Below are 55,668 nucleotides of genomic sequence, written 5' to 3'. Positions count from 1 at the left end.
AGACAAAACTCTCTGTCTTTGAGGAGGCTCCTAAGCCCTCTGAACGAAATCTCATTCTGGCTAGACTGGCGGAGAGAGTCGTCGATAGTGGACACCATATCCGATTCCAAAATCGTTGCTATATCCCTGTTGAACAAGGAAAAGAAGTCTACTTCAGCAGAAAGACGAAAGCATTCGTTATAAAAGAAGTTGACGGTGACATCTACCTCAATATCGCTGACAAGATCTATCACACAAAGGAGCTACTAGTTCATGAACTCTATTCGAAAAACTTTGAATCAGAACCAGAACAAAAAAAGAAAGACGCAAGTATGTCCCTCCACAAACCCATCCGTGGAAACTCACATCTTTCAAACAATATCTTCAGAAAAATAAAAAGGATTATGAAGAGTTTACTAGTGAGGAGCTTCATTCTCCTCAGCTACAAGTATAATCTATTTCTCGCTAAATGGGAAGCTGTTCCTTAAAGGAAATCACTCTATCCCTTACATTTAGGAGAGAGAAAGTAAGGAGTCTAAGACAAGCATTTCATTTGATAAGAGGCTTGGAGTTGTGAGGCTAGAGAGCCAAGGCTAAGACTAGCCTTGGTTTAGCTGAAAAAACAGCTTCAAGGGTTCCTCGTGTCAAATGAAAGCAAAATAATTGCCCTCAATCTCACCATTTTTTGGGGCATCATCACTTTCGATTGACACACCTTTTCCTATTTTTTTCATTTTTTTGCATTGCTTCTTACCGGCTACGGATGTCAAACTCTTTAAACACAATACGTAAGTCTCTTAACACTCTTTGACGCCCTCGGAATCGTTCATTTCTTAAAATGCGTTCTAGCTCTTCTTGTTTCTCTTTACTTTGTTTGTTTCTATAATCTCTTAGTGTTTCATAAAAGAGATAATAGTCATCTATCCACAGACCTCCCTCACTTATACGATGACTAATCTCACCTACTTCTTCATATGGTTCTTTATTATATCTTCGTTTGTAGCTTTCTTGTTTACGGATATAGTCTAGAATTCGATTCCGAAACTTAGTCTTAAAATATTTCCTTAAACGAGAGATATCTTCTACTAATCCTTCTTCTTTACTAATCAATTCATATAGACATATCATTCCCTCTTGGTCCCAATCCGACAATTCCCATAAATGAAGGTAATATTCATTTCTACACTTATACACAGTCCCTTGGACTTCTTCATACAATTCTTTAATCATAATTTTCCCCTTTCTAGATACAGTCTAACAGATTAGAAACACTTTTGGTACATTTCATCCATTCTGCACCCTTTAGCTCCTCAACTGCACAAAAAAGAGAGGTCTTGCCTCTCTTTGGGTTATTTTTCATCATTCATTTTTGACTTTACTTCATCATAAGATAATGCATGAGATTCCTCTTCTACTGCTTCAGGCATCTTTCCTGTTTCATAGAGAGATTTAATTTGTGTACTATCCAATGTTTCGTATTTCAATAGTGCTTCTGCAATCAACTTGTGAGTTTCACGATTTGACTGAATAATTTCAGCAGCTTTATTTCGTGCTTCATTCAATAATAAACGAACCTCTTCGTCAATTTCATAAGCTGTTTGTTCTGAAATTGATTTTTGAGGACTCTGTGCACCAAACATAGCATGATTTCCTTCATATTGTACTGGGCCAAGTTTTTCACTCATACCGTACTCTGTAACCATTGCACGCGCCATTTGTGTCGCCTGTTCAAAGTCGTTTGAAGCTCCTGTAGTTTGGACATTAAAGATAATTTCTTCAGCTACACGTCCACCCATTAAGCCAGCCAATTGCTCTTTCATATCTTCTTTAGATAGAAGCATTTGATCTTCTTTAGGAAGTGCAATCATGTATCCGCCTGCACGGCCTCTTGGTACAATTGTAACCTTATGAACAACGCGGGCATTCGATAAGACTAGGCCAACAATGGTATGTCCTGCCTCATGGTAGGCAACCAATTCACGTTCTTTTTGTGAAACTGTCTTATCTTTCTTAGAAGGTCCAGCAATCACTCTATCTTCTGCTTCATCAATATCTGAAGCATCAATTATCGATTTATTGCGACGAGCAGCAACCAAGGCTGCTTCATTCAAGACATTCTCTAAATCAGCACCAACAAAGCCTGGAGTTTGTTGAGCCACTAATTTCAAATCAACATCTTCTGCTAAAGGCTTGTTCTTAGCATGAACTTTCAAGATTGCTTCACGACCTTTAACATCAGGGCGACCAACCAATACTTTTCTATCAAAACGTCCTGGACGTAAAAGGGCAGGGTCTAGTACATCTGAACGGTTTGTCGCAGCAATGACGATAATCCCTTCATTTCCCTCAAAACCATCCATCTCAATCAAGAGTTGGTTCAAGGTTTGCTCACGTTCATCATTTCCTCCACCGAGGCCGACACCACGTTGGCGACCAACAGCATCAATTTCATCGATAAAGATGATAGCTGGCGCTGCTTTTTTGGCATCTTCAAAAAGAGAACGAACACGACTAGCTCCAACTCCGACAAACATTTCTACAAAATCAGAACCTGAGATACTCAAGAATGGAACACCTGCTTCTCCGGCGACTGCTTTAGCAAGCAAAGTTTTACCTGTTCCCGGAGGTCCCTCCAGAAGGACACCTGCTGGAATACGAGCCCCAAGTTTTGTAAATCGTTTTGGATCTTTTAAGAATTCAACAACTTCAACTAGTTCTTGTTTTTCTTCCTCAGCTCCAGCAACATCTGAAAATCTTACTTTAATATCTTCTTTATTTGCAGCTTTAGCCTTACTACGTCCAAAACTCATTGGATTACGGCCATTTCCTCCTCCCATATTTCCCATCATAGAGAATAGGAAGAAGAATAGAATTCCAAATGGCACAATGGATACGAGTAGATTAATCCACATACCACTTGAACTTTCATGCTTAACAGTTACTTCTGCTTTATGGTCAGTAGCAAGTTTTTGCAATTCTGATACGGTAGTATCTGCAGGAAGAATAGTGCTGGTAAATTTCTCTACCTTAGTAACAGATGGCGTGAAAAACTGAATGCCTGTTTCTTCTCTACTTGTTTTAGGATTTTTATAAACACCCGAAACTTCGATAACACTGCCATTTGGTTGGTAGGTTAATTCTTTTACATTGTCATCGGTAATTTCTTTTACCAATTCTGTATAATTAATTTGCTCACTTTTCCCTGCAACACTACCTGTACTAAAATACTGGTAAGCTGTAACTAGGAAAAAAATAAGTAATAACCATAGAAATGGATTTTTAATTAAACCATTATTTTGTTTTTTCATTAAAAATTATTCTTTCTAATTTGAATACACTTCTTCTTTCAATACTCCAACATAAGGAAGATTACGATAATTTTCTTTGTAGTCTAAACCATAACCTACTACAAACTCATTTGGGATAGTAAAGCAGGTATAGTCTGCCTCAATTTCTACAACACGTCCTTCTGGTTTATCCAACAAGGTTGCAATCTTAACAGAAGCTGCTTCTCTTGCAATAAACATATCTCGCAAATTCTTCAAAGTTTGACCTGTATCAATGATATCTTCTACAAATAGAACATGTCTTCCTTTGATATCTTGAGTCACATCTTGTTTAATATTGATAACACCACTACTTGCTGTTCCACCATGGTAGCTAGAAACCATCATGAAGTCCATTTCAATATGTGTATCAATATGTTTAACCAATTCAGCCATAAAAGGAATAGATCCTTTTAAAATCCCGACTAAGATTGGATTTTTTCCTGCATAGTCTTTAGTGAGTTGAGCACCTAATTTTTTAGCAGCTTCTGTAATTTCATCGTGTGAAACGAGAATTTTTTTAATATCGTTTTCTAACATTTTTTTACCTATCTATTTTTTCTATATAAAGTACAGTGTTCATTATATCATTTTTCGTGTTTTTACTCAAATTACTGGTCGCAATTCCCAAAATTGAGACAATTTCACCAAATTGCTCAATAATCAGAGCAGATTTTCGCTTTTCCATAGGGATTTTCAAATCAATAAATAAACGTCTGAGTTTTTTTCTATGCCCATTTTGAATCAAAACATCTCCTGTTTTTCGATGACGAATGTGTATGGATGTTTCACGTGAAACAGGTATTTGTTGAATTGATTCACCTTCTAATGGAAGTCCAAAAGAAAATAAATATCCTTGATAAGCTACCTGATTTTGATAGTGTAACACAAGTTCATCTTCCTTTTCATCAGCCTGCGGACTGATTTTACAAATCTGAAACTGTTGGTACTCTTTTATCAATTCATAGCCATTTTTAATCGGATGACGATACTGGCTTTTAGATTTTAAAATCTGCTGAACTTCAGCAAACTGAGCTTTTGTAAGATTCAAATCTGGAAAACGATTCAGATAAGTTTGAAGTAAAACTCTTTGTGTAGACTCAGAGTAAGAAAATAACTGCTGTAAATCTTCCACATTAATATTGTTAGATAATTCAGCTATTGCCAAATCATAATCTAAAATTTCATTGCCAATGCCTAAGATTGCATCCCTAAATCGAGGATTTTCTTTTTCCAATTCTGGTAAGTAAGAGTTTCGAATACGATTTCGAAAATAATGATTCTCCTGATTTGATGTATCTTCAAAGTGAAAAATTGATGGAAAGTCTTTTTTCTGAAAATGCAAGAAGGGACGAATGATTTCTATCTCTCCGACTACTTGCTTCTCCTTAATTCCTGATAGATAGCGCAAGCGAGTACCTCGAATCAAGCGCATCAAAATCGTTTCCACCTGGTCATCCGCATGGTGGGCAGTGACTAAGGCTGTCGCACCTGTCTTTTTCATGACCTCTTGAAAAAAATCATAGCGAAAATTTCGTGCACGCGCTTCTGAAAATTCTCCTGAAAAATTGCTGACATAAATAGGAAGTCCAGATTCAGCAGCCAACTTCCTTAATTCCTGTTCTTCCCAATCTGATTCAATTCTCTGCTTATGATTCACATGAGCCAGAATCAATTCAATCTCTAACTCTTTTTGATAAGTAAACAATACCTTAAATAGAAACATAGAATCTAATCCACCAGAAAGAGCTAGCACCACCTTAGTATGCTTTTTAAAATATCCTCTCTTGAGAAAATGATTTAAAAAATCTTGTTCTCTCATTTTAGAACCTCATAAACATCCTTGGCTATCTGAGAAATCGTATCATAATCAGAATTCTTAGTGAAAATAGAAAGAATAAATGGAAAATCTGCGTAGATAACACCCGTATCATGCTTAAATTCGTCCGCATCCCCAATTTTATGAGCTACCTTCACAGAAACACCTTTGGCAATTCGCTGATTATCAAAATCTGTTTTAGTCAAAGACTCTAGCACAAATCCATTTTGATTATAAATAGCTTCCATGACCTTCCCGGCCATCTTGGAAGAAATCAATTTTTCTTTTGGATTCCAATCATCTCCCATAATGGCAGACATCTTGGATTTGAATGTGGCATCAGATTGGTTTGAAATGTAATAACCCAATAGATTATGAGCTACATTATCAGATTCTTTAGATACTTTTGTGATTAAGTCCTTGAGAGAATACTCTTTATTATCCTCTTTTTTAGGAAGACTACCACTTCCCTCTGGTTTATAAGAACCTGGAAAATCATTGACTGCAGATACGTATTTTACAGTCGTATCTAACTGATAAAGACCATCATTTATTTTTTCTTGCGCATAATAGAGATAAGGGAGTTTCAAAACGCTAGCTGCATACATCTTTTCATCTTGATTGATACCTGCTTCTTTTCCAGTAGTCAGTTGCTTAACATAAATAGAGAATGAATCCTTCTGATATTTTTCCGATAACATTTCTTGGACTTTACTCATCCGATTATCTTCTTCAGAAGTTGATTCTTTAGCTACCCATCCAACCTGATCAATATGTAGAAATTCTCTTCCTTCTACAAACATGGTTTTGTCGATTGATACTTGCGAATAAGCTGATAAGGATGATTTCACTTCTTTTAAATCATAAGGGCTATTATACAGTTTAAAGTCAGATTCTAACCATACTTTTTTTATTGTTGAAGTTACCTCTGACTGATCATATAAAAATCGTTTGTCCGCAGCTATAAATTGATGATTTGATAGCTTAAATACCGGAATTCCTTGTTTATTTGAGCGCCACTCGGTTATTTGAAAACTTGTTTTAGGAGTCAATTTTCCAGATTCCACTACTAAATCTTCATTCGCATAGACAGGAACTTCTCCATAAACCATAGGAGAACTTAGCTTTTCTCTAAAATAAATACCAAAGTCAGATTGTGAAAGGTAATAAATTTCTTTCGAAGTATAGACGACTTCTTTTTCTGTGCTAACGACTTTTGAGATGGTCAAAAAACTCGGTAGCAACAAAATAATTAAGAATTTACGCATTCTTCCTTTCCTTTTCTTCTTGTAAACGCAATAATTGATTTTTATCAGCCAATTCTTCCAGCTTTTCATCTGATAAACTCAAAAATTGCTCAATTACATCTAATAAATTTTCCATTTTATCACCTTTGAAGCAAGTCAGGAATCGTATAAACTATTTCCCTCGACTTAGAATAATAGTACTTCGCTCGTGTATATTTGGCAGCATAATCCTCATCTTTCAACTTGGTAGCAAATGCTGTCTCCTTATCCTTTTCATCACTCAAGGTTTGATACTGAGTTTGCAAGTCTGCTAATTGCTGACGTCTTTGGAGTAATTGCTGATAGCTCTGCGCTAAATTAAAAGTTGGCAAGATAAATAATAGCATAATCAAAATCAATACCCACCCCATAAAACGATTCCGTTTTTGTCGTTCTTTCATCAGGTAGCGACGACGTTGGTGTTCATTTTGAATAAAAGAATTATTCAATTGTACAATATTTTTAGACATTTTCTTCTACCCGTGTTTCACTGATAATTTCATACATGCCTGCTGCATCTTCTTTTTTTGTACTATCTTTCATCTCCAGTACTTTTACAAGTAGCAACTTATTGCCAAAGCGAATTTCAACTTGGTCATTAACTTTCAAATCCGTTGAACTTTTGGCCAAGATTCCATTAACCTTAATTCTGCCTTTATCTGCTACTTCCTTTGCGACTGTACGACGCTTGATAATTCGTGATACTTTTAAATATTTGTCTAATCTCATCCTTATTACCTCAACTTATTATTGTACCATTTTTATCTACTTTATAGAAGAAAAATATCAAATGGAATTTTCTTTCTTAGACTCTTTTATCTCTAATAAACTTTCTCCAAAAATCAGCAGACCTTCTAAAATTTCATAATCTTTCTTATTTCGGACATCAAATACAAGCTCCATTGATCCCTTATTCTCAGCGATGCCTGCTTTTAAGTTCGTTGCGGATAAAGATTTAAAATAATCTTGAGCTAAAAACAGTCGTTGAGTGACTTTTTCAAATTGAATTGTAATTTTATTATCTTTTCTTTCCACACGTTGAACAAAGACCTTGTCCAAATATGACTTGACTAAACCAATCTCTAAAAGATAAGCAACTACATCTGGGTATTCTCCAAAACGGTCTATCAACTCCTCTTGTAACTCTTCATAATTGACACGGCTGTCAATTTGACGAATTTTCTTGTAAATTTCAATCTTATGTCGTTGGTCAGAAATATAAGTATCAGGAAGATAGGCATCAATTTGCAAAATCAACTCAGCATTCCCTTTGGTTCTTGTGTTAGCGTTAGCATTACCGTTTCGTTTAGCAATAGCTTCCTCTAGTAACTGTGAATACAATTCAAAACCAACAGAATCAATGAAACCAGACTGGGATTTTCCTAGGAGATTCCCTGCTCCACGAATCGAAAGATCTCGCATAGCAATCTTAAATCCAGAGCCCAATTCTGTAAATCCTTTGATTGCCTCTAATCTCTTTTCAGAGACTTCACTGATTGATTTTTCTGGACGATACATGAGATAGGCATAAGCAATACGATTACTACGACCGACTCTTCCTCTTAACTGATACAAGGTTGACAAACCCATATGGTCCGCATTTTCAATAAACAAAGTATTGGCATTTGGAATGTCCACCCCTGTCTCAATAATGGTAGTCGTCACCAAGATATCGTATTGTCCCTCAATAAAGTCTAGTAGAGTATTTTCCAACTGGATTTCACTCATTCTACCATGAACATAACCAATCGAAGCCTCTGGAATCAACTCCTGTAATTCTGAAACCTTCTGGTCAATCGTGTCAACTTTGTTGTAAAGGTAGTAAACTTGACCTCCACGCTCCATTTCACGCAAAACAGCATCACGAATGACACTATCATTCTTTTCCAAAACATATGTCTGAACAGGATAACGATTAGTCGGCGGAGTTTCAATAACAGACAAATCTCTGATTCCCAACATAGACATATGGAGGGTACGAGGGATTGGAGTAGCGGTCAAAGTTAGGACATCCACTTGTTTCTTCAACTCTTTCAAGGTTTCCTTGTGCTTGACACCAAATCGTTGTTCTTCATCAATAATCATCAAGCCCAAATCAGCAAACACAACATCTTTTGACAAAACACGATGGGTTCCAATCAAAATATCAACTTGACCGTTTTTTAATTTTTCAAGTGTTTCAGTCTGCTCTTTTTTACTTCTAAAGCGACTCAATACATCAATATTAACTGCAAAATTTTGGAATCGTTCCTTAAAATTTGTATAGTGCTGTTGCGCTAAAACCGTCGTCGGAACTAAGACGACAGCCTGTTTGTGATCATTGACTGCCTTAAAGGCTGCACGCATAGCAACTTCAGTCTTTCCAAAACCAACATCCCCAACTAAAAGTCTATCCATTGGCTGAGAAGCCTGCATATCTCTCTTGATTTCCTCAATACTACGAAGTTGATCATCCGTTTCAACATAAGGGAAAGCATCATCAAAGGCATCTTGATCTTCATTATCAGCTGAAAAAGCAAAACCCTTCAACTGGTTACGTTCAGAGTAGAGTTTAATTAAATCGTCAGCTATATCCTCTACCTGGTTCTTAACCTTTTGCTTGGCCTTTTTAAAATGACCGTCATTTAATTTATTGAGCTTTGGAGCTTTCCCATCACTTGAAACATATTTAGACAGTAGATGAATCTGTTCTACTGGGATAGAGATTTGATCCCCGTTTTGGTATTGAACACTAACATAATCACGGTGAATCCCCTTGATTTCAATTGTTTCAATTCCTAGATATTGACCAATCCCATGAATATGGTGAACAACGTAATCTCCTTTTTCAAGTTCATTGTAATCTTTTAATCTCTCTGCGTTTGAAACATGCTGTCTTCGAAAACGACGTTTCAATTTCTTTTGAAAAATCTCATGTTCAGTTATCAATAAAATCTTTTCATCTACAAAATGAAAACCATGTCTTAGGTTACTCTCAATTAAGTTTACAGATTGTTGATAGATTCTTGACTTATCTCTGGAATCCAATTTAATCTGATATTCCTCTAACATATCCTCCAATGTTTTACTTCCCATTGAATTGCTAGATTGCAGGATAATAGTGTAATCCATTTTTTTGTATCGTTCAATTTCTTCTTTTAAAAAAGAAAATTGATTGAAAAACTCCTGCATAGGATATTGATTAAATTGATAAATTTGGTCAAACTTGAGATTTCCTAGTCCCTTTTGAAGATTAGAGAAAAAAGTCACCGGACTTTGTTTTTTATAGATTTGTTCAATATCAGCAAAATACTGCATATCAGAAAATGCTTTACTATTCTGTAATTCTTCTGTAAAGTACTGCGCTAATTCTCTTTCAAAGACTTCATACTGATTCATCAATTTTTGATAATCATCAAAGAATATTGGTATGTTTTTTTCAATATAATCAAATACAGTCCATGTCTTATCATAGCATAAAGATAAAAATTTCCGTGAATCAGAATGCATTTGTTTTTGGTGAAAACTTGAAAGAATTTCTTCTAAGTATGATTTTAAAATAGGTGATAACGTTTTTGAAATCTGTTTTTCTAAAGCTGACTGACCTCGTTGATAATCATTTTCTCTCAAAAGTATGTCGCTAGCTGGAAAGATTGTGAGTTCTGTCTTATTTTCTTTCGATAATTGTGTTTCTACTTCAAATGACCTGATACCATCAATTTCATCACCAAAAAACTCAATTCGGCAAGGTTCTAACTGGGATATTTCAAAAATATCTAAAATATCTCCTCGCAGACTAAATTCGCCTTGAGTTTGTACTTGTGTAACTTTTCGATAGCCAATTTCCTTTAACTGATGGATAAGCGCGTGTTGATCATATTCTTCACCAAGTGAGATTTTTACAATACTATCTTTGAATACATTGGGAGACGGTAAAATCAATCGACTTGCTGCGATATTACAAACTAAAATCCCTCTCTTAGATGAATCAGTCAAAAAACGCAAGGCTTCAACCCGTGAAATGATTTTTTCTTGTGAAGACATCAAAAACTCCACCATAGGAGTATCATCTACCAAAAATGGATAGACAAGTTCCTCACCCAAGATAGATAGAAGATCACTAACAAGTCCTTCTGCTTCTCCATAAGTTGACGTCAACAATACAATCTTATCTTCTTTTTCTAAACTGCTTGCAATTGCAAGAGACTTAGTAGACGTTGATAAACCAAGTATCAGTTGTCTTTTCTTATCTGTTAAATTTTGATGCCATTTTTTGATCTGATTATTTTCTGAGAATAAATCTAATAAGGTCACCATTTATCCATTATACCTCTGCATTGTTTTCTCAAAATTTTTCTCTTGTAAATAGTAGTTTACAGAATCGTCAACCTTGTCAATAGACTGTAAAATACCGATATAATCATCCCTGTCAAAGGTACTCAAAACATGGTGAACAACTGACATACCATTTTTAGGTCTCCCAATTCCAATCTTAACACGGTTAAAGACCTGAGTTCCAATATGTTGAATAATAGACTTAATACCATTGTGACCACCTGCTGAGCCCTTTGCTCTTAAACGAATCTTTCCAACTTCCATGTCAAGGTCATCGTAAATGATAAGTAAATCTTCAATATCCAAACCATAGTAAGTCAATAAAGCATGAACTGCTTTTCCACTTTCATTCATAAAGGTCGTTGGTTTAACCAGATAAATTTTTTCTCCATTGAAGAAAAAGGATGCTAGGTCTGCTTGAAATATCTTATCGTGTGTAAAAGTGACATTTTGTTTTTTCGCTAGTTGGTCAATCAACATGAAACCAACATTGTGTTTTGTTTCAAAATATTTATCCCCTGGATTTCCCAAGCCTACAAGTAATTTGGTCATTTATTTTTCCTTTCAAAAGCCAAAAGGGTTGGAATTTTTTTCCAACCTAATTGACACCATTTATTAATTTTTTAGACATTAAAGCGGAATTCCATGATATCGCCATCTTGAACGATATATTCTTTTCCTTCTTCACGCAAGCGTCCAGCTTCTTTTACGGCCTTTTCAGATCCGTATTTCACTAAATCCTCATATGACATGGTTACTGCACGAATAAATCCTTTTTCAAAGTCTGAGTGGATAATCCCAGCTGCTTGAGGAGCCTTCATACTACGTTTGAAAGTCCAAGCGCGAACTTCTTTTTCACCAGCTGTGAAGTAAGTTCCCAATCCAAGCAAGTGGTAAGCTGCACGCGTCAACTTATCTACACCTGATTCTGTCAAACCAATGGCTTCAAGAAACTCTTTTTTATCTTCATCGTCCAATTCAGAAATTTCTTCCTCAGCACGCGCAGAAATGACGACTACTTCAGCATTTTCTGTCGCTGCAAATTCACGAATTTGTTTGACATAGTTGATAGAGTCAGGTTCTGAAACCACATCCTCGTCAACATTAGCAACATAGAGCACTGGTTTAGTCGTCAAAAGGAAAAGACCTTTTACAACCTTTTGTTCCTCATCTGTAAATTCAATAGTTCGAGCTGATTTCCCATCTTCAAGGACTGGTTTAATCTTTTGAAGAACATTAAACTCAGCTACTGATTCTTTATCTTTTTGCGTACGTGCCATCTTTTCTACACGCGCATATCGTTTGTTCACCGATTCTAAGTCAGCAAGAATCAATTCTAGGTTAATGGTGTCAATATCGGCAAGTGGATCTACAAAGGCGTCTTCACGTCCTTGCTCGCGCATCACATTTTCATCATCAAAAGCACGAACTACGTGAACAATCGCATCTACTTCACGAATATTGGCCAAGAATTTATTCCCTAGCCCTTCTCCTTTTGAAGCTCCTTTTACAATCCCTGCAATATCTGTAAATTCAAATGTTGTTGGCACTGTCTTTTTAGGAGTAATCATTTCAGTTAGTTTTTGTAGGCGTTCATCTGGAACTTCAACCATTCCAACGTTTGGATCAATCGTCGCAAATGGGTAGTTTGCTGCCTCTGCTCCTGCTTTTGTAATTGCATTAAATAGTGTTGATTTACCAACGTTTGGCAAACCAACGATACCTGCTGTCAAAGCCATATTTCTCATTCTCCGTTTTCATTTCAATCCCTAATATTATAACACAAAAAGGGAAAACTTGCTAACCCTCTAACTAAGGGTTCTCAGTCAATAATTTTATTCATTTTTCGATCAAAATCATAGCGTCCCATCATGACAACATGGTCACAATTACTGCATTTGATTTTGATATCTGCTCCTACACGTGTAATTTCCCAACGATTAGCTTTTTTTCCTGTTGACTTGATGGTGCAAGCATGTGGTTTTTTCATTTCAACAAAATTTCCAACTTGATACATACTATTCTCCTTTTCTTTTTCGATTATATCATAAAAGAGGCGAGCTAAGCTCAACCTCTTTCACTTAATTTGTACGAACTGGTGTAATGAGCTGCATGAAGTCTTCGTCAGTATCTGCTGGCACAAGAGTAAATGGACGAACAGCTGAGATAAAGCTAATGGTAACCTTTTCGCTATTTAAAGCTTTAAGAGAATCAATTAAGTAAGTTGGGTTGAAACTAATGGTCAAATCTTCACCAGTAACCTGATCAGTATCGATTTCTTCGTTTACTTTACCAACTTCTGGAGAGTGAACATGGGCGCTAACAATACCACCTTTAATTTCAAGTTTCACAGTACCATTTTGAGTCGCACTTGATAAAAGACGAGCACGCTCCATTGACTGGCGTAAGTTTACCACATCAAAAGTAATAGTAGTGTTAAAGTCTGTTGGAATCAAGCGATCTGTATCAGGATAGTTTCCTTCTAGGAGACGAGTATAGAAGCTAATATTTTCGCTTCTAAAGAGGATTTGGTTATTGGCAAAGAAAATCTCTACAGTTTCGATATCATCTGTAAATACCACTGAAAATTCGCGTAGAGAACGGCTAGGAATCACGACATCAAAATCATCACTATTTTTCTCAAGCATTAATTTTTTCTGGCTTAGACGATGAGAGTCTGTTGCCACTGTTTTTAGCTCCTTATGCTGACTCAATACAAAATGAACACCTGTTAAAATTGGACGACTTTCTTGTGTACTTGCAGCAAAAGCTGTTTCATTGATAATTTTCTTGAGCAATTTTGTTTCAAGAACCAAAGGAGTGCTTGCTGAAATTTCTTGGATTCGTGGATACTGTTCACTATCTTTTCCTTTTAAGGTAATTTCTGATTTGCCGCTGGTTAAAACAATTTGATTTTGTTCAATTTCTTTAAAATCAAGAGTTACATCAGGTAGGCTAGATACCACATTGATAAAGAAAGAAGCTTCAAGAAGGATCGAACCTAAAGAAGTAATTAATAGACCAGCATCTTCATTTTTTTGAGAAATAAAATTTTCAATTGAAATTTGACCATTTGAACCAATTAAAGTAACACCTTCATTGGTCACGTCAATTTTGACAGTTGATAAAATAGGAATGGCATTTTTAGAACTAATAGCTCTTTTAGTTGTATTTAAGGCTTGTAGAAATAAATTTTTATTAATTGAAAAATGAATCATGGATTCTCCTTTATTTATTTTTAGTATTAGAAGGATAATAGTAATAATAGAGTCTGTGAAATCTGTGGAAAACAGACTTTAAACAAGTCATATCAAGTTTTTTGGCTTGTTTAAAAAATGTGGATAAAAAAGATAATAAAGTAAAAGTTATCCACAACTTATTTGATTTTCTTTTTGATTGATTCAATTTCTAAGCGTAAATTATCGTCTTCATCAATCAAAGATTTAATTTTAGCATGGGCATGAATAACTGTTGTATGATCTTTTCCACCAAATTCCTTCCCAATTTTTGGAAGACTATTATCTGTTAGTTCTCTAGATAAATACATGGCTACTTGACGGGCTAACACAATGTTTTGAAGGCGTCTGCTTCCCTTCATTTCTTTGACACTAACTCCATAGAAGTTACCAACTTCATTTTGGATTTTGTCAATTGGGATGACGAGCATTTGGCTAACATCTTGTTTTCGAGCTCTAATAGCTTCTGCAGCAATATCAATAGTGATATCCTTGATATTTTTTACTCTGGCAATTAAAGTGATGTCGTTTATGGCTCCCTCAAGATCTCGAACATTTGAATCAAATTGCCCAGCTAGGTATTCTAGAGTATCACTTTGGAAATTGTAGCCTAAATGTTCCGTTTTACTTTGTAAAATGGCAATGCGTGTTTCAAAGTCAGGGGGTGTGATAGTTTGTGTCAATCCCCAACTAAAGCGCGTGACAAGCCTCTCCTCGAGCCCTTCTAAATGTTTTGGACTACGATCACTGGTTAGGACAATCTGTTTTTGCTTGTCATGAAGGGCGTTAAAGGTATTGAAAAATTCTTCCTGAGTTGCGACTTTTTTTCCGCTGAGTGACTGGATATCATCGATTAACAAAAGATCAAGACTACGATAGGTTTTTTTAAATTTTTCCATTTCCCCAAGTCTTAGGTGATCAAGAAAGTCATTAATAAAGCTTTCAGCAGGTATGTATTTGACACGTGCATTTGGAATATTTTTTAGAATTTCATTTCCAATAGCGTTTAATAAGTGAGTCTTACCAAGGCCTGGTCCTCCATAGATAAAAAGAGGGTTATAGGTCAGAGCCAAATCTTCAGAGACAGCTAAAGCGGCTGATACAGCCCAAACATTTCCATCCCCTTGAATAAAGTTATCAAAGGTATACTTTTCTTTTAATCCCGTATCTGAATAAGGAATAGATACTAACTTTGGACTATAGTCATAAAGAGTTAAATTTGTAGCTTCTTCAACTTGTGAGCTAGTCGTATCTTGAGGTTTGGTGAAAATATAGTGGGGAGTTATTTCAGCGTCATAAATTTCAAAACCAGCTACTACAATAATATCTTTTAGTTGTTTTTCCCAGACCATTTCCATTTCAGAGCGAGGTAGAAATATAGTGGCAACATTTTCCTCTACCTTGATGAGTTCAGCTTGAATAGCATAGAAATCATACATGGATCGAGTCAGTCTTTCTTGTGCAAATTCTAATATACGATTCCAAAATTGTTTTTCTTTCAATCTTTTCTCCTCCTTTACTATTTAAAAGTTTAATACTAGAGATATTTTACCATAGATAGCAAGAATTTTCCACAAGCTGTGAAAAATAATCCACAATGTTACCAAACTTTATCCACAGGTTGGGGATAAAAGAAAAAATTATTGATTTATTAAGCTTTTTATCGAAAAACATAGTGGATAACCTTGTGAGATAAAAAAATAAAAGAACAGCCTTATTTCAGGCTGTTGATAATTCTACTATATTCTTCTTGATTTGAAAAAGAAATAATGATTTTTCCACTGTCTTTTTTAGATAGTTTAATTTCTACATCTAATCCGAGTAGTTTTCTTAACTGTTTTTCTTCATTTTGTATGAAATGATTCGTTTTTTGCTGTTTCTTTTGTTTTTTCTCTGTCAGAAGAGCTTCTAACTTCCTTACAGAAATATCTTCTTCTATAATCCGTTGAAAGAAATAGTCTTGTTGTTCCTTATTTAACCCAACTAGGGAACGCGCATGGGCTTGTGATAGTTTGCCATTTTCTACTTCTGAGAGAATCTGTTCTGGCAAGGAAAGTAAACGAATGGAGTTGCTGATATATGGACGAGACTTGCCCATTTTATCTGCAATTTCAGCATGGGTGAATCCTTTCTCTACGAGAGATTCATAGGCGCGTGCTTCTTCTATTGGGTTTAAATTTTCTCTCTGTAAATTTTCAATAATGGACTGAACCATCATCTCTTGGTCTGAAATCTGTTTAACAACAGCTGGGATAGACCGTAGACCAGCTAAAAGTGAAGCCCGATAGCGTCTCTCTCCTGCAAGGATTTCATAACCAATAACAGGAGATTGACGAACAATAATCGGTTGAATGACCCCATTTTCTTTGATAGACTGTGCTAGTTCATCTAGTTTTTCTCTATCAAATTCTTTTCGGGGTTGATAGGGATTTTTTTGTATATCTGTGATAGAAATCATCTCAAATTTTTCCATGATTCTACACTAACACATCTTTTCTCTTATGTAAAGCTTTCTTTACATAGATGTCAATTAAGATTCTAAATCACCTGAACTCTTGTCAAGTTTAATAGATGTAGTTTCTTCTTTACCGTTGCGATAGTAAGTGATCTTAATGGTGTCTCCGATAGAATGATTGTAAAGAGCACTTTGTAAGTCTGTTGATGAAGCAATCTCTTTGTCATCTACTTTTGTAATTACATCGTATTTTTCAAGGTGACCATTGGCAGGCATATTACTTTGTATCGAACGAACAACTACACCAGATGTAACATTACTTGGAATATTGAGTCTTCTGATGTCGCTTGTACTCACATTAGATAAATTAACCATCTGGATTCCCAAAGCTGGACGCGTCACTTTTCCGTTTTTTTCTAACTGTTCAATAATATTGATAGCATCATTTGCAGGGATTGCAAAACCAAGACCTTCTACAGATGTTCCTCCATTTGTGGCAATTTTACTTGAGGTAATTCCGATAACCTGTCCTTGGATATTGATCAGTGGGCCACCAGAGTTACCTGGATTAATAGCAGTATCAGTTTGGATGGCTTTTGTAGAAATGGCTTGTCCATCTTCAGATTTTAAAGATACATTTCGATTAAGACTAGATACGATACCTTGAGTGACAGTATTTGCATATTCAGAACCTAACGGACTACCAATGGCAATAGCAGTTTCTCCTACGGTTAACTTGCTAGAATCACCAAACTCAGCTACTGTTGTCACTTTTTCTGAAGAGATTTTGACGACAGCAATATCAGAGAAAGTATCCGCTCCGACAATTTCTCCAGGTACTTTAGTCCCATCTGATAATCGAATATCTACTTTGCTAGCGCCATTTATAACGTGATTGTTGGTGACGATGTAAGCTTCTTTATCATTCTTTTTATAAATAACGCCAGATCCCTCACTAGAGATTTGCTGAGAATCTGTATCAGTCTCATCATTGCCAAATACGCTATTTTGTCTATTTGCTGAATAAGTAATAACGGATACAACGGCATCTTTTACTTTATTAACAGCCTGTGTTGTTGAATTTTCGTTCTTATAGGCAGTTTGTGTAATAGTACTATTGTTGTTAGAGTTGTTTACACTACTTTTTTGAGTTAGTTGAGTTATTGAAAAACTACCCAAGGCTCCACTAAAAAAGCTAATGACGATAACGACTAATAATTGAAACCATTTTTTGTAAAATGTTTTTAGATGTTTCATATTTGCCTCCATATGTTTGAATTACTGAAAGTATAAACTGACTAGCTTAATTATAACTTAAACACAAAAGTTTTACACAAACTGTGGATAACTCTTTTGAAGCTGTGATTTTCTTAATTGAAATCTATTTTTTATTTTGTGAATAAGATGTGAAAAAATAGAGAATATGTTAGAATAGAGTCATGAAAATTAAAGTTGTAACAGTTGGGAAACTGAAAGAAAAGTATTTAAAAGATGGTATCGCAGAGTATTCAAAACGAATTTCTAGATTTGCTAAGTTTGAAATGATTGAGTTATCAGATGAAAAAACACCAGATAAGGCCAGTGAATCAGAAAATCAAAAGATTTTAGAAATAGAAGGTCAGAGAATTTTATCAAAAGTTGCTGACCGTGATTTTGTTATTGCATTAGCTATTGAAGGGAAAATGTTCTCTTCAGAAGAATTTAGTAAGCAGTTAGAAGAAGCTTCTATAAAAGGATTTTCTACTCTTACCTTTATTATTGGGGGAAGTTTAGGATTGTCATCAGCTGTAAAAAATAGAGCCAATCTTTCTGTCAGTTTTGGTCGCCTAACCTTGCCCCATCAGTTAATGAGACTAGTTCTTGTTGAACAAATCTATCGCGCTTTTACGATTCAGCAGGGATCACCCTATCATAAATAAATTGACTTTTAATTGAATTTTTGGTAGAATAATTGTGTTAGGTCTCATAGCTCAGCTGGATAGAGCATTCGCCTTCTAAGCGAACGGTCGCAGGTTCGAATCCTGCTGGGATCAATATAATAGCAAAGCTGGGAATTTTCCCGGCTTTTTTCTTAAAAAAGTACACTTTGGGAGAAAAAAATGACAGTTGAGAGAATTTTATCTAAAACGAAATTCCATTTTGTATAATGGTTTTTGTAAGTTAGCTTACAAGAAAAAACATTTTAGGAGATTTTATTATGAAAAACACAGTTAAATTGGAACAGTTTGTAGCCTTGAAGGAAAAAGACTTGCAAAAGATTAAAGGTGGGGAAATGAGACTTCCAAAAATCCTCCGTGATTTTATTTTCCCAAGAAAAAAGTAATAAAATAAGGGGAAAGAGTAATGAATTTATTTGGATTTGGGACAGTTATTGGTCATTTTTTAATTATTAGTCACAGTTACCGTTTAATTTGTAAAGGTCAAATAAAATCAAAGGAACTATATTTTTTTGGTCTCTATACATTACTAGTAGAAGCAGTACTTGAACTTTCCTTTTATCTTCTATATTTAGATGAAATAGTGATTGAAAGATTTTTATTTCCTTTGGGCCTATATTCCTATTTTCGATGGATTAAACAGTATGAGAGGGATAGAGGACTATTCCTAAGTTTACTACTATCTCTTTTATATGAGAGCACTCATAACTTTCTGTCCGTAACTTTCTCTTCTATAACAGGAGACAATTTTGTTTCACAATATCATGCCCCATTCTTTTTCGTTGTAACGGTGTTGACCTATTTTGTTGTCTTAAAAATCATTCATTATTTCCATTTGGAACTAGCCTATTTTGACAAAGACTACCTCTATCCTTTCTTGAAAAAAGTATTTTTTGCCTTACTACTGCTCCATATTGTATCTTTCGTTTCAGATATGGTAAGTACGGTTAAACATTTGAATAGTTTTGGAAGTATTTTGTCATCTATTGTTTTTATCTCGTTACTTTTGACCTTCTTTGCAATGAATTCGCATAAAGAACAAATGGAAAAAGAGATTGCTTTGAAGCAGAAGAAATTTGAACAGAAACATTTACAAAACTATACAGACGAAATTGTCGGACTGTATAATGAAATCCGTGGTTTTCGACATGACTATGCTGGAATGCTTGTCAGCATGCAGATGGCAATTGACAGTGGTGATTTACAAGAAATTGACAGAGTTTACAATGAAGTTTTGGTCAAAGCTAATCACAAACTGCGTTCAGATAAGTACACTTACTTTGATTTGAACAACATAGAAGATTCAGCTTTACGAAGTTTGGTTGCTCAGTCCATTGTCTATGCTCGAAATAATGGTGTAGAGTTTACACTGGAAGTAAAAGATACGATTACCAAGCTCCCAATTGAACTATTGGATTTGGTTCGTATTATGAGTGTTTTATTGAACAATGCTGTCGAAGGATCGGCTGATAGTTATAAAAAGCAGATGGAAGTAGCAGTTATTAAGATGGAAACTGAAACAGTGATTGTGATTCAGAATTCATGTAAAATGACGATGACTCCTTCAGGAAATCTATTTGCCTTAGGATTCTCCACTAAGGGAAGAAATCGCGGAGTCGGATTAAATAATGTGAAGGAACTACTAGATAAGTACAACAATATTATTTTAGAAACAGAGATGGAAGGCAGTACATTTAGACAAATCATTAGATGTAAGAGGGAATTTGAATGAAAGTTTTAATTTTAGAAGATGTTATTGAACATCAAGTGAGACTAGAGAGAATATTGGATGAAATTTCGAAAGAATCGAATATTCCAATATCATACAAGACAACGGGAAAAGTCCGTGAATTTGAAGAATACATTGAAAACGATGAAGTAAATCAGCTTTATTTCCTAGATATTGATATTCATGGAATTGAGAAAAAGGGATTTGAAGTGGCTCAGCTCATTCGTCATTACAATCCTTACGCTATTATCGTCTTTATCACCAGTCGATCAGAGTTTGCGACTCTAACCTATAAATACCAGGTATCAGCCCTAGATTTTGTTGATAAGGATATCAACGATGAGATGTTTAAGAAGAGAATTGAGCAAAATATCTTTTACACGAAGAGTATGTTACTTGAAAATGAAGATGTGGTGGATTATTTTGACTACAATTACAAGGGAAATGATTTAAAAATCCCTTACCATGATATTTTGTATATTGAAACGACAGGAGTCTCTCATAAATTACGTATTATTGGTAAGAATTTTGCCAAAGAGTTTTACGGTACTATGACAGATATTCAGGAAAAGGACAAACATACTCAGCGATTTTATTCTCCTCATAAGTCATTTTTGGTAAATATAGGCAATATTAGAGAGATTGATCGAAAAAATCTAGAAATTGTTTTCTATGAAGATCATCGTTGTCCTATTTCAAGATTAAAAATTAGAAAATTAAAAGATATTTTAGAGAAAAAATCTCAAAAGTGATTGACAATTAGCAAGAAATTGATATAATGGTTATATCTGCTACAGATAGAAGGTCCGTTGGTCAAGGGGTTAAGACACCGCCTTTTCACGGCGGTAACACGGGTTCGAATCCCGTACGGACTATTTTATCCGCCATAGCTCAGTTGGTAGTAGCGCATGACTGTTAATCATGATGTCGTAGGTTCGAGTCCTACTGGCGGAGTATAGATAAAAGGGAACACAGCTGTGTTCCTCTTTTTGTATCAATTTGTATCACCAAGCATTTTCATAAGGAAGTTTGTTATTTCTTGAGAACTTTCTTTTTTTCCATGTGCAATCCAAGTTTGGCAGACACCAAAAAGTGCATGAGTTAGATAGATGCTACTATATTCTAATTCAGTGGTATTTAGATTCAGTTGCATAAATCGCTTTTGTAAATCTGTACTGAGCATGATATGAAGTTTATTTCGTAAGAAATTTTGGATTTCTTTAGTCCCATTTTCAGAAAGAAGGGCAGCCAGAAGTGGTTCTGACTCTAGATATTCAAAAACTTCTAAAATAGCGTCTCTTTTGTGATGAGCATGTTTTTGAAAAATATATTCAAATGTATGAAATAGCTTGCTTTGATAGTGCTCAATCATATCATACTTATCCTTATAGTGCGTATAGAAGCTGGAACGGCTAATTCTGGCTTTTTCTACTAACTTGACAGTAGAAATTTGATCAAATGGCTGTTCCATCAGTAATTGTACCATAGCATTTTCAATAGTTCGCTTTGTTTTTAAGCGTTTGTTACTTTCTTTCATATTTCCTCCTTATAAACAAATTAGACTATATGTCTAAAAATAGATTTTTTATCTTGTAATTTAGATTTTTTAATGTATAATCTATTATATCAAAATTTTAGACAATATGTTTAAAAAAGGAGAAACTATGTTTAAAGAATGGAAATCAATTTTTAAAAAACCAACCTTTATTATTGTCATGATCGGGATTTCTCTTATTCCAGCTCTGTACAATATCATATTTTTGTCATCAATGTGGGACCCATATGAGCAATTGTCTGACTTACCCGTGGCAGTTGTAAATAATGATAAAGAGGCTTCCTATAATGGTAATACTATGGCAATAGAAAAAGACATGGTGTCCAATTTAAAAGAAAATAAAACCTTGGATTTTCATTTTGTAAATGAAGAGGAAGGAAAGAAGGGATTGGAATATGGCGATTACTATATGGTAGTGACTTTACCAAGTGATTTATCTGAAAAAGCAGCTTCTATTTTAACGGACCATCCAGAGCAAATGCAAATTGATTATCAGACTTCAAGTGGTCATAGCTTTATTGCCAGCAAGATGAGTGATTCTGCTATGACACAATTAAAGCAGAATGTTTCTACCAATGTAACCAAGACCTATACTAAAGCTTTATTTAACAAAATGGTCGATTTAAAGGATGGCATGAGTCAAGCAGTTTCTGGTATTGAAAAATTAACTGATGGAGCGAATCAGTTAGTGACAGGAAGTCAAACATTAACTACTAACCTACACTCTTTAGCAGCTTCAAGTTTAACATTTTCAAATGGAACGGAGCAGTTTACTAAAGGATTATCCTCTTATGTCTCTGGTGTTGAACAACTTCATCTTGGCTTAGGAAATTTTAATAGTGGTTTAGTTACATATACTGGTGCAGTGAGTCAATTAGATAGCGGATTAGGTCAATTAGCTTCTAAAAATCCTGAATTAGTGAGGGGAATTAATCAATTATATATTGGTGTAGAATCTTATACTGGCGGTGTTTATCAGCTCAATACTGGTCTTAATCAATTCTCATCTGGTGTTAGTGCCTATACAAATGGAGTGGGAAGTCTTGCCACAGGTGCTAATCAGTTATCCAATCAATCAGCTACACTTCGAATAGGTGTGGAGCAATTAAGTGAAGGAATTCAACAACTTTCTAGCAAGTTAGATGCTTCGTCCGAGCAAAAAGATCAAATTAATCAATTATCCTCTGGTCTGAATCAGTTAAATCAAGCTATTCAAAATATTGATATTGGAGATACAAAACAATTAGATTCTGTTTTATCAAGTATAGTATCTCTTTCTAATCAAATGTTAGCAAGTGCTCAGTCTGATAAAGCGACTACATTAGCTAATATTCAATCGACAGGAGCTTATCAATCATTGACAAGTGAGCAACAAGCTGAGATAAGTTCTTCTGTATCTCAAAATTCGACTGATAGTATTCAATCGGCTCAGTCAATAATAGCTTTAGTACAAGGTTTACAGGGAAGTTTGGAAAACTTACAAAATCAATCTTCAAATCTTTCGACATTAAAAAATTAAGCTAATCAAGTATTACCGCTTGCTTCTACTTCTTTGACAGGATTGTCAAGTGGATTAACAGAAATACAGGGAGCAGTGACGAGTAAATTAGTTCCTGCTAGTCAGTCGATTGCATCAGGTGTAAACGCATATACTGCAGGTGTTGATAAAGTTTCTCAAGGTGCAAGTCAACTAAGTGAAAAGAATTCCACCTTGACAGGTAGTTTGGATCAACTAGTTTCAGGCTCAAACACCTTGACACAAAAATCTTCTATCTTGACAGCAGGAGTTAGTCAATTAGTTGAAAAAACTCCAGAATTAGTATCTGGTATTGAAAAATTATCAACTGGCTCTAACCAATTGAATCAAAAGAGTCAAGAATTGATAGCAGGAGTTGATAAATTGCAGTCAGGATCTAGCCGACTAGCTGACAAATCCAGTCAGTTAATTTCAGGTGCTTCTCGATTAGAAAGTGGAGCTAATAAATTGGCAGATGGATCTGGGAAACTTGCAGAAGGTGGAACAAAGTTAACTTCTGGATTGGAAGATTTACAGTCAGGAGTTGCTTCTTTGGGACAAGGATTAGGTAATGCTAGTGATCAACTCAAGTCAGCATCAACAGAATCTAAAAATGCAGAGATTTTGTCAAATCCTCTCAGTCTCTCCAAAACTGACAATGACCAAGTTCCTGTAAATGGAATTGCAATGGCTCCGTATATGATATCAGTTGTTCTTTTTGTTGCAGCAATATCAACGAATATGATCTTTACGAAGTTGCCTTCAGGATGTCATCCGGAGAGCCGTTGGGCTTGGTTGAAATCTCGAGCTGAAATAAATGGTATTATAGCTGTTTTAGCAGGGATTTTGGTATATGGAGGAGTTCATCTTATTGGTCTAACTGCTAATCATGAAATGAAAACATTTATTCTCATCATATTAACAAGTTTAGTATTCATGTCCATGGTGACCTCTTTAACAACATGGAATAGCCGTATAGGAGCTTTCTTTTCTCTTATTTTGCTTTTATTACAGTTAGCATCAAGTGCAGGTACTTACCCACTTGCTTTGACAAATGATTTCTTTAGAGCTATTAATCTCTGTTTACCAATGAGTTATTCAGTTTCGGGATTACGACAAACAATCTCTATGACAGGAAATATTCATTATCAAGTCATTTTCCTTGCTGTCATACTAGCTCTATTTACTGGTTTAGGTATACTAGCCTATCAACCTAAGAAAATGGAAGAAGATTAAAAAAATCGACCGATTAACTGGTCGATTTTTTATGCCTTAGATGACTTTCGTCTGTGATTATAGATTCCAAATAGTAAGAGAGAAGTAAAGGAACAGATTGCTCCAGTAATAAAACCATTGGGAATGAAGGAAAGTGTAATAGTTCCTTTCCCCTTGGGAATGTCAACTTTCATAAATCCAGTTTGAGCTTGTTTAATTTCTATTTTCTTACCATCTTGGTAGGCAGACCAACCTTTGTCATAAGGAATGGTGAAGAAAATAGATGTATCTTGTTGGACATCATATGTAGCAAAAACCTTGTTTTTAGAAGTTGATACTGTGACAGGTTGTTCTTTAATTTTTTGAATTGCCTCGGTGAAAGTTTTGGTATCTAAACGATAGAAGGTAGGAGATTCAAATGATACTTGTGAATTTCCAGGGAAACTAACATTGATATTGAAAGTTTTTTTCTCTTTAGTATAGCCTAGATTAAAGAAGGAGAAGACATTATCAGTTGTAAAAGTCTTTTTTTCACCATTTACAAGGATGTCAACCTTCTTTTGTTTATCGTTAGAAAAGTGAAGGTTTATGAAAGAGAGATAAACTTGGCTGTTTTCTGGAACTTCAATTTGATACTGGATTGCTGCATCTTCATTTGAAGAACTTGTGACACTAATCAAATCATTAGTATTTTCTATTTTTTCTGTTTTTTCATAAGGTATTGGAGAAAAATAATCAAAATTGACGTTAGCAAGTTGATTTAAAAATGAGGCCTGATTATCCAAGGTATGTTCATTGAACTTGACATCATTGTAAACAGATTGACTAGCAACTGCAATCGGAAGAGAGTATTGATTTTCATATAGGGTAAGATTATCTTTTTGATAGATATCTTTAAAGCCATACTTATCGATAGGACTGTCTGAGATATTGTACTGGATACCAAATAAACTATCAGCCAAAATACTATTATTTGCATATCGGAGATTGAGATTAGTCCCAGAGGATTTAAAACCAAGTTTATCTAAAGTAGAGCTTGATGAACGATTTCGAACAGATGAAAATTGAGAGATTCCATTGTAGTTGAATTTCATACTGTCATTTCCTGTCTGAGTTTGTAGTTTTTCAGTACGAGTAAATTGATTTCCAATATATGTTGAGAAAGATTCCATAGCTGGGATATCTCGACTATAAGCACTTCGAGAAGCAAATCCCCATTCCTTAGCAATTCCGTCCATTTGAGATGAAGCATTTAAACTCATTTCAACCAGTATAAATAAAGAGATTAGAATGGCAAATAGATTCACAGATATAAACTTTTTGATAACTGCAAGGAGTAAAAGAGAATAGACAACCAAAAATTCAAGAGTAAGCAGAATATTCAAATCTGTTAAAAAAGAATAATGCGATTTTAGATAGATGGTAGCTAAAAATCCTGCTACTACAAGAAAAAGCGAAACTAAAAAATTCCAGACTTTAAGTTCTTTCAGACGCTTTAAGACTTCTGCTGCTGTGTAAATTAACAAGGTAGAGAAAATCCAAGCATAGCGATGTAAAAACATGTTTGGAGTATGCATGCCTTGCCAAAATAAGTCAAGAGCTTCTATGTAAAAGCTTGCAATTAGAAATGCAAAGAATATTACATATATGAGTTTCACGTGAAACTTAATAGATTTCAGCGTAAAAAATAAAATGGTCAAAATAAAGGGAAGTAGTCCAACAAAAATCATTGGGATGGCCCCATACTTTGTTGTGTCAAAGGAACCAATGAATTGCTTAGCAAAGAGATCAAGATACCAGCTACTTTCAGTTTGAAACTTTGTAACTTCAGTCAATTTTTCCCCATGTGTCTGTAAATCAAATAGAGTGGGAAGAGTCATAATCAAACTAGCCATACCAGCTAAAAAGGAGATAACTATGAAATCAAGAACAGATGATTTTCGAGTCTTAAAGTCCCACGAAATTTGACAGAGATACCAGAAAATAAGAAACAATACTGTCATATATCCAAAATAATAATTTTGAATAAATAAGATTGACAGACTTGTAAAGTACAATAGGAGTTTCTTTTCAGTTATCAGTAGATGTAAACCAGTTATAATTAAAGGAATCAAGATAAAAACATCTAGCCAGGTTTTTATCTCTAATTGACTGACAGTGAAACTCATCAGAGCATAGGAAGTAGATAAGGCTAGTTTTAAAGTCTGAGGGATAGATTGAAACAATTTATTCAAACTAAAAAAGGTTGACAGACCAATCAATCCAAATTTTAAGAGAGTGGTCAGATAGACAGCATCTGGCATATTCGTTAGATCAAAAAAGTAAACTAGAGGCGCGAGAAAACTACCCAAGTAATAACTAGATAGGGCATAGAAGTTTAGCCCTAGACCACTTGTAAAGGTGTAAAACAGACTACTATTTCCATGTAGGATATTTCGTAAGGCTACATCAAAAATAACGTATTGATGAAAGCCATCTCCTAATAGAGGAGAGTTGTCGCTATTCCAGTAGATACCTTGAGATAGATATACTCCAGACATAATCACTACAGGAATGATGAAAGAAATAAAATAGATTCGATATGTTTTTAAAAATGATTTCATGTTACCTCGTAGAATGATAGAAAACTCAGCTGGTTAACCCAACTGAGTTTTGAATTTTTTTAGTCTTTCCAAAGTTCTTTAACTTTTGCTTGTACTTCTGCATTTTCTAGGAATTCATCATAGGTTTCATCGATACGGTCAATGACGCCATTTTTAGACAAGACAATGATATGGTTAGCTAGAGTTTGAATAAACTCGTGGTCATGGCTGGCAAAGATGATTGATTCTTTAAAGTTTTTCAATCCATCATTCAAGCTTGAGATAGATTCCAAGTCCAAGTGATTTGTTGGATCATCAAGTACAATGACATTTGATTTTAAAAGCATGAGTTTTGAAAGCATGACACGAACTTTTTCTCCCCCTGACAAGACATTTACAGGTTTGTTAACCTCATCTCCAGAGAAGAGCATACGGCCGAGGAAGCCACGTAGGAAAGTATTGTCATCTTCTTCTTTACTTGCGAATTGACGCAACCAGTCAAGGATTGACTCTCCTCCTGCAAAATCTGCCGAGTTATCTTTTGGCAAGTAAGAACGGCTAGTAGTTACTCCCCACTTGACAGTTCCTTCATAGTCAATGTCCCCCATGATTGCACGAATTAATGCAGTCGTTTGGATGTCATTTTGACCAATAAGCGCTGTCTTATCACCTGGACGCAAGATAAAACTGATATTATCTAAAATAGTCTCACCATCAATCTTTACAGTTAGATTTTCTACTGTCAGGAGATCATTACCTATTTCACGCTCCGCTTTAAAGTTAATAAATGGATATTTACGACTAGATGGTACAATCTCTTCTAGTTCAATCTTATCAAGCATTTTCTTACGTGATGTTGCTTGTCTTGATTTAGAAGCATTAGCAGAGAAACGAGCAACGAATTCTTGCAATTGTTTAATTTTTTCTTCTGCTTTAGCATTACGGTCTGCTAGCAATTTAGCAGCGAGTTCAGAAGATTCCTTCCAGAAGTCGTAGTTTCCGACATAGAGTTTGATTTTTCCAAAGTCAAGGTCGGCCATGTGAGTACATACTTTGTTTAAGAAGTGACGGTCGTGGGATACTACGATAACTGTGTTATCAAAGTCAATCAAGAAGTCTTCTAACCATGTAATTGATTGGATGTCTAAACCGTTGGTAGGCTCGTCCAAGAGAAGAACATCTGGTTTACCAAAAAGTGCTTTGGCAAGGAGAACCTTTACTTTCTCACCGTTGGCCAATTCGCTCATGTTTTGGTAGTGTAATTCTTCTGGAATGTTTAGGTTTTGAAGGAGTTGAGAGGCTTCGCTTTCTGCTTCCCAGCCTCCAAGCTCAGCAAACTCTCCTTCGAGTTCGGCAGCACGAACCCCGTCCTCGTCTGAGAAATCTTCCTTCATGTAGATAGCATCTTTCTCTTTCATGATGCTATAAAGTTTTTCATTTCCCATGATAACAACATCAATGGCACGTTCATCTTCATAGTCAAAGTGATTTTGACGAAGAACAGAGAGACGTTCATCTGGACCAAGAGAGATGTGACCAGTAGTAGGTTCGATATCTCCGGCTAAAATTTTTAAAAAGGTTGATTTTCCGGCACCATTAGCACCGATTAATCCGTAAGTATTTCCTTCTGTAAATTTGATATTGACATCATCAAAAAGTTTGCGATCACTAAAACGTAGTGAAACATCAGATACTGTAAGCAATGTTTTTCTCCTATATGTGTAATATATTTATTCTACTAGAAAATACGGAAATATTCAAATTTTTATCTGTCAATTTTGTGTAAATTAATTTTACAGCATACTTTACACAAATCCGTGAATAGTAAGGTTGATTTATTTTGATAAATTGCGGTTATTTCATTAAAAAAATGCTATAATTGAAGGGACTATATCGAAGGAGAACAAAATGACTAAACCCATTATTTTAACAGGAGACCGTCCAACAGGAAAATTGCATATTGGACATTATGTTGGAAGTCTCAAAAATCGAGTATTATTACAGGAAGAGGATAAGTATGATATGTTTGTGTTCTTGGCTGACCAACAAGCCTTGACAGATCATGCCAAAGATCCTCAAACCATTGTAGAGTCTATCGGAAATGTGGCTTTGGATTATCTTGCAGTTGGATTGGATCCAAGTAAATCAACTATCTTTATTCAAAGCCAGATTCCAGAGCTGGCTGAGTTGTCTATGTATTATATGAATCTGGTTTCATTAGCACGTCTGGAGCGTAATCCAACTGTCAAGACAGAAATTGCTCAGAAAGGATTTGGAGAAAGCATTCCGACAGGATTCTTGGTCTATCCAATAGCTCAAGCAGCTGACATCACAGCTTTCAAGGCTAACTATGTTCCTGTTGGGACAGATCAGAAACCAATGATTGAGCAAACTCGTGAAATTGTTCGTTCTTTTAACAATGCATATAACTGTGATGTCTTGGTAGAACCGGAAGGTATTTATCCAGAAAATGAGAGAGCAGGGCGTTTGCCTGGTTTAGATGGGAATGCTAAAATGTCTAAATCACTCAATAACGGTATTTATTTAGCTGATGATGCGGATACTTTGCGTAAAAAAGTAATGAGTATGTATACAGACCCAGATCATATCCGCGTTGAGGATCCAGGTAAAATTGAAGGAAATATGGTTTTCCATTATCTAGATGTTTTTGGTCGCCCAGAAGATGCTCAAGAAATTGCTGAAATGAAAGAACATTATCAACGAGGTGGTCTTGGTGATGTGAAGACCAAGCGTTATCTACTTGAAATATTAGAACGTGAACTGGGTCCTATTCGTGAGCGCCGTATCGAATTTGCTAAGGATATGGGAGAAGTTTATAATATGCTTCAAAAAGGTAGTGAAAGAGCGCGTGAAGTTGCAGGTCAAACCCTATCTGAGGTTAAAGGAGCAATGGGACTTCATTACTTTAACTAAGTTTATTTTACAAGAAACTATCATTTCTATCTCGAAGAAAAGATAGTTTTTTATTTACCCCTGTAACATTTGACAAATTTTTATAGAATGGTATGATAGATACAATATAAAAAGAGTCAAGCTCAAAAAGAAAGAAAAGAGGAAACTTCGAATGTCTAATTGGGACACTAAATTTTTGAAAAAAGGTTTTACCTTTGATGATGTATTACTTATTCCAGCTGAAAGTCATGTGTTGCCTAACGATGCAGATTTAACAACTAAATTGGCAGATAATCTGACTTTAAATATCCCAATTATTACCGCTGCCATGGACACAGTTACAGAGAGTCAAATGGCTATTGCTATTGCTCGTGCAGGCGGTCTCGGAGTTATCCATAAAAACATGTCAATTGCTCAACAAGCAGACGAGGTTCGTAAGGTAAAACGTTCTGAAAATGGAGTTATTATTGATCCGTTCTTCTTGACACCTGAACATACAATTGCTGAAGCAGATGAGCTTATGGGTCGTTACCGCATCAGTGGTGTTCCAGTTGTTGAAACACTTGAAAATCGTAAATTGGTTGGTATTTTGACAAACCGAGATCTTCGTTTTATTTCAGATTATAACCAACCAATCTCAAACCATATGACTAGTGAAAATCTTGTTACTGCTCCTGTGGGTACAGACCTTGCAACAGCTGAGAATATTCTTCAAGAACACCGTATTGAAAAACTTCCGTTGGTAGATGAAGAAGGTCGTCTTTCTGGCTTGATTACTATCAAAGATATTGAAAAAGTTATTGAGTTTCCAAATGCTGCTAAAGATGAGTTTGGTCGTCTTCTAGTTGCAGGTGCAGTAGGTGTTACTTCAGATACATTTGAACGTGCAGAGGCTCTTTTTGAGGCAGGAGCGGATGCGATTGTTATTGATACTGCACATGGTCATTCTGCAGGTGTCTTGCGTAAAATTGCTGAGATTCGTGCTCACTTCCCAGATCGTACTTTGATTGCTGGAAATATTGCTACTGCTGAAGGAGCGCGCGCACTTTACGAAGCAGGTGTGGACGTTGTCAAGGTTGGGATTGGACCAGGTTCTATCTGTACTACTCGTGTGATTGCTGGTGTTGGTGTTCCGCAAGTAACAGCTATCTACGATGCTGCAGCTGTTGCGCGTGAATATGGAAAAACGATTATTGCTGACGGTGGAATCAAGTATTCTGGAGATATTGTAAAAGCCCTTGCTGCAGGTGGAAATGCAGTTATGCTTGGATCAATGTTTGCTGGAACTGATGAAGCTCCAGGCGAAACTGAAATCTTCCAAGGACGTAAGTTTAAGACTTACCGTGGTATGGGATCAATTGCTGCTATGAAGAAAGGTTCAAGCGATCGTTACTTCCAAGGTTCTGTCAATGAAGCAAACAAACTTGTTCCAGAAGGAATTGAAGGTCGTGTTGCTTATAAAGGTGCTGCAGCTGATATTGTCTTCCAAATGATTGGTGGTATTCGCTCTGGTATGGGTTACTGTGGTGCAGCTAACCTTAAAGAACTACACGATAATGCTCAATTTATTGAAATGTCTGGTGCTGGTTTGAAAGAAAGCCATCCTCATGATGTACAAATTACGAATGAGGCACCAAATTATTCTATGTAAAAAAACAATGAAAAGAACTCCCGTGGAAACAGGAGTTCTTTTACAATGTTGTCAATTTTCATTTACAATAACTTTACCATCTTGAATAGTGAAGATACTTAGATTTTCTGGTAGATTTTGAAGATGGTCTAAGCTTGTTGTTGTGATAAAGGTTTGGATTGAATGAGAAATCGTTTCTAATAATTTTAGTTGTCTAGTGTTGTCAAGTTCGCTCATAACATCGTCAAGCAGTAATATTGGAGATTCTGTAGTAATGCTTTCCATTAACTCGATTTCTGCTAATTTTATCGAGAGGACGAGACTACGATGTTGACCTTGACTTCCAAAACTAGCATCCATACCATTTATATAAAAAGAAATATCATCTCGATGAGGACCAACACCAGTATTCTTTTTAAATAAATCTCTGGACCTACTTTTTTCTAAAGCAATTTTGAAAGATTCTGATAAGCCTTCCTTGTCAGTTATCTTTACAGAAGATTGATAGGATATTGACAACTCTTCAATCTGATTAGAAAGTTCAAAATGTGTCTCACGACCAAAATATTCTAGTTTTTTTATGAAATCTAAGCGGTGATTCATTACACGACATCCATAATCAACTAGCTGATCATCTAAGACTGAAAGGAAGGTTTCATCTATTTTTTGAGCTGATTTTAGGTAAGTGTTTCTTTGTTTTAGGATGTGGTTATAATTGGTTAAATCCGATAAATAGATTGGCTTAATTTGCCCAAGCTCCATATCAATGAATTTTCGTCGAACTGAAGGTGCCCCTTTAATTAGTTGTAAATCTTCAGGAGCAAATAAGACAACATTCATGTGTCCTACATAGTCTGAAAGTCGTGCCTGTTTTAAGTGATTAACTTTTGTAACACGTCCTTTTTGTGTTAGTTCAATTTCGAGAGGAATAGATCCCGTTTTTTTCTGAACGAGACCTGAAAGATGAAGTTGTTCCTCATCAAAATGAATGAGATTTTTATCTGTTCGAGTTCGATGGCTACGTGTTAAGGCTAAAAAATAGATAGCCTCTAACATATTTGTTTTACCTTGTGCATTACGTCCTAAAAAGACATTTAATTTAGGATTAAAGTCTATTTTCGTCTCTTTGTAGTTACGAAAAGTTTTGAGAGATAGGTGTTGTAGCCACATGATTATCTACCAGGGAATCGTGGAGCTTGTTTGCTTTTTGGTGATGAAGCAGGTTTCGATTTGTCTTTTTTAACTCCCTTATTCATCTTTTTGACAAGTTTAGCGATCCGTTCTTTTTCAACTTTATCAGCTTGGTATTCATCTTGTTCTTCAGAAGTAGGTTGTGTCAACAAGATGTCAATGTTCATGTCAGGGATGTCAACTTTATCGCCAATACGAAGTTTTTTTCCACGACGACTCTCTAATTCCCTATTAAAGTAAACAGAATGTTCAGAGAGAAATGATTTAATAGCTCCTCCGCTATGTGTAATTCCAAGTTCTTTGAGTAGTGCTTGGAGGGTAATAAATTCTTCAAATAATTTGTATTCCATAATTCACCTCAATCTTTGGTATTATACCATATTTTCCTAAAAATAGTGAGAGAGACAGCGAGAAATGTAAGCGATTTTTATTTCAAAAGTGTTACAGGGAACAAGAAAATTTCAGGTTTTCGTGATATAATAGAAGTCTGTATATAAGGAGGTAAATCATGGAGTTAGTGCATGGAATTTCAACACATTTTATCCAATCAAAAAAGTTTAAAACAAACAAAATTACCGTGCGTTTTACCGCTCCATTATCCCTTGATACGATTGCAGGTCACATGTTGAGTGCAAGTATGCTAGAGACTGCTAATCAGATGTACCCCACTTCTCAAGATTTGAGGAGATACTTGGCCAGTCTATACGGTACAGATATGTCAACCAATTGTTTCAGAAGAGGGCAAAGCCACATTATAGAATTGACATTTACCTATGTTCGTGATGAGTTTTTAAGTAGGAAAAACGTGCTAACCTCTCAGATTTTGGAACTTGTAAAAGAAACTCTTTTTTCACCCGTAGTAGTTGATAATGGGTTTGATCCGGCCTTATTTGAAATTGAGAAAAAACAATTGCTAGCAAGTTTAGCAGCTGATATGGATGATTCTTTTTATTTTGCACATAAAGAATTGGATAAATTGTTTTTTCATGATGAACGTCTTCAATTGGAATATAGTGATTTACGAAATCGTATTTTAGCTGAAACTCCACAAAGTTCTTATTCTTGTTTCCAAGAATTTTTGGCCAATGATCGAATAGATTTCTTTTTCCTAGGTGATTTTAATGAGGTTGAAATTCAAAATGTATTAGAATCATTTGCCTTTAAAGCTCGAAAAGGAGATATGAAGGTTCAGTATTGTCAACCTTATTCCAATATCCTTCAGGAAGGTATGGTTCGGAAAAATGTGGGACAGTCTATTTTAGAGTTGGGATATTATTGCTCTGCTGAATATGGCGATGAGCAACATTTACCCATGATTGTAATGAATGGTTTACTTGGTGGATTTGCTCACTCTAAGCTCTTTACAAATGTCCGTGAAAATGCTGGATTAGCTTATACCATTTTAAGTCAACTCGATTTGTTTAGTGGATTCTTGAGAATGTATGCTGGTATCAATCGAGAAAATAGGAATCAGGCTCGAAAAATGATGAATAATCAATTACTTGATTTAAAAAAAGGTTATTTTACAGAGCTTGAGCTAGAGCAGACCAAGGAAATGATTCGTCGGTCTTTGTTGCTTTCTCAAGATAATCAAGGTTCATTGATTGAACGTGCTTATCAAAATGCCTTACTTGGGAAATCTTCAGCAGACTTTAAAAGTTGGATTGCAAAACTCGAGCAAGTTGACAAAGATGCTATTTGTAGAGCAGCTAATAATGTGAAACTACAGGCGATTTACTTTATGGAAGGAATAGAATGACAAAGGTTGTTTTTGAAGAAAAATACTATCCAGCTGTAAAAGAAATGATTTATCGAACTCGTTTGGCCAACGGATTGACAGTTGCTCTTTTGCCTAAAAAGGAATTTAAAGAGGTTTACGGGAGTGTAACTGTACAATTTGGTTCGGTAGATACGCTTGTCACAGAAGTTGACGGAGATGTAAAAGAATATCCTGCGGGAATTGCTCATTTTCTTGAACATAAATTATTTGAGAGAGAAGATTCTAGCGATTTGATGTCGGCTTTTACGAGTCTAGGTGCAGATAGTAATGCCTTTACAAGCTTTACAAAAACAAGCTATCTTTTTTCAGCAACGGATCATTTTTTAGAAAATTTAGATTTACTTGATGAATTGGTAACATCAGCACATTTTACTGAAGATTCCATTTTAAGAGAGCAGGATATTATTCAGCAAGAACGAGAAATGTATCAAGATGATCCAGATTCGTGTTTATTCTTTTCAACCTTAGCGAATTTATATCCTGGCACACCTTTAGCAACGGATATAGTTGGAAGCGAGGAGTCCATTTCCCAAATAAATCTAACTAATTTGCAAGAAAATTTTACAAGATTTTACAAACCTGTAAACATGTATCTGTTTTTAGTTGGTGATTTTGATGTGGAGCTAGTTCAGGGTTACTTTGAAAGAAAAGAACTGAAAGATTTAGATGTTCAGGAAGTAGTAAGAGAAAAAATTGTTTTACAGGCTGTAAAGCAAACAGACAGTATGAGAATGGAAGTATCTTCTCCCAAACTAGCGATTGGAGTTAGAGGTAAGCGAGAAGTTGCTGAAGCGGATTGCTATCGACATCATATTTTATTAAAATTATTGTTTGCAATGATGTTTGGTTGGACTTCGGATCGTTTTCAAAAATTATATGAATCAGGTAAAATTGATGCGTCCTTATCTCTGGAAGTTGAAGTAACAAGTCGCTTTCATTTTGTCATGTTGACAATGGATACAAAAGAGCCAGTTGCTTTATCCCATCAATTTAGGAAGGCCATTCGTAATTTTACAAAGGATTTAGATATTACAGAGGATCATTTAGATATTATCAAAAGAGAGATGTTTGGCGAATTTTTCAGTAGCATGAACTCTCTTGAATTTATTGCAACGCAATATGATGCTTTTGAACATGGTGAGACAATTTTTGATTTACCAAAGATTTTACAGGAAATTACTTTAGAGGATGTCCTTGATGCTGGACATCATTTAATAGATGATGGTGACATAGTTGATTTTACAATATTCCCATCGTAGTAACCTATCATAATAGACACTAGAAAGAAGGGATGACAAGTATGAGGAAAAAAACAATTGGTGAGGTTTTACGATTAGCTAGAATCAATCAGGGATTGAGTTTAGATGAATTGCAGAAAAAGACAGAAATCCAGTTAGATATGTTGGAAGCAATGGAAGCAGACGATTTCGATCAACTTCCAAGTCCTTTTTACACGCGTTCTTTCTTGAGAAAATATGCATGGGCTGTTGAGTTAGATGACCAAATTGTCTTGGATGCTTATGATTCTGGGAGTATGATTACTTATGAGGAAGTAGATGTTGATGAAGACGAGTTGACAGGTCGTAGACGTTCGAGTAAGAAAAAGAAGAAAAAAACATCATTTTTACCTTTATTTTATTTTATACTTTTTGCTTTATCGATTTTAATTTTTGTGACCTATTATGTTTGGAACTATATTCAAACTCAACCAGAGGGGCCTTCTCTTTCTAATTACAGTGTGGTTCAATCAACAAGTTCAATAAGTTCAACTAGCTCTGTTCCCCACTCCTCAAGTAGTAGTTCATCTAGCAGTTCTTCTAGTATAGAATCAGCTATAAGTGTATCAGGTGAAGGAAATCATGTAGAAATCGCTCATAAGACAAGTAAGGAAACAGTTAAATTGCAATTGGCAGTTTCAGATGTTACAAGTTGGGTCAGCGTTTCAGAAAGCGAACTTGAGGGCGGTGTAACCTTATCGCCAGAGAAGAAAAGTGCAGAAGCAACAGTTGCAACTAAAAGTCCTGTAACAATTACCTTAGGTGTTGTAAAAGGTGTTGCTTTGACAGTAGATAATCAGACTGTTGATTTATCGAAATTAACAGCTCAGACTGGACAAATCACTGTAACCTTTACTAAAAATTAAGGAAAAACGAATGAAAAAAGAACAAATTCCCAATCTTTTAACAATAGGTCGAATTCTCTTTATACCTATTTTTATCTTTATTTTAACGATAGGAAATTCGATAGAGAGTCATATAGTGGCAGCTATTATCTTTGCTATTGCTAGTATTACAGATTATTTAGATGGATATTTAGCTCGTAAATGGAATGTGGTCAGTAATTTTGGTAAATTTGCAGATCCTATGGCGGATAAGTTACTAGTTATGTCGGCTTTTATTATGCTGATTGAGTTAGGTATGGCTCCAGCTTGGATTGTTGCAGTGATCATCTGTCGTGAGTTGGCTGTGACAGGTTTAAGGCTTTTATTGGTTGAAACTGGTGGAACAGTTTTAGCAGCAGCAATGCCTGGAAAAATTAAAACTTTTAGTCAGATGTTTGCCATTATTTTCTTGCTATTACATTGGACTTTGCTTGGTCAAGTTCTACTTTATGTGGCCTTGTTTTTCACTATCTACTCTGGCTATGATTATTTCAAGGGTAGTGCCTATGTATTTAAAGGGACATTTGGTTCGAAATGAAATCAATAATTGATGTAAAAAATCTTTCTTTTCGTTATAAGGAAAGTCAAGAATACTATGATGTGAAGGATATTACGTTTCACGTGAAACGTGGAGAATGGCTTTCGATTGTAGGGCATAATGGTAGTGGTAAATCAACGACGGTTCGATTAATTGATGGCTTACTGGAAGCAGAATCTGGAGAGATTGTAATAGATGGTCAACGGTTGACTGAGGAAAATGTTTGGAAAATACGTCGTCAAATCGGTATGGTTTTTCAAAATCCAGACAATCAATTTGTTGGAGCGACTGTTGAAGATGATGTAGCCTTTGGTTTGGAAAATCAGGGTCTTTCTCGTCAAGAAATGAAAAAGAGAGTGGAGGAAGCTCTAGATTTGGTTGGCATGTTGGACTTTAAAAAGAGAGAGCCGGCGCGTCTATCAGGTGGCCAAAAACAACGTGTGGCCATTGCAGGTGTTGTAGCCCTAAGACCAGCTATTTTAATCTTAGATGAAGCAACGAGTATGTTGGACCCTGAGGGGCGTAGAGAACTGATTGAGACAGTACAGGGAATTCGGAAAGACTATGATATGACGGTCATTTCTATTACCCATGATTTGGAAGAAGTTGCCATGAGTGACCGCGTATTGGTCATGAAAAAAGGGGAAATTGAATCAACTAGTAGCCCAAGAGAACTTTTCTCTCGAAATGATTTAGATCAAATTGGATTAGACGATCCTTTTGCCAATCAAGTAAAATATTCTTTGAGCCAGAATGGCTATGATTTACCTGAAAATTATTTGACAGAAAGTGAGCTAGAGGATAAATTATGGGAATTGCTCTAGAAAATGTGAGTTTTACATATCAAGAAGGGACTCCCTTAGCTTCAACAGCTTTGTCGGATGTTTCTTTGACGATTGAAGATGGTTCTTATACGGCTTTAATTGGGCACACAGGTAGTGGTAAATCAACTATTTTACAACTCTTAAATGGTTTATTGGTGCCAAGTCAAGGGAGTGTGAGGGTTTTTGATACCTTAATCACCTCGACTTCTAAAAATAAAGATATTCGTCAAATTAGAAAACAGGTTGGCTTGGTATTTCAGTTTGCTGAAAATCAGATTTTTGAAGAAACGGTTTTGAAAGACGTTGCTTTTGGACCGCAAAATTTTGGAGTTTCTGAGGAAGATGCGGAGCAGATTGCGCGTGAGAAACTGGCTTTGGTTGGAATTGATGAATCACTTTTTAATCGTAGTCCGTTTGAGTTGTCTGGTGGACAAATGAGACGTGTCGCCATTGCAGGCATACTTGCCATGGAACCAGCTATATTAGTCTTAGATGAGCCAACAGCTGGTCTAGATCCTCTAGGGAGAAAAGAGTTGATGACCCTGTTCAGAAAACTCCACCAGTCAGGGATGACTATCGTCTTGGTAACACATTTGATGGATGATGTTGCTGAACATGCGAATCAAGTCTATGTGATGGAAAAGGGACGTCTAGTTAAGGGTGGTAAGCCAAGTGATGTCTTTCAAGATGTTGTCTTTATGGAAGAAGTGCAGTTGGGAGTACCTAAAATTACGGCCTTTTGTAAACGATTGGCTGATAGAGGCGTGTCATTTAAACGATTACCGATTAAGATAGAGGAGTTCAAGGAGTCGCTAAATGGATAGTATGATTTTAGGGCGTTATATCCCAGGGGATTCGATTGTTCACCGATTGGATCCACGTAGCAAATTGCTTGCTATGATGCTACTGATTTTGATTGTGTTTTGGGCTAATAACCCCTTGACGAATCTGATTCTTTTTATAGCGACAGGGATATTTATTGCCTTGTCAGGAGTATCTCTTTCATTTTTTATTCAGGGCTTGAAGTCTATGTTTTTCTTGATTGCCTTCACAACTATTTTTCAACTATTTTTCATTTCTAATGGGAATGTTTTATTTGAGTTTTCGTTTGTGAGAATCACGGATTATGCTTTGCAACAAGCTGGAATTATTTTTTGTCGTTTTGTATTGATTATTTTCTTTTCAACTTTGTTAACCTTAACGACCATGCCCTTAAGTTTAGCATCAGCTGTCGAAGCTTTGTTAGCGCCTTTAAAGCGTGTGAAAGTTCCAGTTCATGAAATTGGATTGATGCTGTCCATGAGTCTACGTTTTGTCCCAACATTAATGGATGATACGACGCGGATTATGAATGCGCAGAAAGCGCGTGGAGTGGATTTTGGTGAAGGAAGCATTGTTCAAAAAGTAAAGGCGATGATTCCCATTTTGATTCCTCTTTTTGCAACAAGTTTAAAACGTGCGGATTCCTTGGCTATCGCTATGGAAGCGCGTGGTTATCAGGGTGGAAAAGGCAGAAGTCAATACCGACAATTGAAATGGACTCTAAAGGATACGCTGACCATTCTTGTTATTATCGTACTTGGTTGTTGCTTATTTTTCTTAAAATCTTAGTAGCTTTCAGGAATTGATAAAAAAGTTACTGTAACAGTTCTTGATATAAAGGTAGGGATATGAACCGTTTTAAAAAATCAAAATATGTCATTATTGTTTTTGTCACTGTTCTGCTTGTCTCAGCTCTCTTAGCGACGACTTATTCAAGTACAATTGTGACAAAATTAGGAGATGGAATCTCATTGGTTGATAGGGTTGTGCAAAAACCTTTTCGGTGGTTTGATTCTGTCAAATCAGATTTGGCTCATTTGACACGAGCATATAATGAAAATGAAAGTTTGAAGAAACAGCTTTACCAGTTAGAAGTCAAATCAAATGAGGCGGAAAGTTTAAAGACGGAAAATGAACAACTGCGTCAATTGCTTGATATGAAGTCTAAATTGCAAGCCACAAAGACTTTGGCAGCAGATGTTATTATGCGTTCTCCGGTATCTTGGAAGCAGGAGTTGACCTTGGATGCAGGTAGATCAAAAGGTGCTTCTGAGAATATGTTAGTAATTGCAAACGGTGGTTTGATTGGGAGTGTTTCAAAAGTGGAGGACAACTCTACTATGGTCAACCTTCTGACAAATACGGAAAATGCTGATAAGATTTCTGTTAAAATTCAACACGGCACTACCACAATTTATGGTATTATTGTTGGCTACGACAAGGAAAATGAAGTTCTTAAAATTAGCCAATTAAATAGTAATAGCGATATTAGTTCAGGCGATAAGGTGACAACGGGTGGATTAGGAAACTTTAATGTTGCGGATATTCCTGTTGGTGAAGTGGTTGCCACAACGCATAGTACAGACTATTTGACACGAGAAGTAACTGTTAAATTGAGTGCAGATACTCATAATGTGGATGTGATAGAATTAGTGGGGAATTCATAATGAGACAGTTGAAGCAGGTTGGAGTATTTTTATTGCTTCCTTTCTTTGTTCTAATTGACGCCCATATTAGCCAGCTTCTGGGCTCATTTTTCCCCCATGTACATTTGGCTAGTCATTTTCTGTTTCTATTTCTCTTATTTGAGACGATAGAAGTATCAGAGTATCTCTATCTAGTCTATTGTTTTGTTATAGGCTTGGTTTATGATGTTTACTTTTTCCATCTAATAGGGATTGCAACTCTCTTATTTATCTTATTGGGAGCCTTCCTTCATAAATTGAATAGTGTTATTTTGTTGAATCGTTGGACAAGAATGCTAGCTATGATTGTGCTGACATTCCTGTTTGAAATGGGTAGTTATCTTTTGGCTTTTATGGTAGGGTTGACAGTAGATAGCGTGTCGATTTTTATAGTCTATAGCTTGGTACCGACGATGATTTTAAATTTTTTATGGATTACTGTTTTTCAATTTATTTTTGAAAAATATTATCTATAAGAACGACATATAAATGTAACAAAGGCGTAATGTTTATTGGAATTTTTTTTGGTATACTAGTATTGTCTTAAATAGAAGGAGTATTTATTAGCCATGAAGAAAAAAATCTTAGCCTCGCTTTTATTAAGTACAGTAATGGTTTCCCAGGCAGCAGTATTGACGACTGCCCATGCAGAAACGACTGATGACAAAATTGCTGCTCAAGATAATAAAATTAGTAATTTAACAGCACAACAAGAAGAAGCACAAAAACAAGTTGATCAAATTCAGGAGCAAGTATCTGCGATTCAAGCAGAGCAATCTAACTTGCAATCTGAAAATGATAGATTACAAGCAGAATCTAAGAAACTCGAGGGTGAGATTACAGAACTTTCCAAAAACATTGTTTCTCGTAACCAATCTTTGGAAAAACAAGCTCGTAGTGCTCAAACAAATGGAGCTGCAACTAGCTATATCAATACCATTGTAAACTCAAAATCAATTACAGAAGCTATTTCACGTGTTACTGCAATGAGTGAAATCGTATCTGCGAACAACAAAATGTTAGAACAACAAAAGGCAGATAAAAAAGCTATTTCTGAAAAACAAGTAGCAAATAATGATGCTATCAATACTGTAATTGCTAATCAACAAAAATTAGCTGATGATGCTCAAGCATTGACTACGAAACAGGCAGAACTAAAGGCTGCTGAATTGAGTCTTGCTGCTGAGAAAGCGACAGCTGAAGGGGAAAAAGCAAGTCTATTAGAGCAAAAAGCAGCAGCTGAGGCAGAGGCTCGTGCAGCTGCGGCAGCAGAAGCAGCTTATAAAGAAAAACAAGCTAGCCAACAACAGTCAGTACTTGCTTCAGGTAATACAAACCTAACAGCACAGGTACAAGCAGTATCTGAATCTGCAGTAGCACCTGTTCAGGCTAAAGTACGTCCAACATATAACACAAATGCCTCAACTTATCCAATTGGTGAATGTACATGGGGAGTTAAAACATTAGCACCTTGGGCTGGAGACTATTGGGGTAATGGAGCACAGTGGGCCACAAGTGCAGCAGCAGCAGGTTTCCGTACAGGTTCAACACCTCAAGTTGGAGCAATTGCATGTTGGAACGATGGTGGATATGGTCACGTAGCGGTTGTTACAGCTGTTGAATCAACAACACGTATCCAAGTATCAGAATCAAATTATGCTGGGAATCGTACAATTGGAAATCACCGTGGATGGTTCAATCCAACAACGACTTCTGAAGGTTTTGTAACATATATTTATGCAGACTAATTATAGAGGGACTCGAATAGAGCCCTCTTTTCAGATTTTACCAGAGACAATAACTATTAAAAATCCCATCAAAATAGCTTGAAAATATCGAAAAAGTATGGTAGAATAAAAATTGTCGTATGAACGATAATACTCATTCTTGATGAATTGTGAAGCAGTTGCCCTTGGGTCGTTTTGCGAGTTGAAGTCAAGAAGAGGAAAAAACAAAAAGGAGAAATACTCATGGCAGTAATTTCAATGAAACAACTTCTTGAGGCTGGTGTACACTTTGGTCACCAAACTCGTCGCTGGAACCCTAAGATGGCTAAGTACATCTTTACTGAACGTAACGGAATCCACGTTATCGACTTGCAACAAACTGTAAAATATGCTGACCAAGCATACGACTTCATACGTGATGCAGCAGCTAACGATGCAGTTGTATTGTTCGTTGCTACTAAGAAACAAGCAGCTGATGCAGTTGCTGAAGAAGCAGTACGTTCAGGTCAATACTTCATCAACCACCGTTGGTTGGGTGGAACTCTTACAAACTGGGGAACAATCCAAAAACGTATCGCTCGTTTGAAAGAAATCAAACGTATGGAAGAAGATGGAACTTTCGAAGTTCTTCCTAAGAAAGAAGTTGCACTTCTTAACAAACAACGTGCACGTCTTGAAAAATTCTTGGGTGGTATCGAAGATATGCCTCGTATCCCAGATGTGATGTACGTAGTTGACCCACATAAAGAGCAAATCGCTGTTAAAGAAGCTAAGAAATTGGGAATCCCAGTTGTAGCGATGGTTGACACAAACACTGATCCAGATGATATCGATGTAATCATCCCAGCTAACGATGATGCTATCCGCGCTGTTAAATTGATCACAGCTAAATTGGCTGACGCTATCATCGAAGGACGTCAAGGTGAAGATGCAGCAGCAGTTGAAGCAGAATTTGCAGCTTCAGAAACTCAAGCAGATTCAATTGAAGAAATCGTTGAAGTTGTAGAAGGCGACAACGCTTAATTCATAATAAATAGTAATTACCTAGGAGGGCGGGGCTTAGCCCGGCTCTCCTATTTTTAAAAAATATAGGAGAATCAAAATGGCAGAAATTACAGCTAAACTTGTTAAAGAGTTGCGTGAAAAATCTGGTGCTGGTGTTATGGACGCTAAAAAAGCATTGGTTGAAGTGGAAGGCGATATCGAAAAAGCGATTGAATTGCTTCGCGAAAAAGGTATGGCAAAAGCAGCTAAGAAAGCTGACCGTGTTGCTGCAGAAGGTTTGACTGGTGTTTATGTTGACGGTAACATTGCAGCAGTTGTTGAAGTAAATGCTGAAACTGACTTCGTTGCGAAAAACGCTCAATTTGTTGAGTTGGTAAACGCAACAGCTAAAGCAATCGTTGAAGGAAAACCAGCTAACAACGAAGAAGCTCTTGCTTTGACAATGCCTTCAGGTGAAACTCTTGAAGCTGCATACGTATCTGCAACAGCGACTATCGGAGAAAAAATCTCATTCCGTCGCTTTGCTTTGATTGAAAAAACAGATGCACAACACTTCGGAGCATACCAACACAACGGTGGACGTATCGGTGTTATCTCTGTAATCGAAGGTGGAGACGAAGCACTTGCTAAACAAATTTCAATGCACATCGCAGCGATGAAACCAACAGTTCTTTCATACAAAGAATTGGATGAGCAATTTGTTAAAGATGAGTTGGCACAATTGAACCACGTTATCGACCAAGATAACGAAAGCCGTGCAATGGTTAACAAACCAGCTCTTCCACACTTGAAATATGGATCAAAAGCTCAATTGACTGATGATGTTATTGCTCAAGCTGAAGCTGACATCAAAGCTGAGTTGGCTGCAGAAGGCAAACCAGAAAAAATCTGGGATAAAATTATCCCAGGTAAAATGGATCGCTTCATGCTTGACAACACTAAAGTTGACCAAGCTTACACACTTCTTGCACAAGTTTACATCATGGATGATAGCAAGACAGTTGAAGCATACCTTGAATCAGTTAACGCTTCAGTAGTTGAGTTCGCTCGCTTTGAAGTTGGTGAAGGTATCGAAAAAGCTGCAAACGACTTCGAAGCTGAAGTTGCAGCTACAATGGCAGCAGCCTTGAATAACTGATTATAGAAAGGAAGTAAATTTGCTTCCTTTTTTCTATGCAGTCGATCCCTATAGGGAGAGCTTCCTATTTTTAAGGTAAAAATAAAAAACCCTATAATAAGGGCCAATTGTATTTAGGAGACTAAACTTCAAATTCATAGAGTGCTGTAGAGAGATAACGTTCACCGTTATCTGGTGCTAGAGCAAGGACCTTTTTACCTGTACCTAATTTTTTGGCAACCTCGATGGCTCCGTAGATAGCTGCAGCTGAAGAAATCCCTACAAGGAAGCCTTCTTTTCCACCAATTTCACGTCCGAGTGCAAGAGCATCATCTGATGTTACACGAACAATACCATCATAGGCGTTTGTATCAAGTGTATCAGGAATAAATCCAGCTGAGATACCTTGAATTTTGTGAGGACCAGGTTTTTCACCAGATAGAATAGCAGATTCATCTGCTTCCACTGCATAAACTTGAATGTTTGAATTTGCTGATTTGAGTGCATGAGAAACACCAGAAATTGTTCCACCAGTACCCACTCCAGCAACAAAGGCATCTAGTCCATCTTTACCGAAAGCAGCTAGTATTTCAGCTCCTGTTGTTCTTTCGTGTACTTCTGGATTTGCTGGATTGTCAAATTGAAGAGGAAGGAAACCATCACGTTCAGCAGCGATTTCTTGAGCCTTAGCAATAGCACCTTTCATTCCTTCGCTACCAGGAGTAAGGACGAGTTCAGCACCATAGGCTTGGATAATCTTACGTCGTTCCACACTCATAGTTTCAGGCATAACGATAACAACTTTATACCCTTTAGCAGCCCCTACCCATGAAAGTCCAATACCAGTGTTTCCACTTGTTGCTTCAACAATAGTAGAACCAGGTTTCAGAATACCGTCTTGTTCAGCTTTTTCAATCATGCTAAGAGCAATACGGTCTTTTACAGAAGAACCAGGGTTAAATGCTTCAAGTTTTACATAGACATCTGCAGCACCTTCTGGCACAATGTTGTTTAGTTTAACAATCGGAGTTTGACCGATTAGTTCAGTAATGTTGTTATAAATAGACATATGAATACCTCTTTGTATAAGATATTTCTAGTATAACGCTAACTATACCATTTGTAAAATATAGAAATCCTATCGGAGCGATAGGATTTTTTTATATCACAGGTCTAAGCCATTAATTTTTAAGCGATTGTGATAGGCTAATTCTAGTAAATAGGTGTAAAGGAGAACGCTATCCGTTTTCTTTTTGAATTGCTTCATTTTCTAGTAAGTCTTGGCAAGCGCCTTTTTATGTTGCTAATTAAAGTAGCGGTGAAAATATCAGCGAAACACTGTATTATCTATTGTTTACACTAAGTTTACAGGAACTTCAACTTCTCGTAAACCTTGATCAGTTAAAGTGACTTTTCCATTAAAAAACTCTATAAGTGAAGCTTTAATAGTTTCTTTTTCTTCTTTATCAACATAAATCATCGTATCGACTTGATCTGTAAAGTTTGTATCCAGCTCCATGAGATTATGTTCTTTAAGGAAGTTATTATATTCTTGGTACTGAGCGTAAGACATTTGAATAGCAATGCCCGCCTGTTCCTTTATTTCAATGATGCCAATTTCTTTGACAGCTAAGGCAACACTGCCAGCGTAAGCACGAATCAATCCTCCAGCGCCTAGTTTAATACCACCAAAGTAGCGTGTCACGACTACACAGAGATTGGTGAGATTGTGATTTTCTAGTACTCCAAGCATGGGAACGCCAGCAGTACCACTAGGCTCACCATCATCACTTGTCCGTTTGATTTCACTACGTTCCCCAATAATGAAGGCAGAGCAGTTGTGCGTAGCTTTGTAGTGCTCTTTCTTGATGGCAGTAATGAAGTCACGAGCCTCTTCTTCGCTATAAACACGCTTGGCATGACAGATAAAGCGGGATTTTTTGATTTCTTCTTGGACTTGTCCGTCCTCTTTAATTGTTCTAAATTCCATGATTTAATTGTACTAAAAAATCATCTAAAGCGCTAGGTTTTTACGAATAAAGAAGTATGAAAGTAAATCCAAATTATCTCGGTCGTTTGTTTACTGAGAATGAATTAACTAAAGAGGAACGTCAGTTGGCGGAGAAACTTCCAGCAATGAGAAAGGAGAAAGGGAAACTTTTCTGTCAACGTTGTGATAGTGCTATTTTAGATGAATGGTATTTGCCCATCGGTGCTTACTATTGTCGAGAGTGCTTGCTGATGAAGCGAGTCAGAAGTGATCAAACTTTATACTATTTTCCGCAGGAGGATTTTCCGAAGCAAGATGTTCTCAAATGGCGCGGTCAATTAACTCCTTTTCAAGAGAAGGTATCACAGGGACTGATTCGAGCAGTAGACAAGCAGGAGCCAACCTTGGTTCACGCTGTAACAGGAGCTGGAAAGACAGAAATGATTTATCAAGTAGTGGCCAAAGTGATTGATGAAGGTGGTGCAGTATGTTTGGCCAGTCCTCGCATAGATGTTTGTTTGGAGCTATACAAGCGCCTGCAAGATGATTTTGCTTGCGAGATATCTTTACTACACGGAGAATCAGAGCCGTATTTTCGAACACCACTAGTTGTTGCGACGACCCATCAGTTATTGAAGTTTTATCAAGCTTTTGATTTGCTGATAGTGGATGAAGTAGATGCCTTTCCTTATGTTGACAATCCCACGCTTTACCATGCTGTCAAGAATAGTGTAAAGGAGAATGGATTGAGAATCTTTTTAACAGCGACTTCGACAGATGAGTTAGATAGGAAAGTCCGTTTAGGAGAACTAAAAAGATTGAGCTTACCGAGACGGTTTCATGGAAATCCGTTGATTATTCCAAAACCAATTTGGTTATCGGATTTTAATCGCTACTTAGATAAGAAGTGTTTGTCGCCAAAGTTAAAGTCCTATATTGATAAGCAGAGAAAGACAGGTTATCCGTTACTTATTTTTGCTTCAGAAATTAAGAAAGGGGAGCAGTTAAAAGAAATCTTACAGGAGCAATTTCCAAATGAGAAAATTGGCTTTGTATCTTCTGTAACAGAGGATCGATTAGAGCAAGTACAAGCTTTTCGAGATGGGGAGCTGACAATACTTATCAGTACGACAATCTTGGAGCGTGGAGTTACATTCCCTTGTGTGGATGTTTTTGTAGTAGAGGCCAATCATCGTTTGTTTACCAAGTCTAGTTTGATTCAAATTGGTGGACGAGTTGGACGAAGTATGGATAGACCGACAGGAGATTTGCTTTTCTTCCATGATGGGTTAAATGCTTCAATTAAGAAGGCGATTAAGGAAATTCAGATGATGAATAAGGAGGCTGGTCTATGAAGTGCTTGTTATGTGAGCAGACTATGAAGACTGTTTTAACTTTTAGTAGTCTCTTACTTCTGAAGAATGATGCCTCCTGTCTTTGTTTAGATTGTGATTCTACTTTTGAGAGGATTGGAGAAGAGCACTGTCCAAACTGTATGAAAATAGGATTGTCAACAAAGTGTCAAGATTGTCAATTTTGGTGTAAAGAAGGAGTTGAAGTCAGTCATAGAGCGATTTTTACTTACAATCAAGCTATGAAGGATTTTTTCAGTCGGTATAAGTTTGATGGAGACTTCCTTTTAAGAAAAGTGTTTGCTTCAGTTTTAAGTGAGGAGTTAAAAAAGTACAAAGAGTATCAATTTGTAGTCATTCCCCTAAGTCCTGATAGATATGTTAACAGAGGATTTAATCAGGTTGAGGGCTTGGTAGAGGCAGCAGGTTTTTCGTATCTGGATTTACTAGGGAAAAGAGAAGAGAGAGCCAGTTCTTCTAAAAATCGTTCAGAACGCTTGGGGACAGAACTTCCTTTCTTTATAAAAAGTGGAGTCACTATTCCTAAAAAAATCCTACTTATAGATGATATCTATACTACAGGAGCAACTATAAATCGTGTCAAGAAACTGTTGGAAGAAGCTGGTGCTAAGGATGTAAAAACATTTTCCCTTGTAAGATGAGGAAAAAATTTGCAAAAATAGAATGAAAGCGTTATAATAAAATCATAAAAACAAAAATGTTTAGAAAGAAGGTACTCATATGATTAAATATAGTATACGTGGTGAAAACCTAGAAGTAACAGAAGCAATTCGTGATTATGTAGTTTCTAAACTCGAAAAGATCGAAAAGTACTTCCAACCAGAACAAGAGTTGGATGCCCGAATTAACTTAAAAGTTTATCGTGAAAAAACGGCTAAAGTGGAAGTAACGATTCCGCTTGGATCTATTACTCTCCGCGCAGAAGATGTATCTCAAGATATGTATGGTTCAATTGACCTTGTAACTGATAAAATTGAACGTCAGATTCGTAAAAATAAAACAAAAATCGAGCGTAAAAATAAAAATAAGGTAGCAACTGGTCAATTATTTACAGATGCTTTGGTGGAAGATTCAAATATTGTCCAGTCTAAAGTTGTTCGTTCAAAACAAATTGATTTAAAACCAATGGATTTGGAAGAAGCAATTCTACAAATGGATTTATTGGGGCATGATTTCTTTATCTATGTGGATGTTGAAGATCAGACAACCAATGTGATTTATCGTCGTGAGGATGGCGAAATTGGTTTGTTAGAGGTTAAAGAATCTTAATTTCAATATGTGTAAAGGTAGGTTTACTGAATTGTAAACTACCTTTTTCTTATAATTGATAGAATTACTGATTACACTTTTAAAAAGTCGCTTTTTGAGGGGTATTATGGTATAATGGGTGCCAAGAGGTTTTGAATGAAAAAATTTTATGTAAGTCCAATTTTTCCTATTCTAGTAGGATTGATTGCGTTTGGAGTCTTATCCACTTTCATTATTTTTGTTAATAATAATCTGTTGACGGTTTTAATTTTGTTTCTTTTTGTAGGAGGCTATGTTTTTTTATTTAAGAAACTGAGAGTGCATTATACAAGGAGTGATGTAGAACAGATACAGTATGTAAACCACCAAGCGGAAGAAAGTTTGACATCTCTATTGGAACAAATGCCTGTAGGTGTTATGAAATTGAATTTATCTTCTGGAGAGGTTGAGTGGTTTAATCCCTATGCTGAATTGATTTTGACCAAGGAAGATGGTGATTTTGATTTAGAAGCTGTTCAAACGATTATCAAGGCTTCAGTAGGAAATCCGTCTACTTATGCCAAGCTTGGTGAGAAGCGTTATGCTGTTCATATGGATGCTTCTTCCGGTGTTTTGTATTTTGTAGATGTATCCAGGGAACAAGCCATAACAGATGAATTGGTAACAAGTCGACCAGTGATTGGGATTGTCTCTGTGGATAATTATGATGATTTGGAGGATGCAACTTCTGAGTCAGATATTAGTCAAATCAATAGTTTTATAGCTAATTTTATATCAGAGTTTTCAGAAAAACACATGATGTTTTCTCGTCGGGTAAGTATGGATCGATTTTATCTATTTACTGACTACACGGTGCTTGAGGGCTTGATGAATGATAAATTTTCTGTTATTGATGCTTTCAGAGAAGAGTCGAAACAGAGACAGTTGCCCTTGACCTTAAGTATGGGATTTTCTTATGGCGATGGAAATCATGATGAGATAGGGAAAGTTGCTTTGCTCAATTTGAACTTGGCTGAAGTACGTGGTGGCGACCAGGTGGTTGTTAAGGAAAACGACGAAACGAAAAATCCAGTTTATTTTGGTGGTGGGTCTGCTGCTTCAATCAAGCGTACACGGACTCGTACGCGCGCTATGATGACAGCCATATCTGATAAGATTCGTAGTGTGGATCAAGTGTTTGTAGTTGGGCATAGAAATTTAGATATGGATGCTTTGGGCTCTGCTGTAGGTATGCAGTTGTTCGCCAGCAATGTGATTGAAAATAGCTATGCTCTTTATGATGAAGAACAAATGTCTCCAGATATTGAACGAGCTGTTTCATTCTTAGAAAAAGAAGGAGTTACGAAGTTGTTGTCTGTTAAGGATGCAATGGGGATGGTGACCAATCGTTCTTTGTTGATTCTTGTAGACCATTCAAAGACAGCCTTAACATTATCAAAAGATTTTTATGATTTATTTACCCAAACCATTGTTATTGACCACCATAGAAGGGATCAGGATTTCCCAGACAATGCAGTTATCACTTATATCGAAAGTGGTGCAAGCAGTGCCAGTGAGTTGGTAACGGAGTTGATTCAGTTCCAAAATTCTAAGAAAAATCGTTTGAGTCGTATGCAAGCAAGTGTCTTGATGGCTGGTATGATGCTGGATACTAAAAATTTCACCTCACGAGTGACTAGTCGGACATTTGATGTTGCTAGCTATCTCAGAACGCGCGGAAGTGATAGTATTGCTATCCAAGAAATCGCTGCGACAGATTTTGAAGAATATCGTGAGGTCAATGAACTGATTTTACAGGGGCGTAAATTAGGTTCAGATGTACTAATAGCAGAGGCTAAGGACACGAAATGCTATGATACAGTTGTTATTAGTAAGGCAGCAGATGCCATGTTAGCTATGTCAGGTATTGAAGCGAGTTTTGTTCTTGCGAAAAATACACAAGGCTTTATATCCATCTCAGCTCGGAGTCGTAGTAAACTGAATGTGCAACGGATTATGGAAGAGTTAGGCGGTGGAGGTCACTTTAATTTGGCAGCAGCTCAAATTAAAGATTTAACCTTGTCAGAAGCAGGTGAAAAACTGACAGAAATTGTATTAAATGAAATAAAGGAAAAGGAGAAAGAAGAATGAAAGTAATTTTTTTAGCAGATGTTAAAGGAAAAGGTAAAAAAGGCGAAATTAAGGAAGTACCAACAGGGTATGCGCAAAACTTTCTTATCAAAAAGAACCTAGCAAAAGAAGCGACTGCTCAAGCTGTAGGTGAACTTCGTGGTAAACAAAAATCTGAAGAGAAAGCTCACGCTGAGATGATTGCAGAAGCAAAAGCAATTAAAGCCCAACTTGAAGCAGAAGAAACGGTTGTAGAATTTGTTGAAAAAGTTGGTCCAGATGGTCGTACCTTTGGTTCTATTACCAATAAGAAGATTGCAGAAGAATTGCAAAAGCAATTTGGAATTAAGATTGATAAACGTCATATTCAAGTACAAGCTCCGATTCGAGCGGTTGGTTTGATTGATGTGCCAGTGAAAATCTATCAAGATATCACAAGTGTAATCAATCTTCGTGTGAAAGAAGGATAAGTTTACACCTTCTTGACAAGATTGTAAAAGGAAGGGAAGTCTGATGGCAGAAGTAGAAGAGTTACGAGTACAACCTCAAGACATCTTAGCTGAGCAATCTGTTTTGGGGGCTATCTTTATTGATGAGAGTAAACTTGTTTTTGTGCGAGAATACATTGAGTCTCGGGACTTTTTTAAGTATGCCCATCGTTTGATTTTCCAAGCCATGGTCGATTTATCCGATCGTGGTGATGCCATAGATGCAACAACGGTTCGCACCATTCTTGATAATCAAGGGGATTTACAGAATATTGGTGGCCTGTCTTACCTAGTTGAGATTGTCAATTCTGTGCCAACTTCTGCTAATGCGGAGTATTATGCTAAAATCGTTGCAGAAAAGGCTATGTTACGGCGATTAATCGCTAAGTTGACAGAGTCTGTCAACCAAGCTTACGAAGCGTCGCAACCAGCTGATGAAATCATTGCTCAGGCAGAAAAAGGCCTGATTGATGTCAGTGAAAATGCTAATCGAAGCGGGTTTAAGAACATTCGAGATGTGTTGAATGTCAACTTTGGAAATCTGGAAGCTCGCTCGCAACAAACGACCGATATTACAGGTATTGCGACAGGTTATCGTGATTTGGATCATATGACGACTGGTCTACACGAGGAGGAGTTGATTATTCTAGCAGCCCGTCCAGCGGTTGGTAAGACAGCCTTTGCCTTGAATATCGCTCAGAACATTGGAACTAAGTTGGACAAAACGGTTGCTATCTTTTCGCTCGAAATGGGTGCGGAAAGTCTAGTCGATCGTATGTTAGCGGCAGAAGGGTTGGTTGAGTCGCATTCTATCCGTACAGGTCAATTGACCGATGAGGAGTGGCAAAAATATACCATTGCTCAAGGGAACCTAGCAAACGCAAGTATCTATATCGATGATACGCCAGGGATTCGAATTACAGAGATTCGTTCTCGTTCTCGTAAACTGGCTCAAGAAACGGGCAATCTAGGTTTGATTTTGATAGATTACTTGCAGCTTATCACGGGAACTGGGCGAGAAAACCGCCAACAAGAAGTTTCAGAAATTTCACGTCAGTTGAAAATCCTAGCCAAGGAACTGAAGGTTCCAGTAATCGCTCTGAGTCAGTTGTCTCGTGGTGTAGAACAACGTCAGGATAAAAGACCAGTCTTGTCTGATATTCGTGAATCTGGGTCTATCGAGCAGGACGCTGATATCGTAGCCTTTCTTTATCGCGACGATTACTATGAGCGTGGTGGTGAAGAAGAGGAAGGCATACCAAATAATAAGGTGGAAGTTATTATCGAGAAAAACCGTAGTGGAGCTCGTGGAACTGTGGAATTGATTTTCCAAAAAGAATACAATAAATTTTCAAGTATCTCAAAGAGGGAGGCATAAGATGTCAGATGCATTTACAGATGTAGCCAAGATGAAAAAAATCAAAGAGGAAATCAAGGCGCATGAGGGTCATGTAATTGAAATGACTTTGGAAAATGGGCGCAAGCGCCAAAAAAATAGATTGGGTAAGTTAATTGAAGTTTATCCATCCCTATTTATTGTGGAATTTGGGAACGTTGAAGGAGATAAACAAGCTAATGTTTACGTTGAATCCTTTACCTACTCAGATATCCTTACAGAAAAGAATTTGATTCATTATCTGGACTAAAGTGAGAAATTTTCTCACTTTTTCTTTTTTCTCCGAATAGTTTAAGTGAAGGCAATCTTCGATTTATATTATTTTTCAAGGAGGAAGAATGAAAATTTTACCGTTTATAGCAAGAGGGACAAGTTATTACTTGAAGATGTCAGTTAAAAAGCTTGTTTCTTTTTTAGTAGTAGGATTGATGCTAGCAGCGGGTGATAGTGTCTATGCCTACTCTGGAGGGAATAGATCGATTGCGCGTGGAGATGATTATCCTGCTTATTATAAAAATGGGAGCCAGGAGATTGATCAGTGGCGCATGTATTCTCGTCAGTGTACTTCTTTCGCAGCCTTTCGTTTGAGTAATGTCAATGGTTTTGAGATTCCAAGGGCTTATGGAAATGCGAATGAATGGGGGCATCGTGCTCGTCGTGAAGGCTATCGTGTAGATAATACACCGACGATTGGCTCCATTGCTTGGTCTACTGCAGGAACTTATGGGCATGTTGCCTGGGTGTCAAATGTAATGGGAGATCAGATTGAGATCGAGGAATATAACTATGGTTATACAGAAGCCTATAATAAACGAAGTATAAAAGCAAATACGATGACAGGATTTATTCATTTTAAAGATTTGGCTGGTGGCAGTGTTGGGACTAGTCAATCCTTAGCTTCAACAGGGGGCACACATTATTTTAAGACTAAGTCAGCTATCAAAAATCAACCTCTAGCTAGCGCAACTGTGATTGATTACTATTATCCTGGGGAGAAGGTTCATTATGATCAAATTCTCGAAAAAGATGGCTACAAGTGGTTGAGTTATACGGCTTATAACGGAAGTCGTCGCTATATACAGCTAGAGGGAGTGACTTCTTCACAAAATTATCAGAATCAATCAGGAAATAGCTCTAGCTATAGATCCAATAGTAGTCCAACTGTCGGTTGGAAGAAAATAAATGGTAGTTGGTATCATTTCAAATCAAATGGTTCTAAATCAACAGGCTGGCTGAAAGACGGTTCTAGCTGGTATTATTTGAAATTATCTGGTGAAATGCAGACAGGATGGTTAAAGGAAAATGGCTCGTGGTATTATCTGGATAGTTCAGGGGCAATGAAAACAGGTTGGTATCAAGTTTCTGGTAAGTGGTATTATTCTTACTCTTCAGGTGCCCTAGCTGTTAATACGACGGTGGATGGCTACAGAGTAAACAGTGATGGAGAACGAGTGTAGAAAATTGGAGTAGGAAATTTTTCCTGCTCTTTTCTGGTACGACGGGCATGTCGTGCATCTGAGGTACAAGTCCTTGGTGGGCACCTGCTACCGGTGAACCCAATAGCGATTCCCAAGCCTGACTATCGTGAGGTAGCGGATTAAAACGGTCTGGGGATAGACCGTTTTAAGTCTGACGCTGGAAATGAGAATCGTCAGAGGAAGGGATAGCGAAATCGTGGCTCTACGAACAGGAAGGTGATAGTAAGGCGTATATAGCGGATAGGGGGGCGCGAAACCTTAAAGTCCAAAAAGGTAGTCGTAACCTATATGCGTAAATCACGAGAGTAATTGAATTCGAACTAAGATTTATCTTTTTCCACTGTAACCTTTTAACGTCCTCATGTCTAGTCTAAACGAGGAAAGATGTAGGACTTATCCCGTGAGCTCTCATGAGCGCTGAAAGCGTAGTAACAAGGAATCATGAGAAGTCAGCCGAACCCATAGTAGTGAGGAAACTTCTGTAATGGAAGTGGAGCGAAGGGGTGAATACTCAAACAGTCTGGGGAGAGACTGTTTGAGGTCTGTCGCTAGAAAGAGAAAACGACAGATCGAAGTAATCCTACTTCACTTGTGTCTGTAAAACGAACGGTCTGATAGAACTGGACTCTGTCACGTATTGACTAGATGAAGGTTCACCAATATAAGATGTCCCTCAGGCACCAAAACAAGAAAGGAATAGGCACATGTCAAAATTGCTAGATAAGATAGTATCACGCGAAAATATGCTGGAAGCCTACAATCAAGGAAAATCCAATAAGGGCTCAGCTGGGATTGATGGAATGACTATCGAAGAGATGGATAATTATCTCAGACAAAACTGGCGCCTGACTAAAGAACTGATAAAACAGAGGAAATACAAACCTCAATCAGTCCTGCGAGTTGAAATCCCCCAACCCAATGGAGGTGTCCTTCAGCTTGGGATTCCGACAGTGATGGATAGGATAATCCAACAAGCCATTGTCCAAGCTCTTAGAGTACTTAAATGACGGCTATGAGTGGATAGTGGATATAGACCTAGAGAAATTTTTCGATAGGGTTCCTCAAGATAGATTGATGTCCTTAGTACATAACATTATCGAAGACGGAGATAGGGAATCCTTGATTCGTAAGTATCTTCATTCAGGTGTTATCATTAATGGTCAACGTCATAAAACGCTAGTTGGCACACCACAGGGAGGAAATGTATCTCCTCTCTTATCCAATATCATGCTTAATGAATTGGA

At 36.6% G+C, this 55,668-nt stretch carries 49 protein-coding genes, 3 tRNA genes and 3 pseudogenes; 32 read left to right on the top strand and 23 right to left on the bottom strand.

Annotated elements, in window-relative coordinates:
• Positions 1-433 (top strand): annotated as a pseudogene (locus tag HT708_RS02085) (ISNCY family transposase); the annotation flags it as partial.
• Between the two features lie 296 nt (positions 434-729).
• Here HT708_RS02085 and HT708_RS02080 read toward each other — a convergent pair.
• The 16 genes from HT708_RS02080 to HT708_RS02010 form a co-directional block, all read right to left on the bottom strand.
• Positions 730-1,209: a sigma-70 family RNA polymerase sigma factor gene (locus tag HT708_RS02080; protein WP_000588858.1), complete on the bottom strand. Its 480-nt coding sequence runs from the start codon at positions 1,207-1,209 to the stop codon at positions 730-732.
• Positions 1,210-1,328: 119 nt separating this feature from the next.
• Positions 1,329-3,287, bottom strand: coding sequence for an ATP-dependent zinc metalloprotease FtsH (gene ftsH / locus HT708_RS02075; RefSeq protein ID WP_000744568.1), 1,959 nt, complete (start codon positions 3,285-3,287; stop codon positions 1,329-1,331).
• A gap of 15 nt (positions 3,288-3,302) precedes the next feature.
• On the bottom strand, positions 3,303-3,845 hold the full coding sequence (gene hpt / locus HT708_RS02070; RefSeq protein ID WP_000892175.1) for a hypoxanthine phosphoribosyltransferase: 543 nt from the start codon (positions 3,843-3,845) through the stop codon (positions 3,303-3,305).
• 4 nt (positions 3,846-3,849) lie between these two features.
• Positions 3,850-5,127: a tRNA lysidine(34) synthetase TilS gene (gene tilS / locus HT708_RS02065; protein WP_054388171.1), complete on the bottom strand. Its 1,278-nt coding sequence runs from the start codon at positions 5,125-5,127 to the stop codon at positions 3,850-3,852.
• On the bottom strand, positions 5,124-6,392 hold the full coding sequence (locus HT708_RS02060; RefSeq protein ID WP_172925909.1) for a serine hydrolase: 1,269 nt from the start codon (positions 6,390-6,392) through the stop codon (positions 5,124-5,126). Before HT708_RS02060 ends, tilS begins: the two co-directional genes overlap by 4 nt.
• Positions 6,385-6,507, bottom strand: a complete 123-nt coding sequence (locus HT708_RS12110) for an SP_0009 family protein (protein ID WP_000429334.1) — start codon at positions 6,505-6,507, stop codon at positions 6,385-6,387. Before HT708_RS12110 ends, HT708_RS02060 begins: the two co-directional genes overlap by 8 nt.
• 4 nt (positions 6,508-6,511) lie before the next feature.
• On the bottom strand, positions 6,512-6,880 hold the full coding sequence (locus HT708_RS02055; RefSeq protein ID WP_000041903.1) for a septum formation initiator family protein: 369 nt from the start codon (positions 6,878-6,880) through the stop codon (positions 6,512-6,514).
• Positions 6,873-7,139, bottom strand: a complete 267-nt coding sequence (locus HT708_RS02050; RefSeq protein WP_001234978.1) for an RNA-binding S4 domain-containing protein — start codon at positions 7,137-7,139, stop codon at positions 6,873-6,875. Before HT708_RS02050 ends, HT708_RS02055 begins: the two co-directional genes overlap by 8 nt.
• A 57-nt stretch (positions 7,140-7,196) precedes the next feature.
• Entirely contained in the window at positions 7,197-10,706 is a 3,510-nt protein-coding gene (gene mfd, locus HT708_RS02045; protein ID WP_023936245.1) for a transcription-repair coupling factor, read from the bottom strand.
• The gene (gene pth / locus HT708_RS02040; RefSeq protein ID WP_000163917.1) at positions 10,707-11,276 is read right to left on the bottom strand and encodes an aminoacyl-tRNA hydrolase; all 570 of its coding nucleotides are present in this window, start codon (positions 11,274-11,276) and stop codon (positions 10,707-10,709) included.
• A 71-nt stretch (positions 11,277-11,347) separates the two neighbouring features.
• Positions 11,348-12,463: a redox-regulated ATPase YchF gene (gene ychF / locus HT708_RS02035; protein WP_001218715.1), complete on the bottom strand. Its 1,116-nt coding sequence runs from the start codon at positions 12,461-12,463 to the stop codon at positions 11,348-11,350.
• Positions 12,464-12,546: 83 nt separating this feature from the next.
• Positions 12,547-12,741 carry a DUF951 family protein gene (locus HT708_RS02030; protein WP_000285186.1) on the bottom strand — a complete coding sequence of 65 codons (195 nt, stop codon included), beginning with the start codon at positions 12,739-12,741 and terminating at the stop codon, positions 12,547-12,549.
• 64 nt (positions 12,742-12,805) lie between these two features.
• Positions 12,806-13,942 carry a DNA polymerase III subunit beta gene (gene dnaN, locus HT708_RS02025; protein ID WP_023940601.1) on the bottom strand — a complete coding sequence of 379 codons (1,137 nt, stop codon included), beginning with the start codon at positions 13,940-13,942 and terminating at the stop codon, positions 12,806-12,808.
• Between the two features lie 158 nt (positions 13,943-14,100).
• Positions 14,101-15,462, bottom strand: a complete 1,362-nt coding sequence (gene dnaA, locus HT708_RS02020) for a chromosomal replication initiator protein DnaA (protein ID WP_023936251.1) — start codon at positions 15,460-15,462, stop codon at positions 14,101-14,103.
• A 212-nt stretch (positions 15,463-15,674) separates the two neighbouring features.
• Positions 15,675-16,433, bottom strand: coding sequence for a ParB/RepB/Spo0J family partition protein (locus HT708_RS02015; protein WP_000410378.1), 759 nt, complete (start codon positions 16,431-16,433; stop codon positions 15,675-15,677).
• A 57-nt stretch (positions 16,434-16,490) separates the two neighbouring features.
• The gene (locus HT708_RS02010) at positions 16,491-17,672 is read right to left on the bottom strand and encodes a S1C family serine protease (protein ID WP_000681604.1); all 1,182 of its coding nucleotides are present in this window, start codon (positions 17,670-17,672) and stop codon (positions 16,491-16,493) included.
• Between the two features lie 182 nt (positions 17,673-17,854).
• Here HT708_RS02010 and rlmH point away from each other — a divergent pair, with 182 nt between their 5' ends.
• The 7 genes from rlmH to HT708_RS01975 all read left to right on the top strand — a co-directional run bounded on the left by rlmH (position 17,855) and on the right by HT708_RS01975 (position 21,035).
• Positions 17,855-18,334 carry a 23S rRNA (pseudouridine(1915)-N(3))-methyltransferase RlmH gene (gene rlmH / locus HT708_RS02005; RefSeq protein ID WP_000695932.1) on the top strand — a complete coding sequence of 160 codons (480 nt, stop codon included), beginning with the start codon at positions 17,855-17,857 and terminating at the stop codon, positions 18,332-18,334.
• A gap of 40 nt (positions 18,335-18,374) precedes the next feature.
• A tRNA-Arg gene (locus HT708_RS02000) sits at positions 18,375-18,448 on the top strand.
• Positions 18,449-18,612: 164 nt separating this feature from the next.
• A complete protein-coding gene (gene comC, locus HT708_RS01995; RefSeq protein WP_000799687.1) occupies positions 18,613-18,738 on the top strand; it encodes a competence-stimulating peptide ComC in 126 nt (41 codons plus the stop codon).
• Positions 18,739-18,758: 20 nt separating this feature from the next.
• Positions 18,759-20,084, top strand: a complete 1,326-nt coding sequence (gene comD, locus HT708_RS01990; protein ID WP_001048117.1) for a competence system sensor histidine kinase ComD — start codon at positions 18,759-18,761, stop codon at positions 20,082-20,084.
• Complete coding sequence (gene comE, locus HT708_RS01985; RefSeq protein WP_000866065.1) at positions 20,081-20,833, top strand: competence system response regulator transcription factor ComE; 753 nt, start codon at positions 20,081-20,083, stop codon at positions 20,831-20,833. The genes comD and comE overlap by 4 nt, the downstream gene beginning before the upstream one ends.
• 51 nt (positions 20,834-20,884) lie before the next feature.
• Positions 20,885-20,956: transfer RNA gene (locus HT708_RS01980), tRNA-Glu, on the top strand.
• Positions 20,957-20,961: 5 nt separating this feature from the next.
• Positions 20,962-21,035: transfer RNA gene (locus HT708_RS01975), tRNA-Asn, on the top strand.
• Between the two features lie 40 nt (positions 21,036-21,075).
• Here the strand turns inward: HT708_RS01975 and HT708_RS01970 are convergent.
• Positions 21,076-21,618, bottom strand: a complete 543-nt coding sequence (locus tag HT708_RS01970; RefSeq protein WP_119919413.1) for a TetR-like C-terminal domain-containing protein — start codon at positions 21,616-21,618, stop codon at positions 21,076-21,078.
• 127 nt (positions 21,619-21,745) lie between these two features.
• Here HT708_RS01970 and HT708_RS01965 point away from each other — a divergent pair.
• Positions 21,746-24,388: pseudogene (locus HT708_RS01965) on the top strand (YhgE/Pip domain-containing protein).
• Between the two features lie 29 nt (positions 24,389-24,417).
• Here the strand turns inward: HT708_RS01965 and HT708_RS01960 are convergent.
• Together HT708_RS01960 and HT708_RS01955 are read right to left on the bottom strand one after the other, a co-directional pair.
• Complete coding sequence (locus tag HT708_RS01960) at positions 24,418-26,970, bottom strand: YfhO family protein (RefSeq protein WP_016397294.1); 2,553 nt, start codon at positions 26,968-26,970, stop codon at positions 24,418-24,420.
• A 59-nt stretch (positions 26,971-27,029) separates the two neighbouring features.
• On the bottom strand, positions 27,030-28,652 hold the full coding sequence (locus tag HT708_RS01955) for an ATP-binding cassette domain-containing protein (RefSeq protein ID WP_172925908.1): 1,623 nt from the start codon (positions 28,650-28,652) through the stop codon (positions 27,030-27,032).
• A 205-nt stretch (positions 28,653-28,857) separates the two neighbouring features.
• Between HT708_RS01955 and trpS the strand changes: the two genes are divergently transcribed.
• Both trpS and guaB read left to right on the top strand, forming a co-directional pair.
• Complete coding sequence (trpS, locus tag HT708_RS01950) at positions 28,858-29,883, top strand: tryptophan--tRNA ligase (protein ID WP_000165458.1); 1,026 nt, start codon at positions 28,858-28,860, stop codon at positions 29,881-29,883.
• A 151-nt stretch (positions 29,884-30,034) separates the two neighbouring features.
• On the top strand, positions 30,035-31,513 hold the full coding sequence (gene guaB, locus HT708_RS01945; RefSeq protein WP_000073412.1) for an IMP dehydrogenase: 1,479 nt from the start codon (positions 30,035-30,037) through the stop codon (positions 31,511-31,513).
• A 51-nt stretch (positions 31,514-31,564) separates the two neighbouring features.
• Here guaB and recF read toward each other — a convergent pair whose 3' ends face one another.
• Together recF and yaaA are read right to left on the bottom strand one after the other, a co-directional pair.
• Entirely contained in the window at positions 31,565-32,662 is a 1,098-nt protein-coding gene (gene recF, locus HT708_RS01940) for a DNA replication/repair protein RecF (RefSeq protein ID WP_050261857.1), read from the bottom strand.
• 2 nt (positions 32,663-32,664) lie between these two features.
• Positions 32,665-33,033: a S4 domain-containing protein YaaA gene (gene yaaA / locus HT708_RS01935; RefSeq protein ID WP_000455902.1), complete on the bottom strand. Its 369-nt coding sequence runs from the start codon at positions 33,031-33,033 to the stop codon at positions 32,665-32,667.
• A gap of 158 nt (positions 33,034-33,191) precedes the next feature.
• On the opposite strand from yaaA, the gene HT708_RS01930 reads away from it, so the two are divergent.
• From HT708_RS01930 to tsf, 12 genes are all read left to right on the top strand, one after another.
• Positions 33,192-34,442 (top strand): pitrilysin family protein, encoded by a 1,251-nt coding sequence (locus HT708_RS01930; protein WP_166727474.1) that lies wholly within the window; start codon positions 33,192-33,194, stop codon positions 34,440-34,442.
• The gene (locus HT708_RS01925; RefSeq protein ID WP_172925907.1) at positions 34,439-35,722 is read left to right on the top strand and encodes a pitrilysin family protein; all 1,284 of its coding nucleotides are present in this window, start codon (positions 34,439-34,441) and stop codon (positions 35,720-35,722) included. The genes HT708_RS01930 and HT708_RS01925 overlap by 4 nt, the downstream gene beginning before the upstream one ends.
• A gap of 41 nt (positions 35,723-35,763) precedes the next feature.
• A complete protein-coding gene (gene rodZ, locus HT708_RS01920) occupies positions 35,764-36,606 on the top strand; it encodes a cytoskeleton protein RodZ (protein ID WP_172925906.1) in 843 nt (280 codons plus the stop codon).
• Between the two features lie 10 nt (positions 36,607-36,616).
• Entirely contained in the window at positions 36,617-37,162 is a 546-nt protein-coding gene (gene pgsA, locus HT708_RS01915; protein WP_000712127.1) for a CDP-diacylglycerol--glycerol-3-phosphate 3-phosphatidyltransferase, read from the top strand.
• Positions 37,159-37,986: an energy-coupling factor ABC transporter ATP-binding protein gene (locus tag HT708_RS01910; RefSeq protein ID WP_000835726.1), complete on the top strand. Its 828-nt coding sequence runs from the start codon at positions 37,159-37,161 to the stop codon at positions 37,984-37,986. The genes pgsA and HT708_RS01910 overlap by 4 nt, the downstream gene beginning before the upstream one ends.
• On the top strand, positions 37,971-38,810 hold the full coding sequence (locus HT708_RS01905) for an energy-coupling factor transporter ATPase (RefSeq protein ID WP_023936271.1): 840 nt from the start codon (positions 37,971-37,973) through the stop codon (positions 38,808-38,810). The genes HT708_RS01910 and HT708_RS01905 overlap by 16 nt, the downstream gene beginning before the upstream one ends.
• Positions 38,803-39,597, top strand: a complete 795-nt coding sequence (locus HT708_RS01900; protein ID WP_023936273.1) for an energy-coupling factor transporter transmembrane protein EcfT — start codon at positions 38,803-38,805, stop codon at positions 39,595-39,597. The genes HT708_RS01905 and HT708_RS01900 overlap by 8 nt, the downstream gene beginning before the upstream one ends.
• Positions 39,598-39,656: 59 nt before the next feature.
• Positions 39,657-40,475 (top strand): rod shape-determining protein MreC, encoded by an 819-nt coding sequence (gene mreC / locus HT708_RS01895; protein ID WP_001078988.1) that lies wholly within the window; start codon positions 39,657-39,659, stop codon positions 40,473-40,475.
• Positions 40,475-40,969, top strand: a complete 495-nt coding sequence (mreD, locus tag HT708_RS01890) for a rod shape-determining protein MreD (RefSeq protein WP_172925905.1) — start codon at positions 40,475-40,477, stop codon at positions 40,967-40,969. The genes mreC and mreD overlap by 1 nt, the downstream gene beginning before the upstream one ends.
• 93 nt (positions 40,970-41,062) lie before the next feature.
• Positions 41,063-42,241, top strand: a complete 1,179-nt coding sequence (locus tag HT708_RS01885; RefSeq protein ID WP_000727004.1) for a CHAP domain-containing protein — start codon at positions 41,063-41,065, stop codon at positions 42,239-42,241.
• Between the two features lie 222 nt (positions 42,242-42,463).
• Positions 42,464-43,243: a 30S ribosomal protein S2 gene (rpsB, locus tag HT708_RS01880; RefSeq protein WP_172925904.1), complete on the top strand. Its 780-nt coding sequence runs from the start codon at positions 42,464-42,466 to the stop codon at positions 43,241-43,243.
• A gap of 79 nt (positions 43,244-43,322) precedes the next feature.
• Positions 43,323-44,363 carry a translation elongation factor Ts gene (gene tsf / locus HT708_RS01875; RefSeq protein WP_000808091.1) on the top strand — a complete coding sequence of 347 codons (1,041 nt, stop codon included), beginning with the start codon at positions 43,323-43,325 and terminating at the stop codon, positions 44,361-44,363.
• Positions 44,364-44,484: 121 nt separating this feature from the next.
• Here the strand turns inward: tsf and cysK are convergent, their stop codons facing one another.
• Together cysK and HT708_RS01865 are read right to left on the bottom strand one after the other, a co-directional pair.
• Positions 44,485-45,411 (bottom strand): cysteine synthase A, encoded by a 927-nt coding sequence (cysK, locus tag HT708_RS01870; RefSeq protein WP_000029884.1) that lies wholly within the window; start codon positions 45,409-45,411, stop codon positions 44,485-44,487.
• Between the two features lie 285 nt (positions 45,412-45,696).
• Positions 45,697-46,332, bottom strand: coding sequence for a YigZ family protein (locus HT708_RS01865; protein WP_050259866.1), 636 nt, complete (start codon positions 46,330-46,332; stop codon positions 45,697-45,699).
• A 56-nt stretch (positions 46,333-46,388) separates the two neighbouring features.
• On the opposite strand from HT708_RS01865, the gene HT708_RS01860 reads away from it, so the two are divergent.
• The 9 genes and pseudogenes from HT708_RS01860 to HT708_RS01820 form a co-directional block, all read left to right on the top strand.
• The gene (locus tag HT708_RS01860; RefSeq protein WP_172925903.1) at positions 46,389-47,687 is read left to right on the top strand and encodes a DEAD/DEAH box helicase; all 1,299 of its coding nucleotides are present in this window, start codon (positions 46,389-46,391) and stop codon (positions 47,685-47,687) included.
• Positions 47,684-48,346, top strand: a complete 663-nt coding sequence (locus HT708_RS01855) for a ComF family protein (protein ID WP_000649947.1) — start codon at positions 47,684-47,686, stop codon at positions 48,344-48,346. Before HT708_RS01860 ends, HT708_RS01855 begins: the two co-directional genes overlap by 4 nt.
• 79 nt (positions 48,347-48,425) lie before the next feature.
• Complete coding sequence (gene raiA / locus HT708_RS01850; RefSeq protein WP_000599104.1) at positions 48,426-48,974, top strand: ribosome-associated translation inhibitor RaiA; 549 nt, start codon at positions 48,426-48,428, stop codon at positions 48,972-48,974.
• Positions 48,975-49,109: 135 nt separating this feature from the next.
• Positions 49,110-51,083 (top strand): DHH family phosphoesterase, encoded by a 1,974-nt coding sequence (locus tag HT708_RS01845; RefSeq protein WP_172921738.1) that lies wholly within the window; start codon positions 49,110-49,112, stop codon positions 51,081-51,083.
• Entirely contained in the window at positions 51,080-51,532 is a 453-nt protein-coding gene (gene rplI, locus HT708_RS01840) for a 50S ribosomal protein L9 (protein ID WP_000864214.1), read from the top strand. The genes HT708_RS01845 and rplI overlap by 4 nt, the downstream gene beginning before the upstream one ends.
• A 43-nt stretch (positions 51,533-51,575) precedes the next feature.
• Entirely contained in the window at positions 51,576-52,928 is a 1,353-nt protein-coding gene (dnaB, locus tag HT708_RS01835; RefSeq protein ID WP_000852490.1) for a replicative DNA helicase, read from the top strand.
• Between the two features lies 1 nt (position 52,929).
• Positions 52,930-53,196 (top strand): Veg family protein, encoded by a 267-nt coding sequence (locus HT708_RS01830; protein ID WP_001278160.1) that lies wholly within the window; start codon positions 52,930-52,932, stop codon positions 53,194-53,196.
• Between the two features lie 88 nt (positions 53,197-53,284).
• On the top strand, positions 53,285-54,403 hold the full coding sequence (gene cbpD / locus HT708_RS01825; protein ID WP_172925902.1) for a choline binding-anchored murein hydrolase CbpD: 1,119 nt from the start codon (positions 53,285-53,287) through the stop codon (positions 54,401-54,403).
• 725 nt (positions 54,404-55,128) lie between these two features.
• Positions 55,129-55,668: pseudogene (locus tag HT708_RS01820) on the top strand (reverse transcriptase domain-containing protein); the annotation flags it as partial.

Source organism: Streptococcus sp. 3613 (assembly GCF_013277375.1).
Classification (GTDB): domain Bacteria; phylum Bacillota; class Bacilli; order Lactobacillales; family Streptococcaceae; genus Streptococcus; species Streptococcus pseudopneumoniae.
Note: the sequence above shows the minus strand (reverse complement) of the source record. Positions and strands in the feature narration are given on the sequence as shown.

Coding starts and splice junctions, on each gene's coding strand:
- HT708_RS12110 (WP_000429334.1), bottom strand. CDS start 6,507: ATGGAAAATTTATTAGATGTAATTGAGCAATTTTTGAGTTTATCAGAT.
- ychF (WP_001218715.1), bottom strand. CDS start 12,463: ATGGCTTTGACAGCAGGTATCGTTGGTTTGCCAAACGTTGGTAAATCA.
- cysK (WP_000029884.1), bottom strand. CDS start 45,411: ATGTCTATTTATAACAACATTACTGAACTAATCGGTCAAACTCCGATT.
- mreD (WP_172925905.1), top strand. CDS start 40,475: ATGAGACAGTTGAAGCAGGTTGGAGTATTTTTATTGCTTCCTTTCTTT.
- guaB (WP_000073412.1), top strand. CDS start 30,035: ATGTCTAATTGGGACACTAAATTTTTGAAAAAAGGTTTTACCTTTGAT.
- rodZ (WP_172925906.1), top strand. CDS start 35,764: ATGAGGAAAAAAACAATTGGTGAGGTTTTACGATTAGCTAGAATCAAT.
- HT708_RS01865 (WP_050259866.1), bottom strand. CDS start 46,332: ATGGAATTTAGAACAATTAAAGAGGACGGACAAGTCCAAGAAGAAATC.
- HT708_RS02015 (WP_000410378.1), bottom strand. CDS start 16,433: ATGGAAAAATTTGAGATGATTTCTATCACAGATATACAAAAAAATCCC.
- HT708_RS01855 (WP_000649947.1), top strand. CDS start 47,684: ATGAAGTGCTTGTTATGTGAGCAGACTATGAAGACTGTTTTAACTTTT.
- yaaA (WP_000455902.1), bottom strand. CDS start 33,033: ATGGAATACAAATTATTTGAAGAATTTATTACCCTCCAAGCACTACTC.
- ftsH (WP_000744568.1), bottom strand. CDS start 3,287: ATGAAAAAACAAAATAATGGTTTAATTAAAAATCCATTTCTATGGTTA.
- HT708_RS01860 (WP_172925903.1), top strand. CDS start 46,389: ATGAAAGTAAATCCAAATTATCTCGGTCGTTTGTTTACTGAGAATGAA.
- HT708_RS02050 (WP_001234978.1), bottom strand. CDS start 7,139: ATGAGATTAGACAAATATTTAAAAGTATCACGAATTATCAAGCGTCGT.
- tsf (WP_000808091.1), top strand. CDS start 43,323: ATGGCAGAAATTACAGCTAAACTTGTTAAAGAGTTGCGTGAAAAATCT.
- comD (WP_001048117.1), top strand. CDS start 18,759: ATGAATTTATTTGGATTTGGGACAGTTATTGGTCATTTTTTAATTATT.
- recF (WP_050261857.1), bottom strand. CDS start 32,662: ATGTGGCTACAACACCTATCTCTCAAAACTTTTCGTAACTACAAAGAG.
- rplI (WP_000864214.1), top strand. CDS start 51,080: ATGAAAGTAATTTTTTTAGCAGATGTTAAAGGAAAAGGTAAAAAAGGC.
- pgsA (WP_000712127.1), top strand. CDS start 36,617: ATGAAAAAAGAACAAATTCCCAATCTTTTAACAATAGGTCGAATTCTC.
- HT708_RS01885 (WP_000727004.1), top strand. CDS start 41,063: ATGAAGAAAAAAATCTTAGCCTCGCTTTTATTAAGTACAGTAATGGTT.
- trpS (WP_000165458.1), top strand. CDS start 28,858: ATGACTAAACCCATTATTTTAACAGGAGACCGTCCAACAGGAAAATTG.
- HT708_RS01905 (WP_023936271.1), top strand. CDS start 37,971: ATGGGAATTGCTCTAGAAAATGTGAGTTTTACATATCAAGAAGGGACT.
- HT708_RS01960 (WP_016397294.1), bottom strand. CDS start 26,970: ATGAAATCATTTTTAAAAACATATCGAATCTATTTTATTTCTTTCATC.
- rlmH (WP_000695932.1), top strand. CDS start 17,855: ATGAAAATTAAAGTTGTAACAGTTGGGAAACTGAAAGAAAAGTATTTA.
- HT708_RS01925 (WP_172925907.1), top strand. CDS start 34,439: ATGACAAAGGTTGTTTTTGAAGAAAAATACTATCCAGCTGTAAAAGAA.
- HT708_RS01910 (WP_000835726.1), top strand. CDS start 37,159: ATGAAATCAATAATTGATGTAAAAAATCTTTCTTTTCGTTATAAGGAA.
- HT708_RS02060 (WP_172925909.1), bottom strand. CDS start 6,392: ATGCGTAAATTCTTAATTATTTTGTTGCTACCGAGTTTTTTGACCATC.
- mfd (WP_023936245.1), bottom strand. CDS start 10,706: ATGGTGACCTTATTAGATTTATTCTCAGAAAATAATCAGATCAAAAAA.
- mreC (WP_001078988.1), top strand. CDS start 39,657: ATGAACCGTTTTAAAAAATCAAAATATGTCATTATTGTTTTTGTCACT.
- HT708_RS02080 (WP_000588858.1), bottom strand. CDS start 1,209: ATGATTAAAGAATTGTATGAAGAAGTCCAAGGGACTGTGTATAAGTGT.
- comC (WP_000799687.1), top strand. CDS start 18,613: ATGAAAAACACAGTTAAATTGGAACAGTTTGTAGCCTTGAAGGAAAAA.
- cbpD (WP_172925902.1), top strand. CDS start 53,285: ATGAAAATTTTACCGTTTATAGCAAGAGGGACAAGTTATTACTTGAAG.
- HT708_RS01845 (WP_172921738.1), top strand. CDS start 49,110: ATGAAAAAATTTTATGTAAGTCCAATTTTTCCTATTCTAGTAGGATTG.
- hpt (WP_000892175.1), bottom strand. CDS start 3,845: ATGTTAGAAAACGATATTAAAAAAATTCTCGTTTCACACGATGAAATT.
- HT708_RS01930 (WP_166727474.1), top strand. CDS start 33,192: ATGGAGTTAGTGCATGGAATTTCAACACATTTTATCCAATCAAAAAAG.
- dnaB (WP_000852490.1), top strand. CDS start 51,576: ATGGCAGAAGTAGAAGAGTTACGAGTACAACCTCAAGACATCTTAGCT.
- comE (WP_000866065.1), top strand. CDS start 20,081: ATGAAAGTTTTAATTTTAGAAGATGTTATTGAACATCAAGTGAGACTA.
- HT708_RS02010 (WP_000681604.1), bottom strand. CDS start 17,672: ATGAAACATCTAAAAACATTTTACAAAAAATGGTTTCAATTATTAGTC.
- raiA (WP_000599104.1), top strand. CDS start 48,426: ATGATTAAATATAGTATACGTGGTGAAAACCTAGAAGTAACAGAAGCA.
- HT708_RS01900 (WP_023936273.1), top strand. CDS start 38,803: ATGGATAGTATGATTTTAGGGCGTTATATCCCAGGGGATTCGATTGTT.
- HT708_RS01970 (WP_119919413.1), bottom strand. CDS start 21,618: ATGAAAGAAAGTAACAAACGCTTAAAAACAAAGCGAACTATTGAAAAT.
- tilS (WP_054388171.1), bottom strand. CDS start 5,127: ATGAGAGAACAAGATTTTTTAAATCATTTTCTCAAGAGAGGATATTTT.
- rpsB (WP_172925904.1), top strand. CDS start 42,464: ATGGCAGTAATTTCAATGAAACAACTTCTTGAGGCTGGTGTACACTTT.
- HT708_RS02055 (WP_000041903.1), bottom strand. CDS start 6,880: ATGTCTAAAAATATTGTACAATTGAATAATTCTTTTATTCAAAATGAA.
- dnaN (WP_023940601.1), bottom strand. CDS start 13,942: ATGATTCATTTTTCAATTAATAAAAATTTATTTCTACAAGCCTTAAAT.
- pth (WP_000163917.1), bottom strand. CDS start 11,276: ATGACCAAATTACTTGTAGGCTTGGGAAATCCAGGGGATAAATATTTT.
- HT708_RS02030 (WP_000285186.1), bottom strand. CDS start 12,741: ATGTATCAAGTTGGAAATTTTGTTGAAATGAAAAAACCACATGCTTGC.
- HT708_RS01830 (WP_001278160.1), top strand. CDS start 52,930: ATGTCAGATGCATTTACAGATGTAGCCAAGATGAAAAAAATCAAAGAG.